Annotated in this window: 54 protein-coding genes (2 of these 54 running past the window's edge); 32 read left to right on the forward strand and 22 right to left on the reverse strand. The window is 73.0% G+C overall.

What is annotated here, in order from left to right; all coding sequences use genetic code 11:
* The 7 genes from ACIF8S_RS10345 to ACIF8S_RS10375 all read left to right on the forward strand — a co-directional run.
* Positions 1–20: the 3' end of a hypothetical protein gene (locus ACIF8S_RS10345; protein ID WP_399998572.1), read on the forward strand. Its footprint begins 544 nt before the window's first position; only the last 20 of its 564 coding nucleotides appear in the window; its start codon lies off the left edge, out of view; it ends in the stop codon at positions 18–20.
* Between the two features lie 142 nt (positions 21–162).
* Positions 163–558 carry a hypothetical protein gene (locus tag ACIF8S_RS10350; RefSeq protein WP_399998573.1) on the forward strand — a complete coding sequence of 132 codons (396 nt, stop codon included), beginning with the start codon at positions 163–165 and terminating at the stop codon, positions 556–558.
* Positions 559–660: 102 nt separating this feature from the next.
* On the forward strand, positions 661–840 hold the full coding sequence (locus tag ACIF8S_RS10355) for a hypothetical protein (RefSeq protein ID WP_399998575.1): 180 nt from the start codon (positions 661–663) through the stop codon (positions 838–840).
* Positions 841–993: 153 nt separating this feature from the next.
* The gene (locus ACIF8S_RS10360) at positions 994–1,611 is read left to right on the forward strand and encodes an RNA polymerase sigma factor (protein ID WP_399998577.1); all 618 of its coding nucleotides are present in this window, start codon (positions 994–996) and stop codon (positions 1,609–1,611) included.
* 220 nt (positions 1,612–1,831) lie between these two features.
* Positions 1,832–2,689 carry a hypothetical protein gene (locus ACIF8S_RS10365; protein ID WP_399998578.1) on the forward strand — a complete coding sequence of 286 codons (858 nt, stop codon included), beginning with the start codon at positions 1,832–1,834 and terminating at the stop codon, positions 2,687–2,689.
* A gap of 439 nt (positions 2,690–3,128) precedes the next feature.
* Entirely contained in the window at positions 3,129–3,800 is a 672-nt protein-coding gene (locus tag ACIF8S_RS10370) for an RNA polymerase sigma factor (RefSeq protein ID WP_349790815.1), read from the forward strand.
* Positions 3,800–4,873, forward strand: coding sequence for a hypothetical protein (locus tag ACIF8S_RS10375; RefSeq protein ID WP_399998580.1), 1,074 nt, complete (start codon positions 3,800–3,802; stop codon positions 4,871–4,873). Before ACIF8S_RS10370 ends, ACIF8S_RS10375 begins: the two co-directional genes overlap by 1 nt.
* A gap of 187 nt (positions 4,874–5,060) precedes the next feature.
* On the opposite strand, the gene ACIF8S_RS10380 is transcribed toward ACIF8S_RS10375, so the two are convergent.
* A complete protein-coding gene (locus ACIF8S_RS10380; protein WP_399998582.1) occupies positions 5,061–5,936 on the reverse strand; it encodes a L,D-transpeptidase family protein in 876 nt (291 codons plus the stop codon).
* A gap of 296 nt (positions 5,937–6,232) precedes the next feature.
* On the opposite strand from ACIF8S_RS10380, the gene ACIF8S_RS10385 reads away from it, so the two are divergent.
* Together ACIF8S_RS10385 and leuE are read left to right on the forward strand one after the other, a co-directional pair.
* The gene (locus ACIF8S_RS10385; RefSeq protein ID WP_399999007.1) at positions 6,233–7,813 is read left to right on the forward strand and encodes a methylmalonyl-CoA mutase; all 1,581 of its coding nucleotides are present in this window, start codon (positions 6,233–6,235) and stop codon (positions 7,811–7,813) included.
* A 63-nt stretch (positions 7,814–7,876) separates the two neighbouring features.
* Positions 7,877–8,527, forward strand: a complete 651-nt coding sequence (gene leuE, locus ACIF8S_RS10390) for a leucine efflux protein LeuE (protein ID WP_349797856.1) — start codon at positions 7,877–7,879, stop codon at positions 8,525–8,527.
* Between the two features lie 33 nt (positions 8,528–8,560).
* Here leuE and ACIF8S_RS10395 read toward each other — a convergent pair whose 3' ends face one another.
* The gene (locus ACIF8S_RS10395) at positions 8,561–9,961 is read right to left on the reverse strand and encodes an FAD-dependent oxidoreductase (RefSeq protein ID WP_399998584.1); all 1,401 of its coding nucleotides are present in this window, start codon (positions 9,959–9,961) and stop codon (positions 8,561–8,563) included.
* Between the two features lie 71 nt (positions 9,962–10,032).
* Between ACIF8S_RS10395 and ACIF8S_RS10400 the strand changes: the two genes are divergently transcribed.
* A complete protein-coding gene (locus tag ACIF8S_RS10400; RefSeq protein WP_399998585.1) occupies positions 10,033–10,683 on the forward strand; it encodes a TetR/AcrR family transcriptional regulator C-terminal domain-containing protein in 651 nt (216 codons plus the stop codon).
* Between the two features lie 173 nt (positions 10,684–10,856).
* On the opposite strand, the gene ACIF8S_RS10405 is transcribed toward ACIF8S_RS10400, so the two are convergent.
* The 4 genes from ACIF8S_RS10405 to ACIF8S_RS10420 all read right to left on the reverse strand — a co-directional run bounded on the left by ACIF8S_RS10405 (position 10,857) and on the right by ACIF8S_RS10420 (position 15,859).
* Positions 10,857–12,203: a polysialyltransferase family glycosyltransferase gene (locus ACIF8S_RS10405; RefSeq protein WP_399998587.1), complete on the reverse strand. Its 1,347-nt coding sequence runs from the start codon at positions 12,201–12,203 to the stop codon at positions 10,857–10,859.
* A 3-nt stretch (positions 12,204–12,206) separates the two neighbouring features.
* Complete coding sequence (locus ACIF8S_RS10410) at positions 12,207–13,172, reverse strand: glycosyltransferase family 2 protein (RefSeq protein WP_399998588.1); 966 nt, start codon at positions 13,170–13,172, stop codon at positions 12,207–12,209.
* A gap of 261 nt (positions 13,173–13,433) precedes the next feature.
* Positions 13,434–14,870 (reverse strand): hypothetical protein, encoded by a 1,437-nt coding sequence (locus tag ACIF8S_RS10415; protein ID WP_399998589.1) that lies wholly within the window; start codon positions 14,868–14,870, stop codon positions 13,434–13,436.
* On the reverse strand, positions 14,870–15,859 hold the full coding sequence (locus ACIF8S_RS10420) for a glycosyltransferase family 2 protein (RefSeq protein WP_399998590.1): 990 nt from the start codon (positions 15,857–15,859) through the stop codon (positions 14,870–14,872). The genes ACIF8S_RS10415 and ACIF8S_RS10420 overlap by 1 nt, the downstream gene beginning before the upstream one ends.
* 198 nt (positions 15,860–16,057) lie before the next feature.
* Here ACIF8S_RS10420 and ACIF8S_RS10425 point away from each other — a divergent pair, with 198 nt between their 5' ends.
* From ACIF8S_RS10425 to ACIF8S_RS10485, 13 genes are all read left to right on the forward strand, one after another.
* Positions 16,058–17,365 carry a DUF6716 putative glycosyltransferase gene (locus ACIF8S_RS10425; RefSeq protein ID WP_399998591.1) on the forward strand — a complete coding sequence of 436 codons (1,308 nt, stop codon included), beginning with the start codon at positions 16,058–16,060 and terminating at the stop codon, positions 17,363–17,365.
* 32 nt (positions 17,366–17,397) lie between these two features.
* On the forward strand, positions 17,398–18,618 hold the full coding sequence (locus tag ACIF8S_RS10430) for a cytidylyltransferase domain-containing protein (protein WP_399998592.1): 1,221 nt from the start codon (positions 17,398–17,400) through the stop codon (positions 18,616–18,618).
* A 13-nt stretch (positions 18,619–18,631) separates the two neighbouring features.
* The gene (locus ACIF8S_RS10435) at positions 18,632–19,570 is read left to right on the forward strand and encodes an N-acetylneuraminate synthase family protein (RefSeq protein WP_399998593.1); all 939 of its coding nucleotides are present in this window, start codon (positions 18,632–18,634) and stop codon (positions 19,568–19,570) included.
* 41 nt (positions 19,571–19,611) lie between these two features.
* On the forward strand, positions 19,612–20,715 hold the full coding sequence (locus ACIF8S_RS10440; RefSeq protein WP_399998594.1) for a hypothetical protein: 1,104 nt from the start codon (positions 19,612–19,614) through the stop codon (positions 20,713–20,715).
* Positions 20,716–21,019: 304 nt separating this feature from the next.
* A complete protein-coding gene (locus ACIF8S_RS10445; RefSeq protein WP_399999009.1) occupies positions 21,020–22,249 on the forward strand; it encodes a M20 family metallopeptidase in 1,230 nt (409 codons plus the stop codon).
* Between the two features lie 295 nt (positions 22,250–22,544).
* The gene (locus ACIF8S_RS10450) at positions 22,545–23,597 is read left to right on the forward strand and encodes a BMP family protein (protein WP_399998596.1); all 1,053 of its coding nucleotides are present in this window, start codon (positions 22,545–22,547) and stop codon (positions 23,595–23,597) included.
* A 325-nt stretch (positions 23,598–23,922) separates the two neighbouring features.
* On the forward strand, positions 23,923–24,972 hold the full coding sequence (locus ACIF8S_RS10455) for a BMP family ABC transporter substrate-binding protein (protein WP_349797880.1): 1,050 nt from the start codon (positions 23,923–23,925) through the stop codon (positions 24,970–24,972).
* Positions 24,973–25,169: 197 nt separating this feature from the next.
* Positions 25,170–26,747 carry an ABC transporter ATP-binding protein gene (locus ACIF8S_RS10460; RefSeq protein ID WP_349797882.1) on the forward strand — a complete coding sequence of 526 codons (1,578 nt, stop codon included), beginning with the start codon at positions 25,170–25,172 and terminating at the stop codon, positions 26,745–26,747.
* Complete coding sequence (locus tag ACIF8S_RS10465) at positions 26,747–27,871, forward strand: ABC transporter permease (protein WP_399998598.1); 1,125 nt, start codon at positions 26,747–26,749, stop codon at positions 27,869–27,871. Before ACIF8S_RS10460 ends, ACIF8S_RS10465 begins: the two co-directional genes overlap by 1 nt.
* Complete coding sequence (locus ACIF8S_RS10470) at positions 27,868–29,142, forward strand: ABC transporter permease (RefSeq protein WP_399998599.1); 1,275 nt, start codon at positions 27,868–27,870, stop codon at positions 29,140–29,142. Before ACIF8S_RS10465 ends, ACIF8S_RS10470 begins: the two co-directional genes overlap by 4 nt.
* The gene (locus tag ACIF8S_RS10475; protein WP_399998601.1) at positions 29,139–29,540 is read left to right on the forward strand and encodes a cytidine deaminase; all 402 of its coding nucleotides are present in this window, start codon (positions 29,139–29,141) and stop codon (positions 29,538–29,540) included. The genes ACIF8S_RS10470 and ACIF8S_RS10475 overlap by 4 nt, the downstream gene beginning before the upstream one ends.
* Before the next feature lie 98 nt (positions 29,541–29,638).
* Positions 29,639–30,913, forward strand: coding sequence for a thymidine phosphorylase (locus ACIF8S_RS10480; RefSeq protein ID WP_399999010.1), 1,275 nt, complete (start codon positions 29,639–29,641; stop codon positions 30,911–30,913).
* 95 nt (positions 30,914–31,008) lie between these two features.
* Positions 31,009–31,593 carry a Uma2 family endonuclease gene (locus ACIF8S_RS10485; protein WP_399998602.1) on the forward strand — a complete coding sequence of 195 codons (585 nt, stop codon included), beginning with the start codon at positions 31,009–31,011 and terminating at the stop codon, positions 31,591–31,593.
* On the opposite strand, the gene ACIF8S_RS10490 is transcribed toward ACIF8S_RS10485, so the two are convergent.
* Positions 31,594–32,514 (reverse strand): AEC family transporter, encoded by a 921-nt coding sequence (locus tag ACIF8S_RS10490; protein WP_399998604.1) that lies wholly within the window; start codon positions 32,512–32,514, stop codon positions 31,594–31,596.
* Between the two features lie 162 nt (positions 32,515–32,676).
* On the opposite strand from ACIF8S_RS10490, the gene ACIF8S_RS10495 reads away from it, so the two are divergent.
* Positions 32,677–33,024, forward strand: coding sequence for an STAS domain-containing protein (locus ACIF8S_RS10495; RefSeq protein ID WP_399998605.1), 348 nt, complete (start codon positions 32,677–32,679; stop codon positions 33,022–33,024).
* On the opposite strand, the gene ACIF8S_RS10500 is transcribed toward ACIF8S_RS10495, so the two are convergent.
* Positions 32,908–33,921 carry a sigma-70 family RNA polymerase sigma factor gene (locus ACIF8S_RS10500; protein WP_399998606.1) on the reverse strand — a complete coding sequence of 338 codons (1,014 nt, stop codon included), beginning with the start codon at positions 33,919–33,921 and terminating at the stop codon, positions 32,908–32,910. The two genes, ACIF8S_RS10495 and ACIF8S_RS10500, sit on opposite strands and share 117 nt — an antisense overlap.
* Positions 33,922–34,072: 151 nt before the next feature.
* On the reverse strand, positions 34,073–35,356 hold the full coding sequence (locus tag ACIF8S_RS10505) for an MFS transporter (protein ID WP_399998607.1): 1,284 nt from the start codon (positions 35,354–35,356) through the stop codon (positions 34,073–34,075).
* Between the two features lie 63 nt (positions 35,357–35,419).
* Here ACIF8S_RS10505 and ACIF8S_RS10510 point away from each other — a divergent pair, with 63 nt between their 5' ends.
* Positions 35,420–36,382: a LysR family transcriptional regulator gene (locus ACIF8S_RS10510; protein WP_399998608.1), complete on the forward strand. Its 963-nt coding sequence runs from the start codon at positions 35,420–35,422 to the stop codon at positions 36,380–36,382.
* A gap of 174 nt (positions 36,383–36,556) precedes the next feature.
* On the opposite strand, the gene ACIF8S_RS10515 is transcribed toward ACIF8S_RS10510, so the two are convergent.
* Positions 36,557–37,321 (reverse strand): alpha/beta hydrolase, encoded by a 765-nt coding sequence (locus ACIF8S_RS10515; protein ID WP_399998610.1) that lies wholly within the window; start codon positions 37,319–37,321, stop codon positions 36,557–36,559.
* A 113-nt stretch (positions 37,322–37,434) separates the two neighbouring features.
* Here ACIF8S_RS10515 and ACIF8S_RS10520 point away from each other — a divergent pair, with 113 nt between their 5' ends.
* Together ACIF8S_RS10520 and ACIF8S_RS10525 are read left to right on the forward strand one after the other, a co-directional pair.
* Positions 37,435–38,592, forward strand: a complete 1,158-nt coding sequence (locus ACIF8S_RS10520) for an adenosine deaminase (protein ID WP_399998612.1) — start codon at positions 37,435–37,437, stop codon at positions 38,590–38,592.
* A gap of 137 nt (positions 38,593–38,729) precedes the next feature.
* The gene (locus tag ACIF8S_RS10525; RefSeq protein ID WP_399998613.1) at positions 38,730–39,077 is read left to right on the forward strand and encodes an ATP-binding protein; all 348 of its coding nucleotides are present in this window, start codon (positions 38,730–38,732) and stop codon (positions 39,075–39,077) included.
* A gap of 172 nt (positions 39,078–39,249) precedes the next feature.
* Here ACIF8S_RS10525 and ACIF8S_RS10530 read toward each other — a convergent pair whose 3' ends face one another.
* The 5 genes from ACIF8S_RS10530 to afsQ1 all read right to left on the reverse strand — a co-directional run bounded on the left by ACIF8S_RS10530 (position 39,250) and on the right by afsQ1 (position 43,108).
* The gene (locus ACIF8S_RS10530) at positions 39,250–39,450 is read right to left on the reverse strand and encodes a PspC domain-containing protein (RefSeq protein WP_399998615.1); all 201 of its coding nucleotides are present in this window, start codon (positions 39,448–39,450) and stop codon (positions 39,250–39,252) included.
* A gap of 60 nt (positions 39,451–39,510) precedes the next feature.
* Positions 39,511–40,092 (reverse strand): VanZ family protein, encoded by a 582-nt coding sequence (locus ACIF8S_RS10535; RefSeq protein WP_399998617.1) that lies wholly within the window; start codon positions 40,090–40,092, stop codon positions 39,511–39,513.
* A gap of 105 nt (positions 40,093–40,197) precedes the next feature.
* Positions 40,198–40,815: a hypothetical protein gene (locus tag ACIF8S_RS10540; protein ID WP_399998618.1), complete on the reverse strand. Its 618-nt coding sequence runs from the start codon at positions 40,813–40,815 to the stop codon at positions 40,198–40,200.
* On the reverse strand, positions 40,812–42,434 hold the full coding sequence (locus tag ACIF8S_RS10545; protein WP_399998619.1) for an ATP-binding protein: 1,623 nt from the start codon (positions 42,432–42,434) through the stop codon (positions 40,812–40,814). Before ACIF8S_RS10545 ends, ACIF8S_RS10540 begins: the two co-directional genes overlap by 4 nt.
* Complete coding sequence (afsQ1, locus tag ACIF8S_RS10550; protein WP_399998620.1) at positions 42,431–43,108, reverse strand: two-component system response regulator AfsQ1; 678 nt, start codon at positions 43,106–43,108, stop codon at positions 42,431–42,433. Before afsQ1 ends, ACIF8S_RS10545 begins: the two co-directional genes overlap by 4 nt.
* Positions 43,109–43,350: 242 nt before the next feature.
* Here afsQ1 and ACIF8S_RS10555 point away from each other — a divergent pair, with 242 nt between their 5' ends.
* Positions 43,351–44,088: a SigE family RNA polymerase sigma factor gene (locus ACIF8S_RS10555; RefSeq protein ID WP_399998622.1), complete on the forward strand. Its 738-nt coding sequence runs from the start codon at positions 43,351–43,353 to the stop codon at positions 44,086–44,088.
* A 292-nt stretch (positions 44,089–44,380) separates the two neighbouring features.
* Entirely contained in the window at positions 44,381–45,019 is a 639-nt protein-coding gene (locus ACIF8S_RS10560) for a DUF6518 family protein (RefSeq protein WP_399998623.1), read from the forward strand.
* Here the strand turns inward: ACIF8S_RS10560 and ACIF8S_RS10565 are convergent.
* The gene (locus tag ACIF8S_RS10565) at positions 45,016–45,726 is read right to left on the reverse strand and encodes a uridine kinase (protein WP_399998625.1); all 711 of its coding nucleotides are present in this window, start codon (positions 45,724–45,726) and stop codon (positions 45,016–45,018) included. The two genes, ACIF8S_RS10560 and ACIF8S_RS10565, sit on opposite strands and share 4 nt — an antisense overlap.
* Positions 45,727–45,785: 59 nt before the next feature.
* Between ACIF8S_RS10565 and ACIF8S_RS10570 the strand changes: the two genes are divergently transcribed.
* Entirely contained in the window at positions 45,786–46,124 is a 339-nt protein-coding gene (locus ACIF8S_RS10570) for a hypothetical protein (RefSeq protein ID WP_399998626.1), read from the forward strand.
* 89 nt (positions 46,125–46,213) lie between these two features.
* Here ACIF8S_RS10570 and ACIF8S_RS10575 read toward each other — a convergent pair whose 3' ends face one another.
* The 3 genes from ACIF8S_RS10575 to deoC are packed head-to-tail and all read right to left on the reverse strand — an operon-like array spanning position 46,214 to position 49,534.
* Positions 46,214–47,146, reverse strand: a complete 933-nt coding sequence (locus ACIF8S_RS10575; protein ID WP_399998627.1) for an aldehyde dehydrogenase family protein — start codon at positions 47,144–47,146, stop codon at positions 46,214–46,216.
* Entirely contained in the window at positions 47,139–48,575 is a 1,437-nt protein-coding gene (locus ACIF8S_RS10580) for an aldehyde dehydrogenase family protein (protein ID WP_399998628.1), read from the reverse strand. The genes ACIF8S_RS10575 and ACIF8S_RS10580 overlap by 8 nt, the downstream gene beginning before the upstream one ends.
* A 5-nt stretch (positions 48,576–48,580) precedes the next feature.
* Positions 48,581–49,534 carry a deoxyribose-phosphate aldolase gene (deoC, locus tag ACIF8S_RS10585; protein WP_399998629.1) on the reverse strand — a complete coding sequence of 318 codons (954 nt, stop codon included), beginning with the start codon at positions 49,532–49,534 and terminating at the stop codon, positions 48,581–48,583.
* 227 nt (positions 49,535–49,761) lie between these two features.
* Here deoC and ACIF8S_RS10590 point away from each other — a divergent pair, with 227 nt between their 5' ends.
* Positions 49,762–50,508 (forward strand): PH domain-containing protein, encoded by a 747-nt coding sequence (locus ACIF8S_RS10590; RefSeq protein WP_399998630.1) that lies wholly within the window; start codon positions 49,762–49,764, stop codon positions 50,506–50,508.
* 92 nt (positions 50,509–50,600) lie between these two features.
* Here the strand turns inward: ACIF8S_RS10590 and ACIF8S_RS10595 are convergent, their stop codons facing one another.
* The 3 genes from ACIF8S_RS10595 to ACIF8S_RS10605 all read right to left on the reverse strand — a co-directional run bounded on the left by ACIF8S_RS10595 (position 50,601) and on the right by ACIF8S_RS10605 (position 54,269).
* Complete coding sequence (locus ACIF8S_RS10595) at positions 50,601–52,250, reverse strand: phospho-sugar mutase (protein WP_399998632.1); 1,650 nt, start codon at positions 52,248–52,250, stop codon at positions 50,601–50,603.
* A 675-nt stretch (positions 52,251–52,925) separates the two neighbouring features.
* A complete protein-coding gene (locus tag ACIF8S_RS10600; protein ID WP_145827081.1) occupies positions 52,926–53,750 on the reverse strand; it encodes a purine-nucleoside phosphorylase in 825 nt (274 codons plus the stop codon).
* 81 nt (positions 53,751–53,831) lie between these two features.
* Positions 53,832–54,269 carry a gamma-glutamylcyclotransferase gene (locus tag ACIF8S_RS10605; protein WP_024888658.1) on the reverse strand — a complete coding sequence of 146 codons (438 nt, stop codon included), beginning with the start codon at positions 54,267–54,269 and terminating at the stop codon, positions 53,832–53,834.
* An 87-nt stretch (positions 54,270–54,356) separates the two neighbouring features.
* On the opposite strand from ACIF8S_RS10605, the gene ACIF8S_RS10610 reads away from it, so the two are divergent.
* Positions 54,357–55,677: the 5' portion of an NAD(P)H-quinone dehydrogenase gene (locus ACIF8S_RS10610; RefSeq protein ID WP_399998633.1), read on the forward strand. 128 nt of this gene lie beyond the right edge of the window; the window shows 1,321 of its 1,449 coding nt (coding positions 1–1,321); it begins with the start codon at positions 54,357–54,359; its stop codon lies off the right edge, out of view.

Raw genomic sequence — 55,677 nt, forward strand, 5'->3', positions numbered from 1 at the left:
GCAGCCGCCGGGACGGGTGAGAGCCCGTGCCCGGCGGGGGCGTGCGGCAACGGTCGTGTGCGGGTCCTGGGGCGGTCGTGCGCCGGTTGTGGGAAGTCGCCGGTTCGGGGTGACGAAACGCTTCGCCGCAGCGCTCTCCAGAGTGTGACGACTGCGACGACTGTGACGACACAGCAGGAGACCAGGCCCTCGGCGGCGACGAAGCCGGTCCGCTGGGCGGCGGACGCGGTGGCGGCGATGCGCGAGGGGGCACGGCTGCGCCTCGACTACTCGGCGCGCAGTCTGTGGAGCGTCGACCGCATGATCGAGGACATCCGCCGGGAGTCGGCCCCGTACGCCGCCGTGGAGCTGGTGCTGCGCGGCTTCGGGGCCTACGCCGGCGAGGTGATCGTGCGTCAGACCGGGGGCGAGTGGTGGGCCTCCGGCGGCGACCACTGGGTGCGCACCCCCGACGGCCGCCTCTGGGACCCCGTCGACGAGGCCCGCCGCTGCTACACCCACGACGGCTCCCTGCGCCTGCTGTGCAGGGACGCGACGGCAGGCGCCCGGCGCCCGTGAGGGTGTCGCGCGGTGTGACGTTCTCGGGCGGCACGACGCAGCGTCGAGTGAGCCGACCGGTCACCGGCCGTCCGACACCGCGACGGCGAGGGGGCCGGCCTCATGGCGAACGAGTTCCGGCGGACGATCCGCCGGGCGATCGAGAAGGACACCTGGACGGCACGCCTCGTCGTCCTGCTCCTTGCGGCCGGTGTCGTCCGGGCGTGCGCCCAGGTGACGGCGGCCGGGTGGCCCCGCGGGGGCGCGACGGCGGCCGGGCCCGGCGTGCCTCGGCCGTCCTGACCGCGCGGGGCCGGTGGGGCGTCGGGGACGTGGGTTGACCTGTGACACTTTGCCGGCGGCGCGCGCTGAGGACCCTGGGGGCGTGACACGGCCGGCGTGCACACGTCATGCGGGAGCGAGGCGCTACGCGCTCGGTACGGACGAGGACGGTTCTTGGGCCACGGAGGGGAATCCCGCCGCGCACAGGCGTACGACGGGGAGCTGGGCGCGGCCGTCGCGCGCGCCCAGGAGGGCGACGAGGCCGCGTTCGCCGTGGCCTACCGGCTCGTGCAGCCCGGACTGCTCGCCTATGTACGCGGACTCGTCGGCGGCGACGCCGAGGACGTGATGTCGGACGCCTGGCTGGAGATCGCCCGCGACCTCAGCCGGTTCCAGGGCGACGGCGCCGGGTTCCGCGGCTGGACGGCGACCATCGCCCGGCACCGCGCGCTGGACCACCTGCGCCGGCAGCGGGTGCGGCCCCGGCCGTCCGCCCTCGAACAGGACGTACTGGAACTGCCCGCGCCGCACAGCACCCACGACCAGGCCATGGAGGCCATGTCCACCGAGCAGGCCCTCGCCCTCGTCGGCGGACTGCCCCGGGACCAGGCCGAGGCCGTGCTGCTGCGCGTGGTCGTCGGCCTCGACGGACCCTCCGCCGCCCGGGTGCTGGGCAAGCGACCGGGCGCCGTACGGACCGCCGCGCACCGGGGCCTGCGGCGTCTGGCGCGGCAGCTCGGCGGCGACGGTGTGACGGATGAGGCACCGCGGACGCTGGGTGAGTCGACATGACCGCGGGACGGAACGGCGGCCGTGTCGCACGGCACGGCCGGGCCCGCGGCTGAACGGCCGGGGCGGACGGACCGTATCCGTCTGTCCGGGGCCACCGGCCTCCCGCCTGGTGGGAGGGGGTGCGTCGGCCGCACGGCCGCACACGGACGGGCCCGGCGGCCGGACGACGGACCGGAGCCGGGCGCATCCGGACACACGATCGAGCAGGGACGGAACGGACATGGGTGAACGGCAGAGCGACGGCGGGCGGGCCGGCCGTCGGCGTGCGCGCCCCGAGGGCACACCGTCCGCGCACGGCCGTCCCGCTCCCGTCTCCGTCGAGGGGCCGGCCCGTGACACGGCCCGCCTGGAGGCGGCGCTCGCCGCCGTCCTGGTCCACCACCGCGTGGACGCCGGGGCGGAACAGCGGGCCGTCGCCGCGTTCGTGGCCGCCCGGGAGTCGGGGGCGCATGGCGCGCGCACCCGCCGCCGGGACGACTGGCGGGCCCCTCGACGGCGGTTCGGCGGGCGTTCGCTCCGGGCCGCCCTCGCCGCGCTGGCCGCGGGCTGCGCGCTGAGCGGGGTGGCGGTGGCCGGCATCGGGGCGGCGGGCTCCTCGACCGACGGCTCGTCCGAGAAGCCCCGGCCCACGGGGCCGCCGTCCGCCACGTCCGCCGCCTCCGCTCCGGAGGCTCCGGCGGCTTCGGCGGCCCCCGGGGAGGCGCCGGGCTCCGCAGCCTCCGCTCCGGAGGCCGTCGGCGCGGGTGGGCGGTCCGACGGCGAACGCCCGGACACCGCCCGGGACACCGAGGCCCACTGCCGGGCCTACGAGGCGGTCGCGGGGCGGGGCCGGGCATTGGACGCGACGGTGTGGGAGCGGTTGGTCGCGGCGGCGGGAGGTGAGGAGCGGGTGGGGGCGTACTGCGCCGGGCGCACGGCCCCCGCACCGGGGCCTACCACCGTGCCTCCGGCCCCGCAGGCCACCCAGCGGCCCGGTCGCCCCGCGGGGGAGGGGGCGGGGGCCGACGCGAGTGACGGGGCGAACGGTGCCGGGAACGGGAACGGTGGGCGGGGGGAGCCTGGCTCCGGGAAGCCCTAGGGTCGCGTTCCCCACCGGTGGGTGCCGTCGCGCCCACCCGTGCCGCCCGAGCGGCACGACTGCCCGCGGCCGGGGGCGACACCTGATGGGTCCTCAACCGACCAGTGAGGTGGGCGCGGAGACGGCCGGGGCCGCCACCCCCCACAGGAGAGGCCCCGGCCGTCGCGCGGTACGGGCCGCGCGGCGACCCGTACCTTCTACAGCGCCGGGCATGCGTTTTCTGTCACACGTCGGGTGTCACGGGTTAGTTGCATCTTGTACGGTCATGGACGGGGAGTGGTTTCAGGTCGTAACGTGCCTTTCGCGCCAGGCCGCGGGAGGCAAACGACCACAACCTCCGTGCGCGGCCTAGAGACCGCAACGACCGACTGAGCAATGACGACGGCGAGCAACCCGGTCCGCGAGAGCGGCGCCGGCTTAGGCGCAGAAGGGCGCACGCGTGCTGGGGGACGACGCGGAGCTGACTGCCGCGGTGCGTGCGGCACAGGACGGGGACGAGACCGCGTTCCGGACCGTGTACCGCGCCGTGCACCCACGGCTGCTCGGGTACGTCAGGACACTCGTCGGCGAGCCCGACGCCGAGGACGTGACGTCCGAGGCGTGGCTGCAGATCGCCCGTGACCTGGAACGCTTCAGCGGCGACGCGGACCGCTTCCGCGGCTGGGCCGCCCGTATCGCCCGCAACCGCGCGCTGGACCACATACGCATGCGCGGGCGCCGCCCGGCGATAGGCGGCGACGAGACCGAGCTGACCGGCCGGCCCGCCGAGTCCGACACGGCCGGCGAGGCCATGGAGGCGCTGGCCACCGACGGCGCGTTCTCCCTCATCTCCCGGCTGCCGCAGGACCAGGCCGAGGCCGTCGTCCTGCGCGTGGTCGTCGGCCTGGACGCCAAGACCGCCGCGGAGACCCTGGGCAAGCGGCCCGGCGCCGTCCGGACGGCGGCCCACCGCGGTCTGCGCCGGCTGGCCGAGCTGCTCGACGATCCGGAAGGCCATCCGGAAGCCGCGGGAGTGCTCGACGCCCTACCACCCCAAAGAGAACCACGCCGTCGTACGGTGACGTCCGCGAGTGTGACGCAGTTGCGAACGCGGACGCAGAAGGACATGTGATGGCCGATGAGCAGTACAGGTGGCTGGACCCCGAGGCGGCGGAGCGCCTGCTGAGCGGTGAGCCCCCCGAGGCTGCCGGCCCGCCCGACCGTGACCGGGCCGAACGGCTCGCCGGAACGCTCCGCGCGCTGTCCGCGCCGCCGCCCTCCGAGGGCGGGGAACTCCCCGGCGAGGCGGCCGCGCTGGCCGCCTTCCGCAAGTCCAGGGACGAGCGGGCGGGACAGGCCGACTCGGCCCCGCACGCCGGTCAGGGAACCGGACCGGCGGGCGCCGACGTCGGCCTGATCCGCCTCGGCGCCCCGCGCGCCGGACGTAACGGAACCCTGGACGGACCCCGCCGGCCGCGTCCCGCGCGGCTGCTGCTGGCCGCCGCGCTGGTCGCGGGCATGGTCGGCGGCGCCGCGGTGCTGGCCGGGACCGGACTGCTGCGCACCCCCTCCGACGACTCCCGGTCCGGCCCCGCGGGCTCCGCCACGGCCACCCACCCCGAACGCCCCCTGTTCTCCCCTCCGTCGACAAGCGGTTCCGTCTCCCCCGACGACCGGAAGGCGGACGGAGGCGCCGACGGCGGCCGGGCCGGTGCCGGGGCCGACGGGGACACCGGCCGCACCAGCGCGCCGGCCGATCCCGACGACGGTCCGGCGTCCCTCGCCGCCCGCCGGCAACTGGTCATGTCGGCGTGCCGCGCGTGGCACGAGGGCCGGCCGGTGAACGGCGAACGCCGCCGGGTGCTGCACGAGGCGGCGGGCGGCGCCTCCCGCGTGCCCGGGTACTGCCGCGGTGTCACGGCCGGCGGGAAGACCGGCGACCGGGACGCCGGGGACCGGGGCGACACGCACGACGCCGAGACCCGGCTCGACCCGGGCGACGCCGGGGACCACGCCGCGAACCCGGGCCAGGGCAAGGGCCACCAGGACCCGGGCGACGACGGCGGGAACGGGGGCCAGGACAAGGACCAGGGCAAGGGGAACGGCGGCGGCAACGGCAAGGGCAACGGCAAGGGCCCGGACCGGAACGAAGGCAAGGGCAACAAGGCCGAGGCGGGCGACAAAGGGCCCGGAAAGCCCTCCTGACCTGCGGTGACGCCCTCCGTGACGTGATCGCGTACCGCCGGGTGTGACACTTCCGGCGCTCGTGACGCAGTACTGAGTGAGCCGACTGGTCATCGGCCGTCGCACGGAGCCTGGGTTCCCCCCGTACCCGCGGCTCGTGCACCTGGCGCGGGCGGGACACGTTCCCCCGGTCCCGCCCGCGCCCCTTTCACCAGTGGACGACGACCTTGTCGCCGTCGCGCACCTGCTCGTACAGCTCCGCGATCGCCGCCTCGTCGCGCACGTTGACGCAGCCGTGCGAGGCCCCCGCGTAGCCCCGGGCGGCGAAGTCCGACGAGAAGTGCACCGCCTGGCCGCCGCTGAAGAACATCGCGTACGGCATCGGGGAGTCGTAGAGCGTGGACACGTGGTGCCGGGACTTCCAGAAGACCTGGAAGACGCCCTCGCGGGTCGGGGTGTACTCCGAGCCGAAGCGGACCGGCATCGTCGACACCGTGCGGCCGTCGATCATCCAGCGCAGGGTGCGGCTCGACTTGCTGATGCACATCACCCGGCCGGTCATGCAGCGCGGATCCGGTGCGTCGGCGGGCTGGCCGCCCATCAGGTACAACTCCCAGCGGCCCGGTTCACGCGTCATCGCGCGCAGCCGCTGCCAGGTGACCGTGTCGGTCACGCCCGTCCTCGGCAGCCCGCGCTTGCCCTGGAAGCCCCGGACCGCCTCCGCCGTCAGGTCGTCGTAGGTCCCGGTGGGCCCGTGGAAGACCCAGGCGATCTGCCGCAGCCGCGCCTGCAGCTCACGTATGTCCCGCCCCTTGTCCCCGGGCGACCACAGCACCCGCGCGGGTGCCGGCCGGGTCGACGGCGGGTGAGACGGCGACGGCTTCGCCGGGGCGTCCGGCGTCCGGGCCGGCGGCGCGGACCGTGTCGCGTCCGGCGTCCGGTCCGGCACCTCGATCCGCACCGGCGACCTGCCCTGCCCGTCCGTACCGGCCGGCTGCACCGTGCACCCGGTCGCACCCACGGCACCGGCCGCCAGCGCCGCCAGGACGGTGATCCCCCGCCCGCTCGTGATCTTCCCGCGCACCCCTGCCCCCGTTCGTCCCGCCCCACCGGACCGGTCCGGTCGTCACCTGAGTTCTACCCCGGACGTGACCGGGGCGGAACAAGGGGGCATGGTGGGGAGTGACCGGACGACGTCCCGGGACAGCCCTGTGAGCGGGGTCCCACCGAGGCTGTGAGGAAGGTCCCAGCGTGTGCCCCTCCACCGGGCCGCACGCGCACCGCTACAGTCCGTCGAAGGGTCGGCCTGTACTGGTGAGTAACTGGCGAGTGACCGGCGATCGGATCGAGCAACGCTGCTCAGCGGGAGGCATGCACATCATGGCGCGCGAGTCGGAGTCCGGACTGCCCATCGAACCGGTCTACGGGCCGGAGTCCCTCGAGGGCTGGGACCCGGCCGAGAAGCTGGGCGAGCCGGGCGCCTACCCGTTCACCCGGGGCGTCTATCCGACCATGTACACGGGCCGTCCGTGGACGATGCGCCAGTACGCGGGTTTCGGTACGGCGACGGAGTCCAACGCCCGCTACAAGCAGCTGATCGCCAACGGGACGATGGGTCTGTCGGTCGCGTTCGACCTGCCGACCCAGATGGGGCACGACTCCGACGCGCCGATCGCGAGTGGTGAGGTCGGCAAGGTGGGTGTGGCGATCGACTCGATCGACGACATGCGGGTGCTGTTCGGCGGGATTCCGCTGGACAAGGTGTCCACGTCGATGACGATCAACGCGCCGGCCTCCTTGCTGCTCCTGCTGTACCAACTGGTCGCGGAGGAGCAGGGCGTGTCCGCGGACCAGCTCACGGGGACGATCCAGAACGACGTGCTGAAGGAGTACATCGCGCGGGGGACGTACATCTTCCCGCCGAAGCCGTCGCTGCGGCTGATCGCGGACATCTTCAAGTACTGCCGGGCCGAGATCCCGAAGTGGAACACGATCTCGATCTCCGGCTACCACATGGCCGAGGCGGGCGCCTCGCCCGCGCAGGAGATCGCGTTCACCCTCGCCGACGGCATCGAGTACGTGCGCACCGCGGTGGCGGCCGGCATGGACGTCGACGACTTCGCCCCCCGCCTGTCGTTCTTCTTCGTGGCGCGGACGACGATCCTGGAGGAGGTCGCCAAGTTCCGTGCCGCGCGCCGGATCTGGGCGCGGGTGATGCGGGAGGAGTTCGGGGCGAAGAACCCCAAGTCGCTGATGCTGCGCTTCCACACGCAGACGGCCGGGGTGCAGCTCACGGCCCAGCAGCCCGAGGTGAACCTGGTGCGTGTCGCCGTGCAGGGCCTGGCGGCGGTGCTGGGCGGCACGCAGTCGCTGCACACCAACTCCTTCGACGAGGCGATCGCCCTGCCGACGGACAAGTCCGCCCGGCTGGCGCTGCGTACCCAGCAGGTCCTCGCCTACGAGACCGACGTGACCGCGACCGTCGACCCGTTCGCCGGCTCCTACGTCATCGAGAGGATGACCGACGAGGTCGAGTCCGCGGCGCTGGAGCTGATGCGGAAGGTCGAGGACCTCGGCGGCGCGGTCAACGCCATCGAGCACGGCTTCCAGAAGAACGAGATCGAGCGCTCCGCCTACCGCATCGCCCAGGAGACCGACTCCGCCGAGCGGGTCGTGGTCGGCGTCAACCGCTTCCAGCTCGACGAGGAGGAGCCCTACGAGCCGCTCCGCGTCGACCCCGCCATCGAGGCCCAGCAGGCCGAACGCCTCGCCAAGCTGCGCGCCGAACGCGACCAGGAGGCCGTCGACACCGCGCTGGCCGCGCTGAAGAAGGCCGCCGAGGGCGAGGACAACGTCCTCTACCCCATGAAGGACGCCCTCAAGGCCCGCGCCACCGTCGGCGAGGTCTGCAACGCCCTGCGCGAGGTGTGGGGCACGTACGTGCCGAGCGACGCCTTCTAGGCGGCGTTCTCGCAGGTCGAGACAGGAGCGAGGAGTGTCGCACGGCGTGCGACACTCCTTGCCATGTTCGGTGTCGTCGACCTTCCCACCTACCTGGCGGGCCTGGCCCTGATCATCCTGCTGCCGGGGCCCAACTCGCTGTACGTCCTGTCCGTCGCCGCCCGCCGCGGGGTGCGCTCCGGCTACACGGCCGCCGCCGGCGTCTGGTGCGGGGACGCCGTCCTGATGACGCTGTCGGCCGCCGGGGTCGCCTCCCTGCTCCAGGCCAACGCCGTGCTGTTCGGCATCGTGAAGTACGCCGGCGCCGGCTATCTGGCCTGGCTGGCCGTCGGGATGCTGCGGGCCGCGTGGGGCATGTGGCGCACCCGCGGGGAGGAGAGCGCGCAGGAGGCTCCCGCCGCGGAGGCGGCCGGTGAGCGTCCGTTCCGCCGGGCGCTGGTCGTCAGCCTGCTCAACCCGAAGGCGATCCTGTTCTTCATCGCCTTCTTCGTGCAGTTCGTCGACCCCGCCTACGCCTACCCGGCGCTGTCCTTCGTGGTCCTCGGCGCGTTCGCCCAGATCGCCAGCGTGCTGTACCTCAGCGCGCTGATCTTCAGCGGCACCCGGCTGGCCGCCGCCTTCCGCCGCCGTCGCCGGCTGTCGGCGGGCGCCACCTCGGCGGCGGGCGCCCTGTTCCTGGGTTTCGCGGCGAAGCTGTCGACGGCGAGCGCGTAGGGCCTGTCCGGCGTCCGTGTCCCGGACGGGCCGTCAGGGCCGGCCGTGTCGGGCGAGGTAGGTGCCGAGCCCGTCCGGGGTGTCCCCGGTCCAGCCCACGTAGCCGTCCGGGCGGACCAGGAACAGGCCCGTGCCGTACGTGCGGTGGGACGGGCCGCGCACGAGCCGCACGCCCGCGGGCGGTTCGGGGGCGTCCGTGCCCAGCGCCAGCAGGGTCCAGTTCGGCCCCCGGAAGGCGTCGAAGAGGCGCACGCCGTCCACCCTGCCGTCCGGCGCCCGGTCGCCCGCGCGCACCGGCCCGGGCTCCGCGCGGGTCTCCGCGCTGAGCGAGGACTCCCGGTACTCCAGGTCCAGTTGCAGGGTGGCACCGCCGCGCTTCGCCTCGCCCCGGTGGATGCGGGTGGACAGGCCGAGCATCGCCGCGGCGACGGCCCTCCGCTCCTCCTCGTAGCTGTCGAGCAGGGAGGCGTCCGCCCCGCCGGACAGCACCGCGTCGAGCTTCCAGCCCAGGTTGTAGGCGTCCTGGACGCTGGTGTTGAGGCCCTGTCCGCCGGCCGGGGAGTGCACGTGCGCCGCGTCGCCCGCGAGGAACACCCGGCCGACGCGGAACCGGTCGGCGAGCGCGGCACGCGGCCGGAAGTCGGAGGCCCACAGCACCTCGGTCACGTCCTCGGCGGCGAGGTGCGTGCGGGCGGCCACGACCCGCCGCACGGCGCCGGGGGAGACGTCCACCCGGGTGCCCTCGGTGAACCGGGCGACCAACTGGAAGTCGTCCGTCCCGGCGAGCGGGCAAAGGGTGAGGAACTCGTCCTCGCCGTCGTGCGGCGGGAACAGGTGCCACCAGTCCCGGTCCAGGCCGTCGATCCGCACGTCCGCCACCAGCATCGGCAGCGGGTCGACCGCCTCGCCGGTCATGCCGGTGCCGACCGCCCGGCGCACCGCCGACCGCCCCCCGTCCGCGGCGACCAGGTAGCGGGCGCGCAGCGGCGGGCCGGCGGCGAAGTGGGCATTCACGCCGTCCTCGTCCTGGGTGACGCCGGTGACCTCGCGGCCGAAGGCGATCTTTCCGCCGAGCTCCTCCAGCCGGTCGCGCAGGATCCGCTGGGTGCGCCACTGCGGCACCATCCAGCCCTCGTAGGGCGCCTCCTCGGTGGGCTCCACCGGCTCCATCAGGCGGTGCTCACCCAGCTGCCTGCCGTCGCGCCAGAGCATCTGGCGCGGGTAGCGGCCGCCGCCCGCCCGGATCCGGTCCAGCACGCCGAGGTCGTCGAAGACCTCCATGGTGCGCGGCTGGAGTCCCTTTCCGCGTGACCCGGGGAACAGGTCGTCCGCCCGCTCCACGATCAGCGCCGGCACACCGCGCCGGGCCAGGTCGATGCCGAGCGCCAGGCCGGTCGGCCCCGCGCCCGCGATCAGGACATGGGTGTCGCTCATGCGCACTCTCCTTAACGCTGTTAAGTGACCTGCCGCCCGAGCGTCTCCCTAACGGTGTTAAGTTGTCAAGCGTGAGTACGGAACGACGCGCCCCGCTGGACCGCCGACGGGTCGCCGACACGGCACTGACCCTGCTGAACGAGACAGGTCTCGACGGTCTGACGCTGCGCGCCATCGCCAGGGAGCTGGACGTCAAGGCGCCCGCCCTGTACTGGCACTTCAAGGACAAGCAGGCGCTGCTCGACGAGATGGCGACCGAGATGTTCCGCCGCATGACCGACGGGATCGAACTCGACCCGGACGACAGCTGGCAGGAGCGGCTGCTCAGGAGCAACCGGGTGCTGCGCCGGACGCTGCTCGCCTACCGCGACGGCGCCAAGGTGTTCAGCGGCACCCGCTTCACGGGGCTCGAACACGCCGAGCAGCAGGAGGCCGGCCTGCGCCTGCTCACGTCCGCCGGCCTCACTCTCACCCAGGCGGCACGGGCGCTCCAGACGACGTTCCTCTACACGCTCGGCTTCGTGGCCGAGGAGCAGGGCGTGGAACCGCGCCCGGGGGAGCGCCGCGAGGGCTTCGACGTCGAGGCCCGCGCCCGGCTGATGGCCGCTCACCCCCTCGCCGCCGAGGCCGGAGCGGCCCTCTTCGGCGACTTCGAGGAGCAGTTCGAGGAGGGCCTCGCCCTGATCGTCACGGGGATCGAGGCCCGCTACGGGACGAACTGAGCGGGGGCCTCAGCGCCGGTGGTCGAAGTGGCTTGCTGAGGCTTGGCCGAGTGGCCACCGGCCGCGCCTCTGGGTGGGCCGCTCGACCGTCACCCTCAAGGGGCGCGGGGAACTGCGCGACAAGCCCTCGCCGGCCGGTGGTCGAAGTCGCTTCCCGAGCCTCGGCCGCGTGCCTACCGCCTCCCGCCCCGGCGCACCGCCCGCCCCACTTTCCGCTTCGCGCGCCCCGCGCGGACCCGGGCCCGGGTGCCGGGGCTGCTGCCCGGGAGACCCAGCTCGGCCAGGCGCAGGGCGGGGAAGTAGGCGGCGGGGCTGTCGGCGAGACGTTCACGCAGCCATTCCTCGGCCGGCTCGCGCAGCTCCGGATACGTGCGGGGCTGCATGCAGAAGCCCGTCGTCCGCACCAGCGGCGCCAGGCTCTCCGGCGCCGCGCCCAGCACGGCCGGCGTCTCGTCCCGCTCCAGGTCGGGCACCAGGTGGTCGACCAGCACCAGCGGGATCCGGTTGCTGTTCTGGTACGGCCGCAGCCGGTCCAGCACCAGCCCCGTCCCCACCCGCGCCACGGGCACGCCGTAGTAGGCGGACGCGGTGACCATCGCCGTGGAGAAGCAGCCGACGACGAGCTGTGGCCGGGCGTGGTGGTACAGCGTCTCCGCGAGCAGCGGCGCGTCCAGCACCGCGAACCGCACACCCGCGTCCGCCGCCGCCTTCGCCAGCGCCGCCGAGTAGCCGGCCGGAGCCGTCGGATGGGGCTTGAACAGCACCGAACGGTGCCCGGCGCGCACCGCCCCGGTGAGCATGCGGACGTGCAGGTCCTCCTCCTCGGCGGGGGTCAGGATGCCGAGCGCCGCGAGGTACTGGCCGAGCAGCACGGCGGTCGGCGCATCCGCCCGCACGGGTGCGAGGAGCGGGTCGTCCGCCGCGTCCCGGGCGACCTCGTCCAGCACCGCGCGGAACGCCTCGTCCGGAACGATCACCGGCTCCACGCCGTACTCGGACAGCAGCAGCGGCCGCAGACCGGGGACCAGGTCCAGGTGGAGCAGCCGTTGCACCCGGCTCGCGACGGTCAGCGGCAGCCTCTCCCGGGTCGGGCCGTAGCTCATCAGGCCGTCCGCGTACACGTCGACGGCGCTCTCGGAGAAGATCGCCGTCAGCGCGCGCGCCGGGTTGGCCTGGACCGACTCGACGGCCAGCTGGACCGTCTCCCGCTCCCCGATGCCCCACAGCAGCCGGAAGGCCCGCTGCCACAGCACCGTGTCGTTCCCGCGCGGCCCCCAGGCGCTCGGGTGGTACGGGCTGATCGCCTCGTTCCAGCTCACCACCTCGTCGAACCGCCCGGCGAGCGGGCCGTGGCCGCGCATCTCGTCCAGGCGCAGCGCCGTCTCCGGCACGGCGGCGTTCTGCGAGACCAGCAGCAGGCGCCGGGACTCCGCGCGCGGTCCGAACAGGCCCGCGTCCAGCGCGGCGGCCAGCGTGGCCGCTCCGTACAGCGTGGAGACCTGGAAGATCTGGGTGTGCATGTCTCAGGCAGCCTTCCGCCCGTCGCGCAGGCGGCCGAGCAGCCTGCCCCGGGTGCTGTCGATGGTGGCGAGGGTCCGGTCGAGCTCCCGCTCGGGCATGCGGTGCAGCGCGGCCCGCGCCTCGTGCCGCAGCCGCCGGGCCGCCGCGGGCTCGTAGTCGTGCGCCTTGCCGACGTGGAACGCGATCATGGCGCAGTAGGTGCGGACCGCCTTGAGCAGGAAGCGGTCCGCCTCCGGGTCCTCGCGGACCTCCCGCAGCAGGGCGTCGTAGGCCGGGATGAAGTCCAGCTGCCGTTCGTCCCGGACCTGGGTGAGGGAGGTGGCCACCCCGCGCCGGTAGAACACGCCGTGCAGACCCAGCGAGGCGTACGTCCGGGCCCGCAGGTGCAGCCTCCAGATCCACAACCGGTCCTCGGCGGTGCGCAGTTCCGTCGCGAAGCGCAGGCCGCCGTCCTCGAACAGGTGCCGGCGGTAGACCCCCGCCCAGACGAACGGGTAGTCCACCATCGTCTCGGTGTCGGCGGGGGCGATCCCGTCGCGCGGGTCCATCACCGCGTGGCGCACCCGGGCCGGGGGCCGCTTCACCACCCGGTCGGTGCCGGTCGCCTGCACATGGTCGGTGCGAGCGAAGTCGCACCCCAGTTCGTCCATGGCCCGCGTCAGCCCGGCGAGATGGCCCGGCCCGTACCAGTCGTCCCCGTCGAGGAACGTGACGTACTCGCCGCCGGCCACGTCGATGCCGGAGTTGCGGGCCTGCGCTATCCCCAGGTTGGTGTCGTGCCGGATCACCCGCGCGCCCGGGAGCCGCTCCGCCCACCGGTCGACCACCTCGGCGGTGGCGTCCGTGGAGCAGTCGTCGACGAGCAGGAACTCGACGTCCGGGCCCGCGTTGCGGGCGAGACTGCGCAGGGTGGTCTCCGCGTACGCCTCCACGTTGTGCAGGGCGACGACGACGGACAGCTTGGGCACGTGGACCTCTTTCTCGCGGGTACGGGGCGCGGCGGCCCTGCTGTCCGGCACGGCGGGGCCGTCGGGCGGCGCGGCGGGCCGACGGCCGGGATGCGGCGGGCGCACGCGGCCCCGGAGGCCGAATGTGCCCCAGCACGGCGGTCCGCCGGTGGCGCCCGGATGGACACCCGGTGAACAGTCCCCTGCCAACGGGCCACCCCGTGGTCCTCGCCCGCCCGCCGGGCGGGCGAGCCCTTCACGGACACCGCCGCGCAGTGCGCGTCAGCCCCGTACGGCCTTCCGTACTGCCCGCACCCTCCGCACCACCCGCCGGGCGGCCCGGGTGCGCGGCAGGAACGCCAGCCCCCTCGGCACACCCCCGGGCAGCGCCAGCGCGGTGAGCCGCCCGCGCGGGAACCACCGCCGGTCCCGCGCCCGCGCCCCGAGATACCGCTCGGCGACGCCCCTCAGCGCGGGGTGCACCCGCGGCCGCATGGTGAAGGAGAGCGCGGCCAGCAGGTCACCCAGCTCGTCACGCGCCGGTACGAGCCCGTCGCCGTCAGCCCTCTCTCCGGCCGACGGCACGCCCCCACCGCCCCGCTCCCCGCCCGTCGGCGCCTTCCCACCGGCCGAGGCGTCCCCCGCGCCGGCCCCGGGCACCCTCGTCCCGACCTCGGACCCCACCCCCGGCAGTACCGCCTCCGCCAGCACCAGCGCCACCCGGTGCGGGTGGTCGTACGGCGTGAGCCGGGCCAGCCGGCGGTCCGTGCCGACCCGGGCCACCGGAAGGCCGTACAGCGCCGACGCCGTGAACAGCGCGGCAGACGAGCAGCCCACGACCAGCGCAGGCCGGGACGGTAGCAGCAGCTCGGCGGGGACGGGGGAGTCCAGGACGGTGAGGTCCACCCCCAGTCGCTCCGCCTCCGCCCGCGGCGCGCCGCCGGGTCCCGCCCCGGCCGCGGGATGCGGCACGAACACCGCCCGGCGGTGACCGCGTCCGGCCGCCGCCCGCAGCATCGCCCCGTGCAGGGCGTCCTCCCCGTCCCGCACGCCCTCCGCGCCGGCCCCGAGCGCGGCCAGGCTCTCCCCGACGACCAGCGCCGCCCCCTCCGGGACCCCCGCCACCGCAGAGGCCACCTCGCCGGCCACCGCCCGGTAGGCGTCCGCCGGCACCGCACGCGCCGGCACCCCGAACTCGTCCAGCAGCAGGGGCGTCAGACCCGGCACCAGATCGAGGTGCAGCACCTGCCGTACACGCGTGCCGATCAGCGGGTCGAGCTTGCCCCGGGTGGGCCCGTAGTCCGCGGGACCCCCCGCGCAGACGTGCAGCGGCGCCCCGGTGAACACCCGCGCCACCGCCAGGGCGGGCGGGACGTCCGGGGGACCGAGCACCAGCTCCACCCGGTCGTCGCCGAGCCCCCACAGCCGCCGGACGTGCCGCTCCAGGAGCGGTACGTCCTCCACGCGGGGTGTCCAGGCCGCCGGGTGGAACGGCCGGACGGTCTCGTTCCAGGACAGCACCGCGTCGAAGCGGGCGCGCAGCCGGCCGAAGCCGGGCACCTCGTCCCACGCCGGTGCCGCCTCCGGCACCGGGGAGTCGTCGCACACCAGCAGCACCCGGCGTTCCGCGTCCGGGAGCCGTCCGGCCTCGGCCGCGGCCACCATGGTGACCACGGCCGACGGGCCGGAGGCACAGAAGATCTGCGTCCTCGCCGCCATCACGCGGCCTCCTTCCCCACCAGGAGCGGCGCCCGCCGCAGCTTCCGCAGCCGCGCCGCCCGTCGCGGGTCCATCGAGTCCAGCACCCCGTCCAGCACGTCCCGCGGCAGCCGCCGCAGCGCCGCCGCGCACGTCGCCCGCAGCCGCGCGGCCACGGCCGGCTCGAACTTGTCCTGCTCGGCCAGGTGGTGGGCGATCACCGCGCAGTACGTCCGCACCGCCTTGGGCAGCAACCGGGCCGCGTCCCGGTCCGCCGCCGTCTCCGCGACCACCCGGTCGAAGGCGCGGACGAAGTCCAGCTGCCGCTCGTCCCCGATCCGGGTGAGGGAGGAGGCGACGCCCTTGCGGTAGAACACCCCGAGCAGCCCCACCACGGCGAACGACTCCGCCTCCCGGTGCAGCCGCCAGATCCACGGCCGGTCCTCGGCGGTGCGCAGTCCCTCGGGGAAGTGCAGCAGCCCCCGCTCCAGCAGCCGCCGGTGGTACACACCCGCCCACGCCTGCGGGTAGTCCACCGCGGTCGTCCGGTCGGCGGGCAGGATCGCCTCGCGCGGGTCCAGCACCTCGTCCCGCAGCCCCACGGGCACCCGGTGCACGGTCCGGGCACGGCCGGTGACCCGTACGTGGTCGGTGCGCAGGAAGTCGCACCCCGACTCCTCGGCCGCCGCGACCAGCCGGGGCAGGTACCCCGGGGCGAACCAGTCGTCGCCGTCCAGGAAGGTCAGGTACTCGCCCCGCGCCGCGTCCAGGCCTGTGTTGCGGGCGGAGGCGATCCCGCCGTTGCGGTCACGGCGGATGTGACGCACCCGCGCGACACGGGCCAGCTCCCCGGCCGCCCGCTCGACGATCACCGGGGTGTCGTCCCGCGAAGCGTCGTCGACCAGGACGAACTCGAAATCGCTCCGGGCATTCTCCCGGAGACTTCTGAGCGCGTCCGGCGCGTATTGCTGGACATTGTGAAAGGGAACGATCACGGAAAGCTTCGGCACCCGTGAAACATTAGGAGCCCCTCCGTCGGGCCTTCTTTCCGTCGGCCGTACGGAGCGTGAACTCCGTGTGTCGGTCCGGTGGATCGCGCCTGCCTCGGACGTTCCCGCAGCCCGGTTCGGTTCTCCGTGGGGTGCTGTTAACTTTTCGTTGAGGCGCGGTTGGGCCGTTGTCGAAATTCGCTTCCTAACGTCTTCGGTGTGCCAGCCAGTGCAAAGAAGCCCCTCAGGGTGGCGGTCCTCGCGGATTCCGACACCCGGTGGAAATGGGGCACGCTCACCGCGAAACGCGTCGCGCCGCGCGACATCCGCCTGGACGGATATCTGCTGCGGGGCCGCGCCACCCCCACCCCCCGCCAGCTCGGGGAGGTAGGCGTCCGCGCGGACTCCCTGCGGGAGGTCACCGCGGCCGGTTTCCTGCGTGCGATGCGCGAGGAGCCGTACGACGTGCTCGTGCTCGCGCTGGTCGGCGGCGGCGTGCAGGCGATGCTGCACGGGCTGGGACGCGTGTGGGAGGACCGGCCCGACCGGCCCGTGGTGGTCACCGGTTACGTCGGCGTCGTCTACGAGAAGCTCACCGACGGCCTGCTGCTGCGGCACGGAGCCGACCTGGTGCTGGCCAACTCCCGCCAGGACGCGGAGCGTTTCCGCGCCGTGTACGAGGGGGTGGGCGCCGACGCCGGCGCGGTCACGGAGGTCGCGCTGCCGTTCCTCGGGGGCGAGCCCCACACCGGCGGGCACGAGCCCCGCACGGTCGTCTTCGCCGCCCAGCCGTCCGTGCCGGAGACCCGTACGGACCGTACGTACCTGCTGGACCGCCTGGTCCGGCACGCCCGCCTCCACCCGGAGCGCGAGGTGCTGCTGAAGCTGCGCTCCCGGCCCGGCGAACACACCACGCACATCGAGGAGCTGCCCTACCAGAAACTGGCCCGAGGCCTCGACCTGCCCGCCAACCTCCGCCTGGTGTACGGGCACATGGGCGAGGTCCTGGACCGCACCGACCTCCTCGTCACCGTCAGCTCGACGGCCGCCCTGGAGGCGCTGCACCGGCGCGTCCCGACCGCCGTCCTCACCGACCTCGGTGTCCGCGAGGCGCTCGGGAACCACCACTTCACGGGCTCCGGCTGCCTCGCCTCCTGGGACCAGCTCGACGCCGGACACCGCCCGGTGCCCGACCCGCGCTGGCTGACCCGGCAGGGCGTCGCGGCCGACGGTTCGTACGCGACCGCCTTCGACGCCGCCCGCGCCCGCATCGCCGGCCTGCTCGACGCGCCCGGCGGACTCCCGCCGCTCGCCCCGTACTACACACCCGTCACTGCGCCCGGCTATCTGCCCGGCGTCCTCGCCCGCCACCACCTGGCCCCCGACGGGACGCCGCTGCCCGGCGCGCCCGCCGCCGGCCGGGAGCCCGGTCCGGTCCGCCGGATCGTGCGCCGCACGGCACGGGGCGCCTACCGCCACGGCGTGCAGCGCGTGGCCCCCGTGATCCGCCGCATGGGCGAGCTGTGACCGCGCCCGCCCTTCATCGAGGAGCTGACCCCATGCCCGACTCTCCGGCCGTACGCCGGGTGCTCGCCGTGATACCCGCCCGCGGCGGCTCCAAGGGAGTGCCCGCGAAGAACCTCGCCCCCGTCGGCGGCGTGCCCCTGGTGGCCCGCGCCGTGCGCGAGTGCCGCGCCGCCCGCCACGTCACGGACGTGGTCGTCTCCACCGACGACCCGGCCGTCGCGCAGGCCGCGCGGCAGGCGGGTGCCGAGGTCGTGCTGCGGCCCGCCGACCTCGCCGGGGACACCGCCACCTCCGAGGCGGCCGTGCTGCACGCCCTGGACGCCCACGAGGCCCTGCACGGCGCCCGGACCGACGTCGTCCTGCTCGTGCAGTGCACCAGCCCCTTCCTCACCCGCGAGGACGTCGACGGGGTGGCCGCCGCGGTCGCCCACGGCGGCGCCGACACGGCGGTGACGGTCGCCCCGTTCCACGGCTTCGTGTGGCGCGACACCGGTGCCGGGACGGCCGGGGAAGGCCAGGGCCACGGCGTCAACCACGACAAGGCCGTCCGCCCCCGCCGCCAGGACCGCCCCCAGGACTTCCTGGAGACCGGCGCCGCCTACGCCATGGACGCCGCGGGCTTCCGCACGCACGGCCACCGCTTCTTCGGCCGCACCGAACTGGTCCGCACCGATCCGGCCCGCGTCCTGGAGATCGACGACCCGCACGACCTCGCCCGGGCCCGCGCCCTCGCCCCCCTCCTCGACACGGGCCGGACCGGGCTGCCGGCCGCCGCCGACATCGACGCGGTCGTCCTCGACTTCGACGGCACCCAGACCGACGACCGGGTGCTGATCGACGCGGACGGACGGGAGTTCGTCTCCGTGCACCGCGGCGACGGCCTCGGCGTCGCCGCCCTGCGCCGCAGCGGCCTGAAGCTGCTGATCCTGTCCACCGAGCAGAACCCGGTCGTCGCCGCCCGCGCGCGGAAGCTGAAACTCCCCGTGCTGCACGGCATCGACCGCAAGGACCTCGCCCTCAAGCAGTGGTGCGAGGAACAGGGCATCGCGCCCGAGCGCGTGCTCTACGTCGGCAACGACGTCAACGACCTCCCGTGCTTCGCCCTCGTCGGCTGGCCCGTGGCGGTCGCGAGCGCCCACGACGCCGTACGCGGCGCCGCCCGCGCGGTCACCACCCTCCCCGGCGGTGACGGCGCTGTCCGGGAGATCGCCGGCTGGCTCCTCGGCCCCTCCCTCGATTCCCTCCCCCAGTAAGGAAACCCTGGTCATGAGCACCAACTCCCGCATCCGCACCCTCGGTTCGCGCGAGGCCGGCCCCGGCCGTCCCGTCTACGTCACCGGTGAGATCGGCATCAACCACAACGGCGACATCGAGAACGCGTTCAAGCTGATCGACGCCGCCGCCGAGGCCGGCTGCGACGCCGTCAAGTTCCAGAAGCGCACCCCGGAGATCTGCACCCCGCGCGACCAGTGGGACATCGAACGGGACACCCCCTGGGGCCGGATGACGTACATCGACTACCGCCACCGCGTGGAGTTCGGCGAGGACGAGTACCGCCAGATCGATGCCTACTGCAGGAAGAAGGGCATCGACTGGTTCGCCTCCCCGTGGGACACCGAGGCCGTCGCCTTCCTGGAGAAGTTCGACGTGCCCGCCCACAAGGTGGCCTCCGCCTCCCTCACCGACGACGAGCTGCTGCGCGAACTGCGCGCCACCGGCCGCACGGTCATCCTCTCCACCGGCATGTCCACCCCGAAGCAGATCCGTCACGCGGTCGAGGTCCTGGGCAGCGACAACATCCTCATGTGCCACGCCACGTCGACGTACCCGGCGCAGGCCGAGGAGCTCAACCTCCGCGTCATCAACACCCTGCAGCAGGAGTACCCGAACGTCCCGATCGGCTACTCCGGCCACGAGACGGGCCTGCAGACCACCCTCGCGGCCGTCGCCCTCGGCGCCGTCTTCGTCGAGCGGCACATCACCCTCGACCGCGCCATGTGGGGCTCCGACCAGGCCGCCTCCGTCGAACCGCAGGGCCTGGCCCGCCTGGTGCGCGACATCCGCACCATCGAGGCGTCCCTCGGCGACGGCGTGAAGAAGGTCTACGAGTCCGAGCTCGGCCCGATGAAGAAGCTGCGCCGCGTGGCCGGTGCCGTCGCCGAGGCGGAGATCGCCACGGCCGCCGGCGAGCCCGTGGCCGTCTGACCCTCCCCCACCCACCCCTACGACGGGACGGTCGTACGTCGATGAGCCCCCGCGCCGGCCGGACCGGCCCCCGCACCCTCGCCTTCGTGGAGAGCCCGGTGCAGTTGCTCAACGTGCTGGAGTGGGCGCACGCGCACGCGTCCGGCGCGGGACTCGACCTCGTGGTGCTGTCCCCGGTCGACCCGATGACCCGCGGCCAGCTGCGCCGGATGGCGGAGCTGGCCCGCGAGGAGGGCCACGAGGTCCGCTGGGAGGAGGCGCGCGGGGGAGCGGGCGCCCCGCTGCGCACCATCGGCGGACTGGCCGTGCCGCTGCGCCGGGCGGAGCGGGTCGTCCTCGGCGACCCGTTCTCCCGGTACGTGCAGCTCCTGCTGACCATCACCCGCGCCCCCGAGACGGTGGTCGTCGACGACGGCACGGCCACCATGGAGTTCGCCGGCCAGCTGGCCCGGGGCGAGCGCCTGGTGCGCTGGCACCGCAAGGGCGGCCGCCCCGGCCCCCGTGACCTGGTCCTCGCCCCCGTGTCCGCCGCCGCCCGGCGCCGGCTCACCCCCGGCGCGGGGCGCACGGTGGAGGTCTTCACCTCCATGCCGATGGCGGACGTCCCGCCCGGCGTCACCGTCCGCACCCACACCTTCGCCTGGACCCGGGACCGTTTCGGACCGCCGCGCGTCACCCGGGGCGCCGACCTGGTGGGCACCTCCCTGGTGGAGACCGGGGTGGTGGACGCCGACGCCTACGTGGCCGCCGTCCGCTCCCTGGCCCGGACGCACGGCGCCCGGCGCTACTTCGCGCACCGCCGCGAGACCACCGAGAAGCTGCACCGGCTGGCGGTGGACACCGGCCTGGAGATCGTCCGCCCCGAGCTGCCCCTGGAACTGGTCGCCCGGCGAGGCCCCGTGGGCCGTACGGTCGTCAGCTTCCCCTCCACGGTCGTCCACACCCTGCCCCTCGCGCTGGCCGGGACCGGCGTGGAGGTGGCGGTGTGCGACATCGACACCGCCTGGCTCACCCCGCACGCCTCCCCGCGCGCCCGAGGCTTCCTCGCCGACGTCACGAGCACCGCGAAGGACGTCCACCGGCTGCGCTCCGTCCCGGCACCCCGCCCCGCAGGCCCGGCGGCGGCGCGCCTCCGCACGAGCTGAACCGCGCGGACACACCCGGACGGCGCCCGGGTGTCCGCCAGATGAACCGCTCAGCGTGGGTTGGGCCGAGCGTGGTAACCGTGGAAGAACGAAAGGTGCCGACGCCGGCGCCGCGGCTGTGACCGACCTCATGGCCCGGCAGGCCGAGAGCTCCTACCCTCCCAAAAGGGCGGTGAGTGTACCCATCTCGCTGAACGGCTATGCGTAGGGCGGCCGGATTTTCTCCCTCCAACGGGCTGATTTTTCTTGATCAGGGGTCAGTGGACGGCTCCGGCGCCCTACTCTTCAAAGGGTGAAGCCACTGATGTCACTGGAGTCCGAGATCGATCTCCCCGGGGGAGCGGTGCTCCCCGGCGCGCTGCCCGAGGCCCTGCGCGCCGAACTCGTGGCGTTCCGGCGAGACCTCCACATGCACCCGGAGCTGGGCAACCAGGAGTTCCGTACGACCGCCGCGATCAAGGAACGCCTCCAGCGGGCGGGACTGCGCCCCCGGGTGCTCTCCGGCGGGACCGGCCTGGTCTGTGACATCGGTACCGACGACGAGGCCGGCACCGACTCGGCGATGCTCGCCCTGCGCGCCGACATCGACGCCCTGCCCATCCCCGACATGAAGACCGGCTGCGCCTACCGGTCCACCGTCCCCGACCGCGCCCACGCCTGTGGTCACGACGTGCACACCACCGTGGTCCTCGGCACCGGCCTGGTGCTGGCCGAACTGCACCGCCAGGGCCTGCTGCCCCGCCCGGTCCGGCTGATCTTCCAGCCCGCCGAGGAGGTGCTGCCCGGCGGCGCCGTCGACGCCATCGCCGACGGCGCGCTGGAGGGCGTCGGCCGCATCCTCGCCGTGCACTGCGACCCCCGGGTCGACGCGGGGAGGATCGGGCTGCGCCAGGGCTCCATCACCTCCGCCTGCGACCGGCTGGAGATCGCCCTCGACGGCCCCGGCGGGCACACCGCCCGCCCGCACCTGACCACCGACCTGGTCACCGCCGCCGCCCGCGTCGTCACCGACGTGCCCGCGCTGGTCGGCCGCCGGGTCGACAGCCGCAGCGGGCTCGCCGTCACCTGGGGGCGGGTCGAGTCCGGCCACGCGCCCAACGTCATCCCGCAGCACGCGGAGCTCTCCGGCACCGTGCGCTGCCTGGACCTGGAGACCTGGCGGCAGGCACCCGACCTGGTGGTCGCGGCCATCGACGAGGTGGCCAACCTGCACCGCGCCAAGTCGGAGATCACCTATGTGCGCGGCGTCCCGCCCGTCGTCAACGAGGCCGGGGCCACCGAGCTGCTGCGCGACGCGATGATCGCGCGACGCGGGGTGGAGTCCGTCGAGGGCACCGAACAGAGCCTGGGCGGCGAGGACTTTTCCTGGTACCTGGAGCGCGTCCCCGGCGCCATGGCCCGCCTCGGCGTCCGCACCCCCGGCGAGCGCACCGTGCGCGACCTGCACCAGGGCGACTTCGACGTGGACGAGCACGCGATCACGGTGGGCGTGGAGCTCTTCACCGCCGCGGCCTTCCTGGACGCCCTGCGGTAAGGCGTACGCGCGGTGAGGGCGGCCGAGTCCCCGGTGGACGCGGCCGCCCTCACCTGTGTCACCTGCCCCGCGCACCCAGGTTGCGGCGTGGTCCGGCGGGGTGCAGCGTGGGCCCCGTGCACACGCGTATGCCCGTTTCGCTCCCCTGCGACCCCCTGGTTCACACGGGCGTAACCGGCCATCGGCACGAATGGGTAACGGCCCCGCACGACCCCGTTCCCAGGAGTGTCTACGCGCGTTAATGTGCGCCGAACCGAGCACCCGCTGCGGGGCTTTGGAGAATGGGGAACTTCAGATGCGTCGGATATCCAAACTGACCCGCGTAGCGGTGGGGGTCGCTTCGCTCGCGCTCGCCGCCACCGCCTGCGGTGGAACCAGCAGTGACAACGGTGACAGCGGGGGCTCCTCCAAGGACGACCTCGGTCTCGCCATCGCCTACGACATCGGCGGCAAGGGCGACCAGTCCTTCAACGACGCCGCCTTCGCGGGCCTGGAGAAGGCCAAGAAGGAATTCGGCTTCAAGACCGCCGACGTCGAGCCCACCGAGGGCGAGACCGACGCGGACAAGGAGCAGCGCCTGGCCTCGCTGGCCCGCCAGGGCTACAACCCGGTCATCGGCGTCGGCTTCGCCTACGGCCCCGCCATGGAGGCCGTCGCCGCCAAGTACCCCGACACCACCTTCGGCATCGTCGACTCCGTCGTCGAGGGCGACAACGTCGCCTCCCTGGTCTTCGCCGAGGAGCAGGCCTCCTACCTCGCCGGTGTGGCCGCCGCCAAGGCGACCAAGAGCAACACCGTGGGCTTCGTGGGCGGTGTGGACATCCCGCTGATCCACAAGTTCCAGGCCGGCTACGAGCAGGGCGTGAAGGCGACCAACTCCAAGGTCAAGGTCGTCTCGCAGTACCTGACGCAGACCGCGGAGGAGGGCGGCTTCTCCAGCCCCGACAAGGGCAAGGCCGCCGCCGAGGGCCAGATCGAGAAGGGCGCCGACGTCATCTACCAGGCGGCGGGTCTGTCCGGGCAGGGCGTCATCGAGGCCGCGGCCAAGGCCAAGGTCTGGGCGATCGGTGTCGACTCCGACCAGTACAACCAGGAAGCCCTCGCCGGCTACAAGGACTTCATCCTCACCTCCGCCCTGAAGGACGTCGGCGGCGCGGTCTACACGCTGTCCAAGTCCGTGCACGACGGCAAGCCGCTCACCGGCACCCAGGTCTTCGACCTCAAGGTGAACGGCGTCGGCCTGTCCGACAGCAACCCCAGGATGGCCGAGATCCCGGGCCTGAAGGAGGCCGTGGACGAGGCCAAGAAGGGCATCACCGACGGCACGATCAAGGTCAACACCGAGTGACCCCCCGTGCCGGGTCCCTCCCGGCACGGACCTCCCGTACGAAGCGGGCGGGCGCCCCGGGCGCCCGCCCGCTTCGCCGTGTCGCCACCGGAGGCTGCCGAGCCGTTCCGGGGGCGTCCGGGAGGGGCCGCGCGCTCACCCAAAGCCACCCCGCGTCTGCGCACAGCGACGCCCCGTCCCGGTCGGCGGAACCGGGTTGCTCACGGGCGCATAACAAGGTGGACAGAAGGGGTTTTCAGGCAGGTCTACGCGCGTTAATCTGCGGCGAAGCCAGCGCCGTACCCCGTACCGTTCCCCGGCGCTTGTAAGACTAGGAGCACCACACATGCGCCGGATTTCCCGGATCACGGTCGCAGGCGCAGCGACCGCCTCCCTGGCCCTCGCCCTCTCCGCCTGCGGCGGCACCTCGACCTCCTCGGGCTCCTCGGAGTCGAAGGGTGACAAGGGCCTCGCCATCGCCTACGACGTCGGCGGCAAGGGCGACCAGTCCTTCAACGACGCCGCCTTCGCCGGCCTGGAGAAGGCCAAGTCGGAGTTCGGCTACGAGACGGCCGACGTCGAGCCCACCGACGGTGAGACGGACGCCGACAAGGAGCAGCGCCTGGTCTCGCTGGCGAAGCAGGGCTACAACCCGATCGTCGGCGTCGGCTACGCCTACGCGTCCGCCGTCAAGGGCGCCGCGGAGAAGTTCCCCGACACCACCTTCGGCATCGTCGACGACGCCACCGTCGAGTCGAAGAACGTCGCCGACCTGGTGTTCTCCGAGGAGCAGGCCTCCTACCTGGCCGGTGTCGCCGCCGCCAAGACCACCAAGACGGACGTCGTCGGCTTCGTGGGCGGTGTGGACATCCCGCTGATCCACAAGTTCCGCGCCGGCTTCGAGCAGGGCGTCAAGGACACCGACCCCAAGGTCAAGGTCATCTCCCAGTTCCTCACGCAGACCGCGGAGGAGGGCGGCTTCTCCAGCCCCGACAAGGGCAAGAGCGCCGCCGAGGGCCAGATCGAGAAGAAGGCCGACGTCGTCTACGCGGCCGCCGGTCTGTCCGGTCAGGGTGTCATCGAGGCCGCCGCCGCCAACAAGGTGTGGGCGATCGGTGTCGACTCCGACCAGTACAAGCAGGAAGCCCTCGCCAAGTACAAGGACTCGATCCTCACCTCGGCGATGAAGGACGTCGCCAAGGCGGTGTACAACCTGGCGAAGTCGGTCGAGGACGGCAAGCCCGCGACCGGTATCGTCAAGGGCGATCTCAAGACGGGTGAGGTGAGCCTGTCGAACTCCAACCCGAAGTTCGCGGACGACGCCGAGCTCCAGAAAGCCATCGAGACGGCCAAGGAGAAGATCATCAGCGGCGAGATCAAGGTCAAGTCGAGCTGAGTCACACCCTGAACCACGCGGGGTCGCGACCGCTCGACGGGGTGCGAGGAGCCGGGCTCCTCGCACCCCGTCGGTCAGGTGTGCCACCCCTTTGTATGCCGTAGGGGCGCTACGCGCGTAGACGGCCCCCGTCCCCAGGAGAGTGCGTCATCAACGCGTCCAGCAGCCCTCCGGCCGGAGCGGCGGTCAACAAAACGGTGACCGCCGTGGAGCTCGCCGGGATCACCAAGCGCTTCCCCGGTGTCGTCGCCAACCACGACATCCACCTGACCGTCCGCAAGGGCACCGTCCACGCCCTCGTCGGCGAGAACGGCGCCGGCAAGTCGACCCTGATGAAGATCCTCTACGGCATGCAGAAGCCGGACGAGGGCACCATCACGGTCCACGGCGAACAGGTCAGCTTCTCCTCGCCCGCCGACGCCATCGCCCGCGGCATCGGCATGGTGCACCAGCACTTCATGCTGGCCGACAACCTCACCGTCCTCGAGAACGTCGTCCTCGGCAGCGAGAAGCTCCACGGCATCGGCGGCAAGGCCCGACGCCGCATCAAGGAGCTCGGCGAGCGCTACGGCCTGGAGGTCCGCCCCGACGTCCTGGTCGAGGAGCTCGGCGTCGCCGCCCGCCAGCGCGTGGAGATCCTCAAGGTCCTCTACCGCGGCGCCACCACCCTCATCCTCGACGAGCCCACCGCGGTCCTCGTCCCGCAGGAGGTCGACGCGCTCTTCGACAACCTGCGCGAGCTCAAGGCCGAGGGCCTGTCCGTCATCTTCATCTCCCACAAGCTGGGCGAGGTCCTCTCCGTCGCCGACGACATCACCGTCATCCGCCGCGGCACCACGGTCGGCACCGCCGTGCCCTCCGAGACCACCCCGCGCCAGCTCGCCGAGCTGATGGTCGGCAGTGAGCTGCCGACGCCGGAGACGGCCGAGTCCACGGTCACCGACCGGCCCGTGATCGTCGTCGACAAGCTGCGCATGGTCGCCCCCGGCGGCAAGCCGCTGCTGGACGACATCACCTTCACCATCCACGAGGGCGAGGTCCTGGGCATCGCCGGCGTGGAGGGCAACGGCCAGACCGAACTGGTCGACGCCCTGATCGGCCTGCGCCAGGGGGACTCCGGCGTCATCCGGCTGGCCGACGAGGAGATCACCGCCTGGCCCACCCGCAAGCGCCGCGAGCAGGGCATCGGCTACATCCCCGAGGACCGTCACCGCCACGGCCTGCTCCTGGAGGCCCCCCTCTGGGAGAACCGCATCCTCGGCCACGTCACCGAGAAGCCCAACGCCAAGGGCGTCTGGCTGGACCCGAAGGCGGCCCAGGAGGACACCCGCCGGATCGTGACGGAGTACGACGTCCGCACGCCCGGCATCGACGTCACCGCGGCCTCCCTGTCCGGCGGCAACCAGCAGAAGCTGATCGTCGGCCGCGAGATGAGCCACAAGCCGCGCTTCCTGATCGCCGCCCACCCCACCCGCGGTGTGGACGTCGGCGCGCAGGCCGCCATCTGGGACCACATCCGCGAGGCCCGCCGCGAGGGTCTGGCCGTGCTGCTGATCTCCGCCGACCTGGACGAGCTGATCGGCCTGTCCGACACCCTCCGCGTGATCTACGACGGCAAGCTGGTCGCCGACGCCGACCCGGCCACCATCACCCCGGAGGAACTCGGCACCGCCATGACCGGCGCCGCCGAGGGCCACCTCGAACACGAAGAGACCCCCGAGACCCAGGCCGACCTGTCCAAGTCCGCCGAGTCTCCGGAAGACGAGGCCCGCTGATGAAGAAGTTCGACAAGGAGCGCGTGCTCCTCGCGGTGGCCGGACCGGTCATCGCGCTCGCCGTGGCCTTCGTGCTGAGCGCGATCGTGCTGATCGCCTCCGGCAAGAACCCCGTCGAGCCGTTCGCCCTCATGTTCGAACAGGCCGGGTTCTCGGACGTCCAGGTCCTGATCATCAACCAGGCCTCGATGTACTACATCGCGGCCCTCGCGGTGGCCATCGGCTTCCGCATGAACCTGTTCAACATCGGCGTCGACGGCCAGTACCAGCTCGGCGCGATGATGGCCGCCATCGTCGGCGCGCACGCCAACCTGCCGGCGTTCCTCCAGGTGCCGCTGCTGCTGCTGACCGCCGTGTGCACCGGCGCCTTCTGGGCCGGCATCGCCGGCGTCCTCAAGGTCACCCGCGGCGTCAGCGAGGTCGTCGCCACGATCATGCTCAACGCGATCGCCACCTCGCTGATCGTCTACATGTGGAAGCCCGACGTCTTCGGCGTCAAGATCGGCAACAACAGCACCACCGGCGAGATGCACGAGTCCGGCTGGATCCCGGGCATCGACCTCGGCGAGTCCGGCGAGATCTACGGCCTGGTGATCCTGGCCGTCCTCCTCGGCATCGGCTACTGGGTCGTCCTCAACCGCACCCGCTTCGGATTCGACCTGCGCGCCTCCGGCTCCTCCAGCTCCGCGGCGGCCGCCAGCGGCGTCGACCCCAAGCGCATGGTCCTCACCGCCATGCTGCTCTCCGGCGCCATCGCCGGTCTCGCGGGCCTGCCGATCCTGCTCGGCGACTCGCACACCTACAACCTCAACTTCCCCACCGGCATCGGTTTCCTCGGCATCGGCATCGCCCTGCTCGGCCGCAACAGCCCGGTCGGCATCGTCTTCGCCGCCCTGCTGTGGGCCTGGCTCGACAAGGCCTCGCCCGAGCTGGACTTCCACGGCTACGACAAGGAGATCGCCGTCATCATGCAGGGCCTGATCGTCCTGTCGGTGGTCGTCTCCTACGAGGCCGTCCGTGAGTGGGGCCTGCGCCGCCAGCAGCGCCGGGTCGGCGCCGAACTCGCCGCGGGACACGTCCTGGGCGCCGACAACAACACCACGAAGGAGGTGGCCGGCCGATGACCGCTCCGACCACAGCGACCGACGTCAACCAGCCGTCGCTGGAGCACGCACCGCAGACCGGCCGCCGCATGTCGCTGCCCGTCCTGATGCTGGTCATCGCCGGAGCCCTGGCCCTGACCTCGATCGTGCGCCTGATCACCGGCGCCGACGGCATCACCAACGTCAGCCAGATGTCCACCGCGCTCCAGCTCGCCGTGCCCATCGGCCTCGCCGGCCTCGGCGGCCTGTGGGCCGAGCGCGCGGGCGTGGTGAACATCGGCCTCGAAGGCATGCTGATCCTGGGCACCTGGTTCGGCGCCTGGGCCGGATTCCAGTGGGGTCCGTGGACCGGCGTCCTCGTCGGCATCATCGGCGGCTGCCTCGGCGGCCTGCTGCACGCCATCGTGACCGTCACCTTCAACGTCAACCACATCGTCTCCGGTGTGGCGATCAACATCCTCGCCCTCGGCGCCACCCGCTACCTGGCCCCGCTCGCCTTCGAGGGCCACCAGGGCGGCTCCGCCAAGCAGTCCCCGGCGGTCGAGTCCCTCGGCCACTTCACCGTGCCAGGACTGTCCGACTGGCTGACCGACCTCAACGCCAAGGGCTGGTTCTTCCTCTCCGACATCGCCGGCCTGCTCGGCGGCCTGGTCACCAACGTCTCCTGGCTGACCCTGATCGCCGTCGCGCTCGTCCCCGCCACCTGGTGGATCCTCTGGCGCACCGCGTTCGGCCTGCGGCTGCGCTCCTGCGGCGAGAACCCGGTGGCCGCCGAGTCCCTCGGCGTCAACGTCTACAAGTACAAGTACCTCGCCGTGATCATCTCCGGTGGACTGGCCGGCCTCGGCGGTGTCTTCCTGTCCATCGTGGCCAACCCCTTCTACCTGGAGGGCCAGACCAGCGGACGCGGCTACATCGGCCTCGCCGCGATGATCTTCGGCAACTGGATGCCGGGCGGCCTCGCCATCGGCGCCGGCCTGTTCGGCTACACCGACAGCCTCAACCTGCGCGGCGGCTCCACCAACGTGCACGCCCTGCTGCTGCTCGGCGCGCTGCTCCTGGTGATCGGCGCCATCTGGCTGGCCATCCGCAAGAAGTACGTCAACGCGGTGATCACCCTGATCGTCGGCGCCCTCGTCTTCGCCTGGTACGCCGGCACCAACGAGGTCCCGAGCCAGGTCGTCGCCGCCACGCCGTACGTCATCACCCTGGTCGTCCTCGCCCTCTCCGCCCAACGGCTGCGCATGCCGAAGGCGGACGGCATGCCGTACCGGAAGGGACAGGGCAAGTGACCGGGGCCGACGACGCCGACTGGGAGACGCTGCGCGCGGCGGCGCGGGACGCCATGTCCCACGCCTACGCCCCCTACTCGGGGTACCCGGTCGGCGCCGCGGCCCGCGTCGACGACGGACGCACGGTCACCGGCTGCAACGTCGAGAACGCCTCGTACGGCATCGGACTGTGCGCCGAGTGCGGGCTGGTCTCGGAGCTGCAGCGCACCGGGGGCGGCCGGCTCACGCACTTCACGTGCGTGGACGGCGGCGGCGAGGTCCTCGTCCCGTGCGGCCGCTGCCGGCAGCTGCTGTACGAGTTCGGCGGACCCGGACTGCTGCTGGAGACGCCCGCGGGCATCCTGCCCCTGTCGGAGATGCTGCCCCAGGCCTTCGGCCCCCAGCACCTCACCAAGTAATTCCCGTGCGGCCCCTCCGGGCGGCGCCCGGCACACCGGGCGGCGTCGAACGGAGGGGCCGTGCTCTTCGCACCCCGGAAGGAACGCCAGCCATGGCCATGGACGCCATCTCCGTCATCCGCACCAAGCGGGACCGCGGCGAACTCACCGACGAACAGATCGACTGGGTCATCGACGCGTACACCCGCGGGGAGGTGGCCGACGAGCAGATGTCGGCCCTCGCCATGGCGATCCTGCTCAACGGCATGGACCGGCGCGAGATCGCCCGCTGGACCGCCGCGATGATCGCCTCCGGCGAGCGCATGGACTTCTCGTCCCTGTCCCGCCCCACCGCCGACAAGCACTCCACGGGCGGTGTCGGCGACAAGATCACCCTTCCGCTGGCGCCCCTCGTCGCCGCCTGCGGCGCCGCCGTCCCGCAGCTCTCCGGCCGCGGCCTCGGCCACACCGGCGGCACCCTGGACAAGCTGGAGTCCATCCCCGGCTGGCGCGCCCTGCTCTCCAACGAGGAGATGCTCTCCGTGCTCGACGGCGTCGGCGCGGTGATCTGCGCGGCCGGTGACGGTCTCGCCCCCGCCGACAAGAAGCTCTACGCCCTGCGTGACGTCACCGGCACCGTCGAGGCGATCCCGCTGATCGCCTCCTCGATCATGTCGAAGAAGATCGCCGAGGGCACCGGCTCGCTGGTCCTGGACGTCAAGGTCGGCTCCGGCGCCTTCATGAAGACGGTCGAGGACGCCCGCGAGCTGGCCTCGACCATGGTGGGCCTCGGCACCGACTCCGGCGTGAAGACGGTCGCCCTGCTCACCGACATGTCCACCCCGCTCGGCCTGACCGCCGGCAACGCGCTGGAGGTCCGCGAGTCCGTCGAGGTCCTCGCGGGCGGCGGCCCGGCGGACGTCGTCGAGCTGACCGTCGCGCTGGCCCGGGAGATGCTGGAGGCGGCCGGCATCCGTGACGCCGACCCGGCGAAGGCCCTCGCCGACGGCTCCGCGATGGACGTCTGGCGCCGCATGATCAGCGCCCAGGGCGGCGACCCGGACGCGGACCTCCCGGTGGCGCGCGAGCAGCACGTCGTCAAGGCCCCGTCCTCCGGCGTCCTCACCCGCCTGGACGCCTACGACGTGGGCGTCGCCGCCTGGCGCCTGGGCGCCGGCCGGGCCCGCAAGGAGGACCCGGTGCAGGCGGGCGCGGGCGTGGAGATGCACGCCAAGCCCGGCGACCGCGTGACCGAGGGCCAGCCCCTCCTCACCCTCCACACCGACACCCCGGACCGCTTCGACTACGCGCTCCAGTCCCTGGAGGGCTCCTTCGACATCGGCTCCGGCGCGGACTTCACCGCCACGCCGGTGGTCCTGGAGCGCATCGCCTGACCAGGGCTTTCCCCTTTCGGATGAACGGGACCGGTGGACCCCTGCCGGTCCCGTTCGTCATGCTGTACTCGGCGACGTACCGATAGGAGACCGCCGTGAGCGCACTCACCGTGAGCCAGGACCCCGAGCAGAGCTGGGACGACCTCGTCCGGTTCTGGGAGGAGATGGAGTGGCCCGAGGGCAGCAAGGTGGAGATCATCGAGGGGATCGTCACCGTGTCACCCGCTCCCGCGTATCGCCACAACCTGATCGCTGAAAGTATTCAGCGGCGCCTTTACTCAGTGATCCCGCCGGACTGGGGGATCTTTCAGACGCTGGCGATCGCCGTACCGTCACGCATGGGCATGCTCATCCCGGATCTTGTAGTCGCTCCCAGGCGGGACCACACCGAGTCCGAGACCCACATCCCCGCCGGTCTGGCCGAGCTGGTCGTTGAGGTCACCTCGAAGTCGAACGCCCGCCACGACCGCGTCAGCAAGCCCGCCGCGTACGCGGCCGCCGGCATTCCCCTCTACCTGTTGGTCGACGCCTGGGCCCCCGAGGGCCCGACCGTGACGCTCTACGGGGAACCGAAGGACGACGTCTACCGGCCGCTGAAGAGCGTGAAGTTCGGCGAGCCGATCGAGCTTCCCGCCCCCTTCGACCTGGTCATCGACACCGCAGAGTTCCCCAGGGCCTGATCACCCCAGCACCGCCGCCACCACCACCAGGACCGGGACCGCGAGGGCCGTCGAGATCAGGATGGTCTCCCGGGCCAGGCGCTCACCGACGCCGTAACTGCTCGCGTAGGTGTAGAGGTTCTGGGCGGCCGGTAGCGCCGAGGTCACCACCACGTCCAGCAGGTGCGCCCCGCGCAGGCCGAACACGCCCACTGCCAGCGCCCAGGCGGCCAGCGGCTGGCCCACCGCCTTCAGCCCCACGGCCAGCAGCACGGCCCCCCGGTCGCCGCCGCGCAGCGGCAGGGTGCTGCCCCGCAGCGAGATGCCGAAGGCGAGGAGCACGGCGGGCACGGCCATGTTGCCGATCAGCTGCACCGGGTCCCACACCGGCCCGGGGATCTCCACCCCCGCCGCCGACACCGCCACCCCCGCCAGCGACCCCAGCGCGATCGGGTTGCGCAGCGGAGCCAGCAGCCTGCGCCACAGCGGCAGCTTCCCGCCCGCCGTCGACAGGTCCAGGATCGTCAGCGCGACCGGCGTGACCCCGACCAGCTGGAACAGCAGCACCGGCGCCACCAGCGAGGCGTCCCCCAGCACGTACACCGCGATGGGGATGCCCAGGTTGCCGGAGTTGACGTAGCTGGAGCACAGGGCACCGACGGTGGTGCGGCCCACGCCCCAGCCGCGGGCCACGCCCACCGCCACGAAGACCCCCGCCACGGCCGCCGTGCTCAGCGCGGTGACCAGCAGGCGGCCGGAGAACACCACGGACAGGTCGGCGCGGGCGAGCGTCGTGAACAGCAGCGCCGGGGACGCCACGTGGAACGCCAGCCTGGTCAGGACCTCACGGCCCTGGGCGCCCAGATCCCCCCGCCGGCCGATGAGGTAGCCGACGCCGATGACGACGGCGATCACCAGGAACCCGCTCAGCACCCCCTGCACGGCGGCTCCCCCTGGCGGTGAAGGGCACCGGACACCAGGGGCGGGGATGATCTGTGGCGCATACAGCCAACCCTCTGGGGAGGGCCGCGCCCAGGTCAATGTGATCCTCGGCGCCACGCGATGAGTTACCGGTGTCCGCCCGGTCTACCGCACGTGGACGCCATGACACCGCCCGTGCTCGTGCTCAGCGGCCCCCTCACCACGGACGAGGTGAGCGGGCCGTGCGAGGCGCTGCGCACCCTGCTGGACGGCGGGGGATGCGGCGCCGTGGTGGTGTGCGACGTGGCCGGGCTGGGACCGCCGGGTCTGGCCGCCGTGAACCTGCTGGCCCGGCTGCAGCTCACCGCCAGCCGGGCCGGCGGCCGGATACGGCTGCGGGACCCTTCCCCCGCGCTACGCGCCCTGCTCGACCTCGTCGGTCTCCGCTTCGAGACGGAGGGGCAGCCCGAACAGCGGGAACCACCGCTGGGTGTCCAGGAAGCAGTGGAACCCGGTGATCCGGCCGCCTGAGATCTCCAGCGCCTGGACCGCCCACGGGACGAAGCCGCCGTTCTCCGGGTCGGGCTTGTACTGGGCGAACCCCGGCAGGCCGTTGACCCGCACCGGCACCAGCCGGGAGCCGGCGCACGGGGCGCCCAGCGTCGTGATGAAGCCCGTGATGTCGTCGGCGCCGGTCAGCCACAGGTCGAACGGCGGCATCGTCATGATGGCGTCCTCGTGCAGCAGCTCGGTCAGCGCCGACATGTCGTACCCCTCGAAGGCGGCGACATAGCGGTCGAGCAGCTTCTTCTGGTCCTCGTCCAGCGGGTCGGAGACCGCCGCGTCCTCGCCCGGCTGCCTGCGCTCGGCCAGCGTGGCCCGGGCGCGCTGCAGGGCGCTGTTGACCGACGCGACCGAGGTGCCGAGCAGCTCGGCGACCTCGCTCGCCTTCCAGGCCAGCACCTCGCGCAGGATCAGCACCGCCCGCTGCTTGGCGGGCAGCTGCTGGAGCGCCGCCATGAACGCGAGCCGCACGGACTCCTTGGCGACCGCGGCCTCCGCGGGGTCGGCGGGCTTGGGCAGCACCCGGTCGTCCGGCATCGGCTCCAGCCAGGTGTGGTCGGGGCGGGGCGAGAGGGCGGCCCGCGCGAGCGGCGTCGGCTCCGTGAGGTCCATCGGGCGGGCGCGCTTGTTGCCCGCGGACAGCATGTCCAGGCAGACGTTCGTCGCGATGCGGTAGAGCCAGGAGCGGAGGCTGGAACGGCCCTCGAACTTGTCGAGGCTGCGCCAGGCACGGATCATCGTGTCCTGCACCGCGTCCTCGGCCTCGAAGGACGAGCCGAGCATCCGGTAGCAGTACCCGGTCAGCTCGACCCGGTACTGCTCGAGCGTGGCGTCCAGGTCCGTCGTCGCCGTGCCGTTCGTCATCGTCCACCCACCCCATGTGGCCTTTTCGTGGCGCCCCGTCGCACCACCACTCCGGAAGCTACCGCAGCCCACCGACAACGGCCCCCCGAGTGGACGAATCCGCAGGTGAGAGGGGGTGGGCGAACCGGTCGTGCGCGTCCCGGACGGGCCGTCAGGCGGCCCGGACCTCCACCGTGCGGGCCGCGGCCCGGGTCCCGGCGAGGGTGATCGCCGCGACGCCCGCCACCGCGACCAGCCCGACCGCCACCGTCCCGGCCCAGCCGCCCGCGTGGAAGGCCAGCGCCCCCACCGTGCTGCCGGCGCTCGACCCGATGTAGTACGCGGACTGGTACAGCGCCGCCGCCTGCGCCCGGCCCTCCGTCGCGGTCCTGCCCACCGCCGACGACGCCACCGCGTGCCCCGCGAAGAACCCGGCCGTGATCAGCACCAGACCCAGCAGCACCCACGGCAGCGACCCGGCCAGCGACAGCAGCAGCCCGGCCGCGGTGGTCCCGCCGCCCGCGTAGAGGGCGCCCCGGCGGCCCAGCCGGCCCACCAGCCGCCCGGCCGCGGAGGCCGACACCGTGCCCACCAGGTACACCAGGAACACCGACCCGGCGACACCCTGCGGCAGCGAGAACGGCGCCTCGGTCAGCCGGTACCCGATGACCGTGTACACGCCGCCGAACACGGTCATGAACAGCGCGCCGATCGCGAACAGCCGCCGCAGCAGCGGGTTCGCCAGGTGGCGGCGGACCGTGCCGGCCAGCACGCGCGGCGCGAGCGAGCCCGGCGTGAAGTGCCGCGGCACCGGCAGCAGCAGCCGGAAGGCCACCGCGCAGGCCACCGCGACCAGCCCGATCACCGCCACGGCGACGCGCCAGCCCCACTCCTGCGCCACCCAGCCGGTGATCACCCGGCCGCTCATCCCGCCGACGCTGTTGCCGGCCACGAACAGCCCGATCGCCGTCACCAGCGCCTTCGGCGTCACCTCCTCCGCGAGGTACGCCGTCGCCGAGGCGGGCAGCCCGGCCAGCGCCGCGCCCTGCAGCGCCCGCAGCGCCACCAGCGCCCCGAGCGACGGGGCGAACGGCACCAGCAGCCCGAGGGTCACCGCGACGGCCAGCGAGGCCGTCATGACCGTGCGCCGCCCGAACCGCTCGGACAGGGCGCTCATCGGCAGCACGAACAGCGCCAGACCGCCGGTCGCCGCCGACACCGTCCAGCTCGCGTCGCTCGCGCTGACCGCGAAGTCGCCCGAGACCAGCGGCAGCAGGGCCTGGGTGGAGTAGAGGAGCGCGAAGGTCGCGACGCCCGCGAGGAACAGGGCGAGACTCATCCGGCGGTAACCGGGACCGCCCGGGGACATCCGGGTGTCCTCGGCGGACGGCTGGGCGGCGGGAACGGGAGCGACGGCGTCCACACGGGCGGACGCCCCGGTACTGGCGGGAGTCATGCCTCGAACGTACGGAGGTCTCCGCTCATCCGTCCAATGCATGGAATCGCCATAATCGTTCCCATGGAGCATCAGCGGAGGTCGGACGGTCGCCTGTCACAGTCCGGTGACACACGAGACAGAGAAGAGATGGCCCGGCTGCTCGCGCCGCGCCTCGCCCACTTCGCCGGGGTGGCCCGCACCGAGCACGTCACCCGGGCCGCCCAGGAGATGCAGGTGCCGCAGTCCACCCTCTCCCGCGCGCTGGTCCGCCTGGAGGAGGACCTGGGCGTCGACCTGTTCGCCCGGCACGGCCGCACCGTCTCCCTCACCCCCGCGGGCCGTACCTTCTTCGCCTCCGTCGACCGCGCCCTGGACGAGATCGGACGCGCCGCCGAGGAGGTCCGCGCCGACGCCGACCCGGCCACCGGCAAGGTCGCCTTCGGCTTCCTGCACACCATGGGCGCCGAGACCGTGCCGGGGCTGCTGCACGCCTTCCGCGCCGACCATCCGCGCATCCGCTTCAGCCTGGTCCAGAACCACGGCGAGGCGATGCTGGAGGGCCTGCGCGCGGGCGAGCTGGACCTGTGCCTGACCTCGCCGGTGCCGGACGCCCCCGACCTCGTCGCCCGCCGCCTCGACGAGCAGAAGCTGCGCCTGGCCGTCCCCGCCGACCACCGCCTCGCGGGCCGCCGCCGGGTCCGTCTCGCGGAGGCCGCCGACGAGACGTTCGTGACCCTGGAACCCGGCTACGGGCTGCGCCGCATCACCGACGACCTGTGCGCGCGGGCGGGTTTCGCCCCGCGCATCGCCTTCGAGGGCGAGGAGGCCGAGACCCTGCGCGGCCTGGTCGCGGCCGGCCTGGGCGTCGCCCTGCTGCCCCCGCCCCCGTTCCCCCGCCCCGGAGTGGTGGAGCTGACGGTGACGGCCCCCCGGGCCGCCCGCGAGATCGGCGTGGCCTGGCTGGCGGGCCGCCCGGACACGCCACCGGTGGCGGCGTTCAAGAGGTTCCTGCTGTCGAGGCGGGGGAGCCTGCTGCCGGGGTGAGCAGAGCCCCGCGCACGCGACCGCGGCCCCCGTGAGGGAGCGGACCCGTGCACGAGACCACGACCCCCGGTGACAGAGCGGACCCGTGCACATGACCGCGACCCCCGTGAGGGAGCGGACCCGTGCACATGACCGCGGACCCCGTGAGGAACCGAAGCCCTACCGCGACCGCCCCTACCGCCGCCGCAGCGACGTGCCGAACCCGGCCGCCAGCGGCATCCGCAGGCCCAGGGGAGGGGGCGCCGCCAGGGCGTCCTGCACGGGACGGGAGAACGCCCGCCCGAACAGCGCACCCATGACGAAGTCCTCGGCCAGCGCCAGCACTTCCTCCCGGTACTGGCTCAACCCGTGACCGTCGGCGTGCACTTCGAACCGGCACACCTCCCGGTTGGCCTTCTTCGCCCGCGCCGCCAGCCGGAACGACAGCTCGGGGTCGGTCCGCGCGTCGTTCGTGCCGTGCACGATCAGCACGCGCCGCCCGGCCAGCTGTTTCACCGGTTCGGGTGGTGCCGCCCCGTCCTCCTCGGGCAGCCAGGGGGCCAGCGCCACCACGGAGTTGACGGCCTCGTGACCGGCCGCGCGCAGGGCCGCCCTGCCGCCCATGCCGAGGCCGGCCAGACAGACGGGGACGTCCCCGTAGCGCCGTACGGCCTCGTCGGCGGCCCAGGCGGCGTCGTGCGCGAGATGCGCCTCGTCGCCGTTCCAGCCGCGGTAGCGGTAGTGGACGACATGGGTGGCCAGGTGCTGGTCCCGTCCCGCGCGGGCCAGCCGGCGCCCCAGGCCGCGCACCGAGCCGGCCGCCCGCATCGGCGACGGTCTGCGGGCGGACGCCTCCTCGCCGTTCGGGAGCAGCAGCAGCACTCCGCTCACCGTCGTCGGCTCCGCGCCGAGCGCCCTCCCCAGCCGGGCCGTGCGGACCGGCGTCGCTTGCTGTGCCATGACAGAACATTCTCAGAAGGGGCGGCGAACGCGACCCCTCCGTGCGGTCACCGTTCCGTATCGGCGCCCGCGCGCGCCGGGTGATCTACGCGCGTAGGCGTTATGGTGCGGAAATGACGAGCCAGACCATCGCGAACGCCCCCACCTCGGACCAGATCCGCCGGGCGCCCAAGGTTCTGCTGCACGACCACCTCGACGGCGGGCTGCGCCCCGGCACCGTCGTCGACCTGGCCCGGGAGACCGGCTACACCGACCTTCCGCACACCGATCCCGACAAGCTCGCCCTGTGGTTCCACCAGGCCGCCGACTCCGGGTCCCTGGAGCGGTACCTGGAGACGTTCTCGCACACCGTCGGGGTCATGCAGACCCGTGACGCCCTGATCCGGGTGGCCGCCGAGTGCGCCGAGGACCTCGCCGAGGACGGCGTCGTCTACGCCGAGGTGCGCTACGCGCCCGAGCAGCACCTCGACGGCGGGCTCACCCTGGAGGAGGTCGTCGAGGCCGTCAACGAGGGCTTCCGTCAGGGCGAGCGGCGGGCCAGGGAGAACGGCCACCGGATCCGTGTCGGCGCGCTGCTCACCGCCATGCGGCATGCCGCCCGCGCGCTGGAGATCGCCGAGCTCGCCAACCGTCACCGGGACCTCGGTGTCGTCGGCTTCGACATCGCGGGCGCCGAGGCCGGCTACCCGCCCACCCGGCACCTCGACGCCTTCGAGTACCTGAAGCGGGAGAACAACCACTTCACGATCCACGCCGGGGAGGCGTTCGGGCTGCCGTCCATCTGGCAGGCGCTGCAGTGGTGCGGCGCCGACCGGCTCGGGCACGGGGTGCGGATCATCGACGACATCCAGGTCCGTGACGACGGCGGCGTGGAGCTCGGGCGGCTCGCCGCCTACGTCCGGGACAAGCGCGTCCCGCTGGAGCTGTGCCCCAGTTCCAACCTGCAGACCGGCGCCGCCGCCTCGTACGCCGAGCACCCCATCGGGCTGCTGCGGCGGCTGCACTTCCGGGCCACCGTCAACACGGACAACCGCTTGATGTCCCACACCAGCATGAGCCGGGAATTCGAGCACCTGGTCGACGCATTCGGATACACGCTCGACGACATGCAGTGGTTCACCGTCAATGCGATGAAGTCGGCTTTCATTCCTTTCGATGAACGCCTGGCCATGATCAATGACGTCATCAAGCCCGGATACGCCGAGCTGAAATCCGAATGGCTGTTCCGTCAGACCGCCTCCACCAGCGGTTCTTCCCTGACGGAGGGCTGAAAAGGGCGTCACTGGGAAAGGTGAACACGCAACGCTTTCACCAACCGTCCGCATTTCGATGTTTGCGGCGGAGGGGACGCCTGATTACGGTCACAGCACCGCTCACATCCCCGTATCCCATTTCGAGGACGCCTTTCATGAAGCAGTCTGCTGTCAAGACCCTCGGTGTCGCCGCTCTCGGTGCCGCCTTCGCCGCCGTCGGCGCCGGTGCCGCCCAGGCGGCCCCGGCGCTGCCGGACGCCCCGGCGCTGGACACCGTCACCCAGGCCCTGCCGGCCGACCAGGCGTCCGCGCCGCTGGCGGGTCCGGCCCAGGCGCTGGCGGTGGGCCAGGACGCGGCCGGCAAGGGCCTCGGGACCGCCAAGCCGGTCGTCGACGAGCTGGGCTCCAAGGTGCCGGGCGCCGGTCTCCTCGGCGGTCTGCCGCTGGACGCGGTGCCGGGCCAGGGCGTCAACGTCAACGGCATCCCGCTGGGCGGCCGCTGACCTTCCCGGCCGGCGACGGGCCGATGGGGCGCACCCGGTAACGGGTCGCGCCCCATCGGCGTGCTCGGAGGTGCACGGCCCCGCGCGAGGCCTCAGGGAGATGATGCCGCGCAGGGACCGGGCGGACGGCTCCGCGCGGAGCCTCGGGGGTGAGGGCGCCGCGCGGCCCGGCCTACCAGGCCGTGCGGGCCTTGTCCTCCGAGGGCAACAGGATCCACAGCGCCATGTACAGCAGGAACTGCGGACCGGGGAGCAGGCACGAGACCAGGAACACGGCCCGCATCGTGGTCGCGGAGGTGCCGAAGCGCCGGGCCAGCGCGGCGCACACTCCGCCGATCATGCGGCCGTTGGTGGGGCGGGCGAGGCTGCTCATCGCGGCTCTCCTTCGTGGACGGTGCGAGGCATCCTGTCCGGCTGCCTCCGTACCTCCACGTTACGGAGACGAAGGGGGCAAAGCGTCGCTCCACGGGGCGATCCCGACCCTGGGAATCGTCGGGGTCCTCCCCTGAGGGGGCTCCTCCCGGAGGACGGCCGCTCCCGGGGTCCGGTCCGCCCCGCGGCGTAGCCAGGCACGTCCCGCGGGCACCAGGGCGGCGTGGGCGAGCGCCGCGCCCGCCGTGTTCAGCAGCAGCGCATCGACGTCCACCACCTGGCCCGGCACCGCCGTCTGCGCAAGCTCCACGGCCAGCGACACCAGGGCCGTCGCCGCCATGGTGCGGATCAGCGAGCCCAGCCGGGACACGGCCAGCCGGCCCCCGGCCATCGGCAGCAGCACGCCCAGCGGCGCCAGCAGCGCCATCGCCTCGCCGGTGCGGCGCAGGCCCGTCGTCCAGCCCAGCGCGAAGTCGGCGCGGATCCCGTCGAACGGCCGCAGATTGGCGGGCATCACCCAGGGGACGTCCAGGGGGCGCAGCGTGTACCAGGCGACGAACGCGAGGTGTGCGGCCAGGAGGAAGCCTCCGGTCGCACGGATACGGGACGCGGCGGTGCCGCCGATGACGCCTTGACGCTGCACGCCACCCAAGACGCGACGTGCGCCGCGAGCGGTTCCGGGAAGTCACCCGTTCAACCGCTGAGGCATGCGCCACACTGCGGCGCCGCCCCGCCCGGCGCGCGCCGGTCAGCTTCCGGTGGCCTCGGCCGAGGGCGGCCGTCCGGCCGCCGGACGGGACCGCACCTCGTCCGTGCACCGGTAGCGGCGCGGCCGGCTGTCGTCGGGGCCGCCCAGGATCACCGAGCCGTCGCCCTCGGCCGCCGCCGAGTCGGAGAAGGTGCACACGACCTGCGCCAGCGCGGTGGACGACAGGGCGCCCGGCGGCAGGCTCAGCCGCAGCGCGTCCTCCGGGTCACCGGCGCGCGGTCCGGTCACGGTCGTGCCCGCCCGCACCCGTGTGGTGTACCCGGCTTCCCGCTCGGCGGCCGTCGGCTCCCGCGTCAGCTCGTCCAGCAGCCCCTGGGCGACCAGCACGCGGCGCGCGTCCGCCGCCCCGTCCGTCACCCGCACCTCGCGGTCCACGGCCACCAGCGACGACCCGCACACCAGGAACACCTGCACCGGCAGTCCCCGCGCGGCCTGCCCCGCGCCCTCCGGCTCGCCCGGCGAGCAGCCCACCCGCGACGGCGCCGGGCCGAAGTCGGTCGGCACCTCGGTGGCCCGGATGCCGCAGCCGGACAGCAGCGCGCCCAGCGCCGCGAGCCCCACGGCGGCCCGCAGGGCCGTCGTCCGTCGTCCGTTCACCGGGTGTCCCCCTCGGCGCCCTCGTCACCGGCGTCGCCGGCCTCCCCCTCGGAATCCGTCGCGGACACGTCCCGGGGCAGCCGCAGGGTGAACACGGCACCGCCCTCGGGCGAGTTCGCCGCCGTGATCTCACCGCCGTGGATGTGGGCGTTCTCCAGCGCGATGGACAGCCCCAGACCGCTGCCCTCGGACCGCGGCCGGGAGGCGCTGGCCTTGTAGAAGCGGTCGAAGACGTGCGGCAGGACCTCCTCCGGGATGCCGGGACCGTGGTCCCGCACCTCGATCACCACGGTGCCGCTCACATGGTCCGTGCCGTCCGCGCCCGCCGTGTCCGTCGCGGGGACCTCCCGCACCGACACCCGCACCGGCGAGCCGCCGTGCTTGAGCGCGTTGCCGATGAGGTTGGCGAGGATGACGTCGAGGCGGCGCGGGTCGATCCGGGCGTGGATGCCGCGCTCGGCGTCCAGGTCGACCGCGTCCAGCCAGGCGCGCGCGTCGATGCAGGCGGTGATCTGGTCGGCGACGTCGACGTCGTCGAGGACCAGCCGGGCGGTGCCCGCGTCGAAGCGGGTGACCTCCATCAGGTTCTCCACCAGGTCGTTCAGCCGGCGCGTCTCGCTCACCACCAGCCGGACCGCGGGCTGGATCATCGGGTCGATACCGCCGCCCTCGAACTCCAGCTCCTCCTCCAGGACCTCCGTCACCGCGGTGATCGCGGTCAGCGGGGTGCGCAGCTCGTGGCTCATGTCCGCGACGAACCGGCGGGACGCCTCGTCCCGCGCCGCCATGTCGGCCACCCGCTTCTCCAGCGCCTCGGCGGCCTTGTTGAACGTCCGGGACAGATCGGCCAGTTCGTCGGTGCCGGACACCCTCAGCCGGGTGTCCAGCTTGCCCTCGCCGAGCCGGCGTGCGGCCGTCCCCAGCCGTTGCACGGGCTTGAGCACGGTGGTCGCGGCGGCGTGCGCGAGCAGTGCGCTGCCTATCAGCGCCAGCCCGGTGGCGATCCCCAGCGACCAGGCCAGCGAGCCGAGGTCCTTGGCCTCCGGCGCGAGGGACTTCAGCATGTAGCCGGTGGTGCCGCCGCCGATCAGCCGGGTCCCCGCCACCAGGTACGGGGTGTCGTCCTCCACGATCCGCTGCCAGTACAGGTGGTGCGGGTACTTGTTGCCGTCGGTGATTGGCTGCTGCTCGGTCACCGCCTCACGCAGCGCCTCCGGAACGTCCCCGAGCGAGAAGCCGTTCAGCCCGCCCGAACTGCCGTACACGGTCTGGCCCTCGGGGTTCTCGGCGACCAGCAGCACCGTGAAGCGCTGGCTGCTGTTCGCCATCTGCCCGGCGGTGCGCTGCAGTTCGTCCTGCGCGGGGTGCTCGGGCAGCGCGCCCGCGCGGTTCTGCATCTCCTTCTCGAAGTCGCGCAGCACCGCGTCCTGCGTGCGGGTCAGCACCGACTCACGGTTCAGCCAGTACGCGATTCCCGACGCGGACACCGCCGCGGTCAGCGCGACCAGGCCGAACACCACGACCAGACGCAGCCGCAGGCTGGTGAAGCGCAGCCGTGACCAGATTCCCTTGCGTGCCGCGAACCAACCGCGGCTCCCCCCTTGGTGCTCCTGTGTCACTGAGGCGGGTCCAGCCGGTAGCCGACACCACGGACGGTACGGATGAGTGTCGGGGACGACGGCACGTCCTCGACCTTGGCCCGCAGCCGCTGGACGCAGGCGTCCACCAGACGCGAGTCGCCCAGGTAGTCGTGCTCCCACACCAGCCGCAGCAACTGCTGGCGGGACAGCGCCTGACCGGGCCGCCGGCTCAGCTCGAGGAGCAGCCGCAGCTCGGTCGGCGTCAGCTGGAGGTCCTCGCCGTCCTTCGTCACCGTCATCGCCGAACGGTCGATGACGAGGCTGCCGAAGGTCGCGGAGTCGCTGGACTCCCGCTCCCCGCGCCGCAGCACCGCGCGGATCCGGGCGTCGAGCACCCGGCCCTGCACGGGCTTGACGACGTAGTCGTCGGCGCCGGACTCCAGGCCGACCACGACGTCGATGTCGTCGTTGCGCGCGGTCAGCAGGATGATCGGCAGCTGGTCGGTGCGCCGGATGCGACGGCACACCTCGAAACCGTCGATGCCCGGCAGCATCACGTCCAGCACGATCAGATCGGGCCGCTGCTCGCGCAACAGCTTCAGACCGTCCTCACCACTGGCAGCGGTCGCCACGCGATGACCCTGGCGCGTCAGTGAGAGCTCCAGGGCCGTGCGGATGGCGTCGTCGTCCTCGATCAGCAACAGGGAAGGCACGGGCTCATTCTGGCCCATGGAGGGCTTCCAGTACGACCCGTGGGCGGCTCATGCCCCTTGAGCCCGGATACGTGCCGCTTTTGTCCGCGGAGAGGTGTGAAGGAACGGTGCCGTCACGGTGACCGACCCCTGTGACACGTCTGTGACAGTCGGCGGACACGGCCATGAAAGTGGCGCGGCAAGCTTTTCGGCACAGCACAACGGCAGGCAGAACACCGGAAGTCCACGACGGGGGGCGCGAGATGAACACGCTGCACGGCACCAGCACCAGCGCAGTGGTCACGCGTCTGCACGACGTGCACCGGGGTTCCGAGAAGTCCGGTGCCGCGGGCATGCGGGGGTGCGCTCGCGGCACCGGGCGTCAGCACACCGCGATCATGACGGTGGTTGACGCGTCCACGGGGGACGACAACGGGGGAACCGCGTACGGGGAGGGCTCGGGGGAGCCCCGTTCGCTGAGCGAGGTGGAGTTCACCGCCTACGTCCAGGAGCGCCGCGCCTCCCTGTACGCCACCGCCTACCACCTGACCGGCGACCGCTTCGAGGCCGAGGACCTGCTGCAGAGCGCGCTGTTCTCGACCTACCGGGCGTGGGACCGGATCAGCGACAAGGCGGCGGTCGGCGGGTATCTCCGCCGCACCATGACCAACCTGCACATCAGCGCGTGGCGCCGCCGCAAGCTGAACGAGTACCCGACCGAGGAACTGCCGGAGACGGCCGGTGACACGGACGCGATGCGCGGCACGGAGCTGCGCGCCGTGCTGTGGCAGGCACTGGCCCGGCTGCCCGAGCTCCAGCGCACCATGCTGGTCCTGCGCTACTACGAGGGCCGCACGGACCCGGAGATCGCGGACATCCTCAACATCAGTGTCGGCACGGTGAAGTCGAGCATCTGGCGGTCGCTCCGCCGGCTGCGCGAGGACGAGGTCCTCAGCTTCGGCCGTGACGAGGAGAACGCCTTCGGCGAGCTCGTCGCCTGAGGTCCGGGGGAACAACGGGGAACAGGGGGACCGGGGGACTCCCGGGCCGGGGGGCCCGGGAGTGCGACACGGGGGCCGCGAGGGCGCCGGGGGCGTCACCGCGGGGAACGGGGGATCGGGGGATCCGGGGGAAACAGGAGGGGGAGCACCACGGGGGGTGCGGAAACAGCGGGACTGCGCGGGGCCGGGGGGCCCGTCACGCGGTCCCGCTTTTTCGTGCGCCCGGCCCCGGGAGTGCGGGTGGGCCCTGCACTACACACCCTATGTATACGCGATGTGTATAGTGCCGTGCATGGCCACCGTGACCGCGCCGCGCCGCGACACCCCCGTCACCGTTCTCGCCGCCGTGACGGCCTTCGGACTGCTGCTCGGCTGGGCGACGTACACCCTCCACGGGACGACGCCCCTGCTGGAGCGGGCCACCAACTCCGTGTCCACCTGGATCATCTGGACCGCCGCGGCCGGCGCGCTGATCCGGACCCGGGGGCTCGCCGCCTGGAGCGGGGGCCTGATGATGCTCGCCACCTGCGCCGGCTACTACACGGCGTCCGCCCTGGGGGACACCTTCGGATCCGGAGGGCTCGGTACCGCCGCCGTCTGGTCGGTGGCCGGACTGGTGGGAGGCCCGCTGCTCGGATGGGGTGGCTGGACCGTGCGGTACGGGCAGGGAGCGGTACGGGCGACGGCGGGGGCGGCCGTGGCGATGGTGGTGCTGGGGGAGGGCCTCTGGATGGGGCTGACGCTGCACTACTGGGGGGAGGCGGCCGTCTTCCTGGCCGTCGGCGCGCTCCTCACGGCGTTCCTGACCGTCCACCTGGCGCGCGCCGGGGAGCGTCGCTTCTGGTGGTGCGCCGTCCTCGCCCCCGTGTTCGCCGTCGCCTTCTACCTCGCCGAGCTGTTCGTGCTCGACGGCCTGATCGGCTCGTTCTAGAGCTGCTGCGGGGAGGCCGTCGTCGGCCGGCCCGCGACCGCCGCGGCGGCCAGGCGGGTCAGCGCCTCCTCCCGGTCGCAGGCGTACGCGCCCAGCGCCGTCTGCCGGGCGATGATCGACCGCTCCAGCCGCATCAGGCGCCAGCCGCGCCGCAGCAGGAACGGCACCGACTTGCGCCCCTCCTTCAGGTCCCGCAGGAAGCGCCGCCGGAACGTGCGCACCGGACCGCGGCTCAGGCACAGCGCGTCGGCCAGCAGCCCCCGCTCACGGCAGCGGTCGACGATCTCCGCGGCGAAGATGCCCTCGGCGATGAACAGGGGCGTCCCGCCGATGTCGACGGTCGACTGACCCGTACGGGCGCTCAGGGAGATGTCGTAGACCGGCACCTCGGTGCTCCGGGTCCTGCACAGCCGCTCGATCGCGGCGACGGCGATGTCCGCGTCCCAGGAGGCGGGGTCGTCCCAGTCGATGTCGGAGGTGCCCGCCACCAGCGGCAGCGTCGGGTCGTCGCCCTCCTTGTAGAAGTCGTCCAGGCGCAGCACCGGAAGGCCGGAGCGGGCCGAGACGAGGGACTTGCCGGAGCCGGAGGGGCCGCAGAGCAGCACGACTCGCGCGGATATGGGCGACTGGGAACTCACGGGACACCAGTGTGGCGCATCGTTCGGGTGGCGTACGACCCGTGGGGGCCACTTTGAAGCACGGCTCACATCTCAACTACGCTGCGCGTCGGACCGTTGACCCTGCGAAGTCAAGAGGTGGCACAGCGATGGCCCGACACAAGGCACCGAGGACGCCGGCCGTCCGGCGCGGCATGGCCGTCCTCGCGACGGCGGGGGTGGCGCTCGGCGTCGGGGCGGCGGCCGCGTCCGCCGCGGAGACGAACGTGCTGCCCGACGACCCCGGGCAGGTCGTGGGGACGGTCGCGGACCTCAAGCCCAACCCGCTCGCGGGCACGGGCGTGGACCCGCTCGACAACGGGGTCGCCGCGCAGGTCGCCGACTTCCGCGGGCTGGACTCGCGCGAGCTGACCGGCCCGGTCGCCCAGGCGGAGTCGGTGGACGGCATCCCCGGGGTGGGCACGGTGACGGACGCCTTGCGGCGCTGACGGGGCGCGCGTACGACACGGCGGAGCGCCGTGCCCCTCCCGGACGGAGGAGGGGCACGGCGCTCCGGGCGTGGGGGGGTGCGTGCGGCTCAGTACGCGCTGCCGGACGCGCCCAGGGAGCCCGTCGGGTGCCAGACCGTCTTGGTCTCCAGGAAGGCCGTCATGCGGTCCGTGCCGGGCGCAGCCGCCCAGTCGTCCACAGGCTGTGGACGAAGAACGCGCTTCAGGTTGTCCGCCGCCGCGATCTCCAGCTCCTTCGCCAACGCCTCGTCGGCGCCCGCGAGGTCGATCGCGTTGACGTCCTGGTGCGCGGCGAGCGGCGCGGCGATCTCCGCCGTACGGCCGGAGAGGATGTTGACCACACCGCCCGGCAGGTCGGACGTGGCCAGCACCTCACCGAGGGAGAGGGCGGGGAGCGGGGACCACTCGCTCGCGATCACCACCGCCGTGTTGCCGGTGGCGATGACGGGTGCCACGACCGAGACCAGACCCAGGAACGACGACTCCTGCGGGGCCAGGACGGCGACCACGCCGGTCGGCTCCGGGGAGGAGAGGTTGAAGAAGGGGCCCGCGACCGGGTTGCCGCCGCCGACCACCTGGGCGATCTTGTCGGTCCAGCCCGCGTACCAGACCCAGCGGTCGATCGCCGCGTCCACCTGCGCCGCCGCCTTGGACCTCGACAGGCCCTCGGCGTCGGCGACCTCCGCGACGTACTGGTCGCGGCGGCCCTCCAGCATCTCCGCGATCCGGTAGAGGATCTGGCCGCGGTTGTACGCCGTCGCGCCGGACCAGGCACCGAACGCCTTGCGGGCCGCGACCACCGCGTCACGGGCGTCCTTGCGGGACGACTGCGGTGCGTTGGCCAGCCACTTGCCCTTGGCGTCAGTCACCTCGTACACCCGGCCGCTCTCGGAACGCGGGAACTTGCCCCCGACGTACAGCTTGTAGGTCTTGAAGACGGAGAGGCGCCCGGTCCTGTCGGACCTGTCGATCTTCTCGGTCTTCTCGGGCTTGTCAGACATCGAGGTACGCCTCCAGGCCGTGGCGGCCGCCCTCGCGGCCGAAGCCCGACTCCTTGTAACCGCCGAACGGCGAGGTCGGGTCGAACTTGTTGAACGTGTTGGACCAGATCACGCCCGCGCGCAGCTTGTTGGCGACCGCCAGGATGCGCGAGCCCTTCTCGGTCCAGATGCCCGCCGACAGGCCGTACGGCGTGTTGTTGGCCTTGGCGACCGCCTCGTCGGGCGTGCGGAAGGTCAGCACCGACAGCACCGGGCCGAAGATCTCGTCGCGGGCGATGGTGTGCGCCTGGGTGACGCCGGTGAACAGCGTCGGGGCGAACCAGAAGCCGTTCTCCGGGAGTTCGCAGGCCGGGGACCAGCGCTCGGCGCCCTCCGCCTCGCCCTGCTCGGCCAGCGCGGTGATCCGGGCCAGCTGCTCCGCGGAGTTGATCGCGCCGATGTCGGTGTTCTTGTCCAGCGGGTCGCCGAGGCGCAGCGTGGACAGCCGGCGCTTCAGGGAGTCCAGCAGCTCGTCGTGGATCGACTCCTGGACCAGCAGGCGCGAGCCCGCGCAGCAGACCTGGCCCTGGTTGAAGAAGATGCCGTTGACGATGCCCTCGACGGCCTGGTCGATCGGGGCGTCGTCGAAGACGATGTTCGCGCCCTTGCCGCCCAGTTCGAGGGTGAGCTTCTTGCGGGTGCCCGCGACCGTGCGCGCGATCTCCTTGCCGACGGCGGTCGAACCGGTGAAGGCGACCTTGTTCACGTCGGGGTGGGCGGTCAGCGCGGCTCCGGCGCGGCCGTCACCGGTGATGATGTTGACGACGCCCCTGGGCAGGCCCGCCTGGCGGCAGATGTCCGCGAAGAACAGGGCGGAGAGGGGCGTGGTCTCGGCGGGCTTCAGGACGACCGTGTTGCCCGTCGCGAGCGCCGGGGCGATCTTCCACGCCAGCATCAGGAGCGGGAAGTTCCAGGGGATGACCTGGCCCGCGACGCCCAGCGGCCTCGGGTTCGCGCCGTAGCCGGCGTGCTCCAGCTTGTCGGCCCAGCCCGCGTAGTAGAAGAAGTGCGCGGCGACCAGGGGGAGGTCCGCGTCGCGGGTCTCCTTGATCGGCTTGCCGTTGTCCAGGGTCTCCAGGACGGCCAGCTCGCGGCTGCGCTCCTGGATGATGCGGGCGATGCGGAAGAGGTACTTCGCGCGCTCCGAGCCGGGCAGCGCGGACCACTTCTCGAACGCCTTGCGGGCCGCGCCCACCGCGCGGTCGACGTCGGCCTCACCGGCCTCGGCGACCTCGGAGAGCACCTCCTCGGAGGACGGGGAGACGGTCTTGAAGACCTTGCCGTCGGCCGCCTCGGTGAACTCGCCGTCGATGAACAGGCCGTAGGACGGGGCGATGTCGACGACCGAGCGGGACTCGGGCGCCGGGGCGTAGTCGAAAACAGGTGCCATGGTGATCAGTCCACCGTCACGTAGTCGGGGCCGGAGTAGCGGCCGGTGGCCAGCTTCTGCCGCTGCAGCAGCAGGTCGTTCAGCAGCGAGGAGGCGCCGAAGCGGAACCAGTGGTTGTCCAGCCAGTCCTCGCCCGCGGTCTCGTTGACCAGGACCAGGAACTTGATCGCGTCCTTGCTGGTGCGGATGCCGCCGGCCGGCTTCACACCGACCTGGACGCCGGTCTGGGCGCGGAAGTCGCGGACCGCCTCCAGCATCAGGAGGGTGTTCGCGGGGGTCGCGTTGACCGCGACCTTGCCGGTCGAGGTCTTGATGAAGTCCGCCCCGGCCAGCATGCCGAGCCAGCTCGCGCGGCGGATGTTGTCGTACGTCGACAGCTCGCCGGTCTCGAAGATGACCTTCAGGCGGGCGCTCGTCCCGCAGGCCTCCTTCACGGCGATGATCTCGTCGTACACCTTCATGTAGTCGCCCGCGAGGAACGCGCCGCGGTCGATGACCATGTCGATCTCGTCCGCGCCGGCGGCGACGGCCTCGCGGACGTCCGCCAGCTTGACGGCGATCGGGGCGCGGCCGGCCGGGAACGCGGTGGCGACCGAGGCGACCTTGACGGTGGAGCCGGAGACGGCCTTCTTCGCCGTGGCCACCATGTCGGGGTAGACGCACACCGCGGCCGTGGCGGGTGTGGTGCGGTCGGTCGGGTCGGGGTGGACCGCCTTCGCGCCGAGCGCCCGGACCTTGCCCGGGGTGTCCGCGCCTTCCAGCGTCGTCAGGTCGACCATCGAGATGGCGAGGTCGATGGCGTACGCCTTCGCGGTCGTCTTGATCGAGCGGGTGCCGAGGGAGGCGGCACGCGCCTCCAGGCCGACCGCGTCGACGCCGGGCAGCCCGTGGAGGAACCGGCGCAGCGTGCTGTCGGACGCGGTGACGTCGCTCAGAGCGTGGGGTGCAGTGGTGGGCATGGTCACCAGACGAGCATATCTACGCGCGTAGCGGCTGTACAGCCCCGGAGTGGGATCCGGGGCTGGGGGGTCCGGGTCTGGGGGGTCTGGGGAAGAGGGGGAGGCCTCAGGGATTCCGGGGAGGGTGGGGGCCGGCTCGTGTGTGGTGAGGCGGTGGGCGGGCGTGTGGTGGGGGTGGGGAAGGGCGGGGGGCCGGGTTTCGGGGTGGGTCGTGCAGAATCGGGGGCATGACGACCCCCGACGACCAGTCGCGCGAGCCGGAGCCCACGAAGCCGTCCGGGCCCGCGACGACCCCGTACAAGGACCGCATCTACCGCTCGCCCGCGGGCATCGCCGGCGGTGTGCTCGTGCTCGCCCTCATCGGCTGGCTCGGCATCGACGGGGTGGTCGTCGGCGAGGGACGCACCCCGTGGCTCGCCCTCGCCGCGATGCTGTTCCTCGTCCCCCTGGTCGTCGCCTACACGCTGCGTCCCGCCGTCTACGTGAACGACGACCGGCTGCGCGTCCGCAACCCGCTGCGCGTGATCGTGCTGCCGTGGGGGCGGGTCGTCTCGCTGCGGTCCGGGTACTCCAACGAGGTCGTCGACGACTCGGGCGCGAAGTACCAGCTGTGGGCGCTGCCCGTCTCGCTGCGGGCCCGCAGCAAGGCGAACCGTCAGGAGGCGCGCGCGGCGGCGAAGGCCGCACGCGGTGACACGGGGCGGCGCGGACGCCGGGGCGGATCGGGTGCCGGCGGTGACCTGGGTGGCGCCGGCGGCCTGGGCGGCTTCGGCGGGGTCGGCGCGGGTGCCGTGGCCGACGGGCCCCGCAGGTCCGAGACCGACCAGGCCATGGCCGAGATGCGTGAGCTGCACGAGCGGCGGCAGGGCGAGGAGAGCGCGCAGGGGGAGGTCACCGTGCGGTGGGCCTACGAGATCATGGTGCCCGCCGTGGCGGGGGCCGTGCTGCTGGCCGTGCTGGCTGCGTTGGGCTGACGTGGCGTTGGCCTGAGGTGGCGTTGGGCTGACGTCGTGTTGGGCTGAGGTGGTGTGACATCGGGGCGGGCCTGGGGCCCGCCCCTTTCGCGTCAGATGCCCGCTGCTGCGGACAGGTCCCGCTTGATCGTGGTGAGGAGGGACGTTGCCCTGGTGCGGGCCTCCGGGAGGTCCTGCTTCGTGGCGACCGGGATCACCACCTCCAGGTAGCACTTCAGCTTCGGCTCCGTGCCGCTGGGGCGGACCACGACCCGCGCGCCGTCCAGGGTGTAGCGGAGGCCGTCCGTGGGCGGGAGCGTCGCCGTGCCCTCGTTGAGGTCCTCCGCCCTGGCGATGCGCAGGCCCGCCAGCTCGGTGGGGGGCTGCTCGCGCAGGCGGCGCATCGCCGCGGCGATCAGGCCCAGGTCCTTCACGCGGACACTGAGCTGGTCTGTGGCGTGCAGGCCGTGCTCCACGGCGAGGTCGTCCAGGAGGTCGGGGAGCGTGCGGTTCTCCGCCTTGAGTTCGGACGCCAGTTCCGTGAGGAGGAGGGCCGCCGTGATGCCGTCCTTGTCGCGGACGCCGTCCGGGTCCACGCAGTAGCCGAGGGCCTCCTCGTAGCCGTAACGCAGGCCGTCGACGCGGGCGATCCACTTGAAGCCGGTCAGGGTCTCCTCGTACGGGAGGCCCGCCTTCTCGGCGATACGGCCGAGGAGGGACGACGAGACGATCGACTCCGCGAACGTGCCGGTCGCCCCGCGGCGGACCAGGTGGGCGGCGAGGAGCGCGCCGACCTCGTCGCCGCGGAGCATGCGCCAGTCGCCGCCGTCCTTCACGGCGGCGGCGCAGCGGTCGGCGTCCGGGTCGTTGGCGATGACCAGGTCCGGGTCCGTCTCGCGGGCCTTCGCGAAGGCGAGGTCCATCGCGCCGGGCTCCTCCGGGTTGGGGAACGCGACGGTCGGGAAATCCGGGTCCGGGTCGGCCTGCTCGGTGACCAGGTCGGGGGTGGGGAAGCCCGCGCGGGCGAACGCGGCGAGGAGGACGTCCTTGCCGACGCCGTGCATCGCCGTGTAGACGGTGCGGGCGGTGCGGGGGGAGTCCTTGGACAGGACCGCGTCCGTGCGGGCGAGGTAGGCGTCCAGGACGGTGTCGTCGAGGGTCTCCCAGCCGGTGGTGGGGCGGGGGACGGTGGTGAGGGAGGTGATCGCCTCGATCTCGGCGGCGATCTCCGCGTCGGCCGGGGGGACGATCTGGGAGCCGTCGCCCAGGTACACCTTGTAGCCGTTGTCGCGGGGCGGGTTGTGGCTGGCGGTGACCTCCACGCCGGCGACCGCGCCGAGGTGGCGGATGGCGAAGGCGAGGACGGGGGTGGGGAGGGGGCGGGGGAGGACGGCGGCGCGGAGGCCGGCGCCCGTCACGACAGCCGCCGTGTCCTCGGCGAAGGCGGCGGACTTGTGGCGGGCGTCGTAGCCGATGACGACGAGGCCGGCCGTGTCGTTGCCGTGGGGGGTTCCCTGCTTCTTGAGGTAGGCGGCGAGGCCGGCGGCGGCGCGGATGACCACGGAGCGGTTCATGCGGAGGGGGCCGGCGCCGAGTTCGCCGCGGAGGCCGGCGGTGCCGAACTGGAGGGTGCCGCTGAAGCGGGCGGTGAGTTCGGGGAGGTCGTGGGCGTCGATGAGGCGGGCGAGTTCCTCGCGGGTGTCCGGGTCGGGGTCCTCGGCGAGCCATGCCTGGGCCTGTGCGATGAGCGCGTCGTCTTCCACGGTCGGTCGGCCTCTCTCGGTCGTCGTGTTGTCAGGGTGCCCGCGGGGGCGGGGGTTCCGCCCGGTGGGGCCTCGGCTTTCCGCCTGTGGCGGGGTTCTGTCCGGTGGGGGTTGCGGTCTGATGCCTGTGGCGCAACGTCCGTCCGGTGGGGGCTGAGGTCTTATGCCTGCGGCGCAACGTCCGGTCCGGTGGGGGCGGGTGTAGCGCCTACGGGTGGTGGGTGGTGCGGGGCCGTGGTGGGGGTGGTCATCCTCGGTCTGGCGCGGGAGTGCGTGTTGTGAAGCACAGGGTGCGGACGCGCCAGCCGCTGCGGGCGCCCAGCCCCACCCCGTCCCCTCCCCGCCGCGAGCGGCTACCTCCCGCCTACGCCGGCCTTCCTCACTTCGCCGTACGCGGCTCCCGGCCCACGCGGGGCGGCGGGGCACCCGCTCCGCCAACCCGCGGGCGCGCGGCCGGGCGGAGGGGCAGACCCTCCGCCAACCGCGGGCAGTCGTGCCTCCCCCGCTCGAGCGAAGCCGAGAGTGGGGGAGGGTGGGCGCGGCGGCACCCGGCGCCGGGCTGCGCCGACACCCCCGGCCCGCACCCACACCGGGTGTCTCGGAAGCCCGCCCCCGCCGGAGGCAGCCGTACCGCACAACCGCGTCCACGGAAGCGCCGCGCTGCGAGCAGGTGGGTTACAGACGCCCCAGCACCTGCGTGAGCAGCGCGCCCATGCGCGTCGCCGAGTCGCGGCCTGCCTGGAGGACCTCCTCGTGGTTCAGCGGCTCGCCCGTCATACCGGCCGCAAGATTGGTCACCAGGGAGATGCCGAGGACCTCGGCGCCGGCTTCGCGCGCGGCGATCGCTTCCAGGACGGTGGACATGCCCACCAGGTCCGCCCCGATGACGCGCGCCATGCGGATCTCCGCCGGCGTCTCGTAGTGCGGGCCGGGGAACTGGGCGTAGACGCCCTCCTCGAGGGAGGGGTCGATCTCCTTGCACAGGGCGCGCAGGCGCGGGGAGTAGAGGTCGGTGAGGTCGACGAAGTTGGCGCCGACGATCGGCGAGGTCGCCGTCAGGTTGATGTGGTCGCTGATCAGGACCGGCTGGCCGGGGCGCATCCCCTCGCGCAGACCCCCGCAGCCGTTGGTCAGCACGATCGTCTTCGCGCCCGCCGCGACCGCCGTGCGGACGCCGTGGGCGACCGCGGCCACCCCGCGGCCCTCGTAGTAGTGCGTGCGGCCCAGGAAGACCAGGGCGCGCTTCGCGCCTATGCGGTACGAGCGGATCTTGCCTCCGTGGCCCTCGACCACCGGCGGCGGGAAGCCGGGCAGCTCGGTGACCGGGTGCTCGGCCTCGGGGGTTCCGAGCGCGTCCACGGCCGGGGCCCACCCGGAGCCCATCACGAGGGCGACGTCGTGGGTCTCGGCGCCTGTGAGTTCGCGCAGGCGGGCTGCGGCGGCGTCGGCTGCCGCGTAGGGGTCGCCCTGGATGTCGTCCGGAAGAAGAGAAGCGTTCACGTCGATGAGGGTAGCCGGTATTCGCCTACGCGCGTAGATGTGGGAGGTGACGGGATGGCGATCGTTGTCTTGTCGTTTCCGTCAGCAGGGTCGCTTGCGCAGTTCCATCACGTAGTCGTGCGGCGCCCCCGCGGACTCCGCCGCGTCGGCGATCTCGCCCAGGTAGCGCGCCGAGGGCAGTCCGCCCTCGTAGGAGTTGAGGACGTAGGTCCAGGCCTGGTCCTCGCCGTCGAGGGTGTGCACACGGACCCGCGTGCGGCGGTAGATGTCCAGGCCGGTCCCCTCCCAGCGGTCCAGGGACTCCTCGTCCATGGGCGCGATGTCGTAGAGGGAGACGAAGACCTGGGAGAGCGGGTCCTCGACGAGGGTGGCGAGTGCGCCCTCCCAGCCCATGTGCTCACCGCCGAACGTCAGCCGCCAGCCGTTGAGCCAGCCGGTGGCCCGCAGCGGGGAGTGCGGGGCGCGGCGGGACATCAGCCGGGCGTCGAGGTTGCCGGCATAAGCGGCGTAGAGCGACATGGGGGAAGGGTACGGCAGGGGGTCGCGGGGGCGATGTGACCGAGGGGGAGCACCCCCGGGCGGTCGCACGGTGAAGTGTGCGGGACAATGGAGTACGTGACTCGGATCGTGATCATCGGTGGCGGACCCGGCGGATACGAAGCGGCGCTGGTCGCCGCGCAGCTCGGCGCGGAGGTGACCGTCGTCGACTGCGACGGCCTGGGCGGTGCGTCGGTGCTGACCGACTGCGTGCCGTCCAAAACCCTGATCGCCACGGCCGAGGTGATGACCACCTTCGACTCCTCCTACGAGGAGCTGGGGATCATCGTCGCCGACGACACCCCGCCGCTGGAGCAGGCCGCCCGGGTGGTCGGTGTGGACCTGGGCAAGGTCAACCGGCGTGTGAAGCGGCTCGCGCTGGCGCAGTCGCACGACATCACCGCTTCGGTCACCCGGGCCGGCGCGCGTGTCATGCGCGGGCGCGGGCGGCTGGACGGGATGCAGGCGCTCGACGGGTCGCGCAAGGTCGTCGTCACCGCCGCCGACGGGAGCGAGGAGACGCTCACCGCGGACGCCGTGCTCATCGCGACCGGCGGGCATCCCCGTGAGCTGCCGGACGCGCAGCCCGACGGGGAGCGGATCCTGAACTGGACGCAGGTGTACGACCTCGACGAGCTTCCCGAGGAGCTCATCGTGGTCGGTTCCGGTGTCACCGGTGCCGAGTTCGCCGGCGCCTACCAGGCCCTCGGCTCCCGCGTGACGCTGGTGTCCTCGCGCGACCGCGTGCTGCCCGGCGAGGACCCGGACGCGGCGGCCGTGCTGGAGGACGTCTTCCGGCGGCGCGGCATGAACGTGATGGCGCGGTCGCGCGCCCAGTCCGCCAAGCGGGTGGGGGACCGGGTCGAGGTGACGCTGGCGGACGGCCGGGTCATCACCGGCTCGCACTGCCTGATGGCCGTGGGCGCCATCCCGAACTCCGCGGGCATGGGCCTGGAGGAGGCCGGGGTGCGGCTGCGGGAGTCCGGGCACATCTGGACCGACAAGGTGTCGCGGACCACCGCTCCGGGTGTGTACGCGGCCGGTGACGTCACCGGTGTCTTCGCCCTCGCCTCGGTGGCCGCCATGCAGGGGCGGATCGCCATGTACCACTTCCTCGGCGACGCGGTCGCTCCGCTCAATCTGAAGACTGTTTCGTCGAACGTCTTCACCGACCCCGAGATCGCCACCGTCGGCTACTCGCAGGCCGACGTGGACGGCGGGAAGATCGACGCGCGCGTGGTGAAGCTGCCGCTGCTGCGCAATCCGCGCGCCAAGATGCAGGGCATCCGCGACGGCTTCGTCAAGATCTTCTGCCGTCCCGGCACCGGCATCGTGGTCGGCGGTGTCGTCGTCGCGCCGCGCGCCTCGGAACTCATCCACCCCATCTCGA

The organism is Streptomyces sp. NPDC085937 (assembly GCF_044540535.1).
Classification (GTDB): Bacteria; Actinomycetota; Actinomycetes; order Streptomycetales; family Streptomycetaceae; genus Streptomyces.

What these genes read in the sequence shown, in the direction of transcription:
- ACIF8S_RS10355 (WP_399998575.1), top strand. Translation starts at nt 661, where the DNA reads ATGGCGAACGAGTTCCGGCGGACGATCCGCCGGGCGATCGAGAAGGAC.
- ACIF8S_RS10365 (WP_399998578.1), top strand. Translation starts at nt 1,832, where the DNA reads ATGGGTGAACGGCAGAGCGACGGCGGGCGGGCCGGCCGTCGGCGTGCG.
- ACIF8S_RS10375 (WP_399998580.1), top strand. Translation starts at nt 3,800, where the DNA reads ATGGCCGATGAGCAGTACAGGTGGCTGGACCCCGAGGCGGCGGAGCGC.
- ACIF8S_RS10385 (WP_399999007.1), top strand. Translation starts at nt 6,233, where the DNA reads ATGGCGCGCGAGTCGGAGTCCGGACTGCCCATCGAACCGGTCTACGGG.
- leuE (WP_349797856.1), top strand. Translation starts at nt 7,877, where the DNA reads ATGTTCGGTGTCGTCGACCTTCCCACCTACCTGGCGGGCCTGGCCCTG.
- ACIF8S_RS10395 (WP_399998584.1), bottom strand. Translation starts at nt 9,961, where the DNA reads ATGAGCGACACCCATGTCCTGATCGCGGGCGCGGGGCCGACCGGCCTG.
- ACIF8S_RS10405 (WP_399998587.1), bottom strand. Translation starts at nt 12,203, where the DNA reads ATGCACACCCAGATCTTCCAGGTCTCCACGCTGTACGGAGCGGCCACG.
- ACIF8S_RS10415 (WP_399998589.1), bottom strand. Translation starts at nt 14,870, where the DNA reads ATGGCGGCGAGGACGCAGATCTTCTGTGCCTCCGGCCCGTCGGCCGTG.
- ACIF8S_RS10430 (WP_399998592.1), top strand. Translation starts at nt 17,398, where the DNA reads ATGCCCGACTCTCCGGCCGTACGCCGGGTGCTCGCCGTGATACCCGCC.
- ACIF8S_RS10435 (WP_399998593.1), top strand. Translation starts at nt 18,632, where the DNA reads ATGAGCACCAACTCCCGCATCCGCACCCTCGGTTCGCGCGAGGCCGGC.
- ACIF8S_RS10440 (WP_399998594.1), top strand. Translation starts at nt 19,612, where the DNA reads ATGAGCCCCCGCGCCGGCCGGACCGGCCCCCGCACCCTCGCCTTCGTG.
- ACIF8S_RS10445 (WP_399999009.1), top strand. Translation starts at nt 21,020, where the DNA reads ATGTCACTGGAGTCCGAGATCGATCTCCCCGGGGGAGCGGTGCTCCCC.
- ACIF8S_RS10450 (WP_399998596.1), top strand. Translation starts at nt 22,545, where the DNA reads ATGCGTCGGATATCCAAACTGACCCGCGTAGCGGTGGGGGTCGCTTCG.
- ACIF8S_RS10455 (WP_349797880.1), top strand. Translation starts at nt 23,923, where the DNA reads ATGCGCCGGATTTCCCGGATCACGGTCGCAGGCGCAGCGACCGCCTCC.
- ACIF8S_RS10465 (WP_399998598.1), top strand. Translation starts at nt 26,747, where the DNA reads ATGAAGAAGTTCGACAAGGAGCGCGTGCTCCTCGCGGTGGCCGGACCG.
- ACIF8S_RS10470 (WP_399998599.1), top strand. Translation starts at nt 27,868, where the DNA reads ATGACCGCTCCGACCACAGCGACCGACGTCAACCAGCCGTCGCTGGAG.
- ACIF8S_RS10480 (WP_399999010.1), top strand. Translation starts at nt 29,639, where the DNA reads ATGGACGCCATCTCCGTCATCCGCACCAAGCGGGACCGCGGCGAACTC.
- ACIF8S_RS10495 (WP_399998605.1), top strand. Translation starts at nt 32,677, where the DNA reads ATGACACCGCCCGTGCTCGTGCTCAGCGGCCCCCTCACCACGGACGAG.
- ACIF8S_RS10500 (WP_399998606.1), bottom strand. Translation starts at nt 33,921, where the DNA reads ATGACGAACGGCACGGCGACGACGGACCTGGACGCCACGCTCGAGCAG.
- ACIF8S_RS10505 (WP_399998607.1), bottom strand. Translation starts at nt 35,356, where the DNA reads ATGACTCCCGCCAGTACCGGGGCGTCCGCCCGTGTGGACGCCGTCGCT.
- ACIF8S_RS10510 (WP_399998608.1), top strand. Translation starts at nt 35,420, where the DNA reads ATGGAGCATCAGCGGAGGTCGGACGGTCGCCTGTCACAGTCCGGTGAC.
- ACIF8S_RS10515 (WP_399998610.1), bottom strand. Translation starts at nt 37,321, where the DNA reads ATGGCACAGCAAGCGACGCCGGTCCGCACGGCCCGGCTGGGGAGGGCG.
- ACIF8S_RS10520 (WP_399998612.1), top strand. Translation starts at nt 37,435, where the DNA reads ATGACGAGCCAGACCATCGCGAACGCCCCCACCTCGGACCAGATCCGC.
- ACIF8S_RS10525 (WP_399998613.1), top strand. Translation starts at nt 38,730, where the DNA reads ATGAAGCAGTCTGCTGTCAAGACCCTCGGTGTCGCCGCTCTCGGTGCC.
- ACIF8S_RS10530 (WP_399998615.1), bottom strand. Translation starts at nt 39,450, where the DNA reads ATGAGCAGCCTCGCCCGCCCCACCAACGGCCGCATGATCGGCGGAGTG.
- ACIF8S_RS10555 (WP_399998622.1), top strand. Translation starts at nt 43,351, where the DNA reads ATGAACACGCTGCACGGCACCAGCACCAGCGCAGTGGTCACGCGTCTG.
- ACIF8S_RS10560 (WP_399998623.1), top strand. Translation starts at nt 44,381, where the DNA reads ATGGCCACCGTGACCGCGCCGCGCCGCGACACCCCCGTCACCGTTCTC.
- ACIF8S_RS10570 (WP_399998626.1), top strand. Translation starts at nt 45,786, where the DNA reads ATGGCCCGACACAAGGCACCGAGGACGCCGGCCGTCCGGCGCGGCATG.
- ACIF8S_RS10575 (WP_399998627.1), bottom strand. Translation starts at nt 47,146, where the DNA reads ATGTCTGACAAGCCCGAGAAGACCGAGAAGATCGACAGGTCCGACAGG.
- ACIF8S_RS10580 (WP_399998628.1), bottom strand. Translation starts at nt 48,575, where the DNA reads ATGGCACCTGTTTTCGACTACGCCCCGGCGCCCGAGTCCCGCTCGGTC.
- deoC (WP_399998629.1), bottom strand. Translation starts at nt 49,534, where the DNA reads ATGCCCACCACTGCACCCCACGCTCTGAGCGACGTCACCGCGTCCGAC.
- ACIF8S_RS10590 (WP_399998630.1), top strand. Translation starts at nt 49,762, where the DNA reads ATGACGACCCCCGACGACCAGTCGCGCGAGCCGGAGCCCACGAAGCCG.
- ACIF8S_RS10605 (WP_024888658.1), bottom strand. Translation starts at nt 54,269, where the DNA reads ATGTCGCTCTACGCCGCTTATGCCGGCAACCTCGACGCCCGGCTGATG.